Origin of the sequence: Streptomyces sp. NPDC051776 (assembly GCF_040681345.1) — a bacterium.
Lineage (GTDB): Bacteria > Actinomycetota > Actinomycetes > Streptomycetales > Streptomycetaceae > Streptomyces.
Genome location: NZ_JBFAYQ010000036.1, coordinates 1 through 57,671, shown reverse-complemented (window position 1 = coordinate 57,671; position 57,671 = coordinate 1). Strand labels below are relative to the sequence as shown.

The window sequence follows — 57,671 nt, the reverse complement described above, 5'->3', positions numbered from 1 at the left end:
TCCTCACATCACCCGCCGCCGAAGCGCTGCACCTGGCGCAGCGGAACCTCCTGAGGCAGGGCTACTCGCTGAAGGTGTACGACTGTTACCGGCCGCAGCGCGCCGTCGATCACTTCGTCGCATGGGCGAAGGATCTCGACGACCAGTCCATGAAGGCGGAGTTCTATCCCCGGGTCGACAAGTCCCGTTTGTTCGAGGACGGTTATATCGCGGAAAAGTCGGGCCACAGCCGCGGCAGCACGCTGGATGTGACCATCGTGAAGCTCCCGGCCGGACCAACCCGCCCCTATGTGCCGGGCGAGCCTCTTGTCCCCTGCTACGCGCCGCGGGACGAGCGCTTCCCCGACAACTCCGTCGACATGGGCACCGGCTTCGACTGCTTCGACACCCTCTCGCACACCATGGACCCCCGCATCAAGGGTGAGCAGCGTGCGAACCGCATGCTGCTCAAGAAAACCCTGGAGAAGGTGGGCTTCGTCAATCTGCCGGAGGAGTGGTGGCACTTCACCCACAAACCGGAGCTCTTCCCTGACACCTACTTCGATTTCCCCGTGTCACGAGGGCCCCTCCAGCACCACTGAAACGTATGTATGACATGCAGGACATGCACGACATGAGCCTCTGCCGTCACTGTTGTCCATCAGCGGCCGTGTCCATCGTGACGACACCCATCGTGACGACACCCATCGTGACGGTGTCCATCCGCGACCAGGACGCCGGAGTTCCCGGCACCACAAAGGCCCTTCGCTCCTCGAAGCAGCGAAGGGCCGTTCCCATGTGGGGCCGGAACACATGCAGTCCCCGGTAGTCCTTCCCGATTCCATCGGCCTCGGTCGTCACCGAGAACTCCGGGATCGAGAGGATCTGCCGGGGGCCTAGCCAGAGCCGTCAAGCGGGTCACTCGAACCGGGGACGTCTCCACCGGCGGTGCGGCTCTCTTCCGGTTTTCTGGTGTATTGAGAATTTTCCTCCATATTCGCCGCGAGTCAAGGGCCTGATTCCCTCGGGCGGCACGGGCCCGGCAAATCCGGCCGACCGTTCCCGTACGTCACCCGTTTTCGCAGGTGGAATCCCCCGTGCCGTATCCCGGCGCACAGCGTGGCCGGTCGATGGGCCGCCTCTCGTCGGACCCCCTTCCCTGCACTACGGTGCGGACATGACACAGCGGACGTTCGATTCGTACGAGCACTTCTGGCCGTACTACGTCGCCATGCACTCCAAGGCCGCCACGCGCTGGCTTCATCTCGCCGGCACGCTCTCGGGCCTCACCGTGAGCGCCTACGGCTTGCTCTCCGGGCGCAGGCGCTATCTGCTCGGGCTTCCCGTGATCGGCTACGGCACGGCCTGGCCCGCGCACTTCCTCATCGAGAAGAACAACCCGGCCACCTTCGGCCACCCCGGCTGGTCGCTGCGCGGCGACGCGCAGATGATCCGGATGATGCTCGCCGGGCGGGACGACGAGCTCGCGGAGATCGCGGCCAAATGGCTCGCCGAGAACGCCGGCTGAGCGCGCACGGGCCTGCGGCCGTTCCAACGGGCGGGAACCTTCGCGGCGCCCCCGGTATGCCGTCGCACCGTACGCCCTGCCCCGCCCCCCGGTCACTGCCCACGGCCCTCGCCGTCCGCGCGGCCTACCGCGCCCCCGCGCGCCGTACCCGCCTCCCCCGTGCGGCGCGGGATTCCTCTCCCCGGCTCCGCATGGCACACTTCTGACGCGCCGTCAGAAAGCAGCTCCCGGGGAGGTCTCGTGGCACGCGCTCGTTCGCCCGTCGTGACTGGCTGGTTCAGGGAGGACGACGACGGCTTCCGGCTGCTCGGCACCCGCTGCACCGCGTGCACCGCCGTCTTCTTCCCCCGTGAGGACGACTTCTGCCGCAACCCCGCCTGTGCGGGCACCGAGTTGGCCGAGGTGGCACTGTCCCCTCGCGGCAGGGTCTGGTCGTACAGCGATGGCCGCTACCGGCCGCCCGCGCCGTACGTCTCCGATCCCGGCCGGGAATGGGAGCCCTACACGCTCGTCGCGGTCGAGCTGGAGGCCGAGCGCATGATTGTGCTGGGGCAGGCCGCGCCGGGTGTCACCGTGGCCGATCTGGCGGTGGGCATGGAGGTCGAAGTCGTGCCCGGTGTCCTCGACGAGGACGAGGACCACGTCCGGACAACCTGGCACTGGCGGCCGGTACCGGACAACGGGCGGTCGGGGCCCGTACCGGGTCGCGAGCGGGAGAAGCGCTCGTGACCGGCGACGTGGCGGTGCTCGGTGCCGGAATGCACCCGTGGGGCAAGTGGGGCCGCAGCTTCGTCAGTTACGGAACGGCGGCCGCCCGTGCCGCTCTCGCCGACGCCGGAATCGGCTGGGGCGATGTGCAGTCGGTGGTCGGTGCGGACACGGTGCGCGGCGGATATCCCGGCTATGTCGCAGGCGCCACGTTCGCGCAGGCGCTCGGCTGGCAGGGGTCGCGGGTGACCAGCGTGTACGCCGCCTGCGCATCCGGCGCCCAGGCGATCTCCACTGCCCGCGCGCAGATTCTCTCCGGGATGGCCGATGTCGTCCTGGTCGTCGGCGCGGACGCGGCGCCCAAGGGCTTCTTCGCCCCGGCCGGCGGCGACCGGCCCGACGACCCGGACTGGCTGCGCTTCCGCCTCCTCGGCGCCACGAACCCGACCTACTTCGCGCTCTACGCCCGCCGCCGTATGGCACTGTACGGCGAGACGCCCGAGGACTTCGCCCGGGTCAAGGTGAAGAACGCCGCCGCGGGCGTCCTCAACCCCAACGCCCGCTACCGCAGAGCCGTCAGCGCCGACGACGTCGCCGCCTCCGCCGTGGTCGCCGACCCCCTCCGGCTGCTGGACATCTGCGCGACCTCGGACGGCGGGGCGGCCCTGGTGCTCAGCGGTATGGACTTCGCGCGGCGCCACGGGGCCGCGAACCCGGTCCGCGTCCGGGCCGTCTCCACGGTGTCACCCACCTACCCGAGGACCGTGCCGGATCTCCCCGACATCGCCACCGACTCCGCGGCCGCCGTGGCACCGGCGCCCGTCGGCTTCCGGGAGTCGATCGCGCGGGCCGCGTACGAGGAGTCGGGCCTCGGTCCCGAGGACCTGTCGCTCGCGGAGGTCTACGACCTGTCCACGGCGCTGGAGTTGGAGTGGTACGAGGATCTGGGGCTGTGCGCCGCGGGCGGGGCCGCCGGTCTGCTGCACGACGGTGTGACGGCGCTCGGCGGCCGCGTGCCCGTCAATCCGAGCGGTGGACTCGCCTCGTTCGGCGAGGCGGTCCCGGCCCAGGCCATCGCACAGGTCTGCGAGCTCACCTGGCAGTTGCGCGGTACGGCGGGGGACCGCCAGGTGCCGGGTGCGCGCGTGGGAATCACCGCGAACCAGGGGCTGTTCGGGCACGGCTCGTCGGTCGTCGCCGTCCGCTGAACCGACCGTCACCATGTCGCGGCCACCGTGGTATGTGCCGCGGGGCGCGTGGCCGGGACATCAGCGGGCCGCGGCCTGGCCGGCATTCAAGCAGACGGCCAAGGCGCTGCTCGGGGGAAGTCGGGTGCCCGGCCCGCCGGTCGCGGTACGAGCTGCGGCGGGGAGTGGACCCGCTCCTCCCCGGGCACGGATGGCAACCGTCGTCACACATGGCAACCGTCGTCACACATGGCAACCGTCGTCACACATGGCAACCGTCGTCACACCCTGTGTCCCGGCCGGAGGCCGATCCCTGCCGTACTCCAACGCCCTTGCATGCGAGGGGAGTTGACGCTCGTACGCGGAGCGCATGCCGTACGGGCGGGCGCGTTCGCGCCGGAGCGCGCACGTACCACGCGGGTGCTGTCGGCCACCTTGACGCCCCTACAGCGCCGGTGAACACTTCCGGATGTCAGTCGGCATCGCCGTACGCCGGCCGCCGGCTCCGGTGGCAGCCGGGCCCTTGTCCATGGGCGATTCCGCTGTGTTGGCACGCTCGTCGCGGACGCCGGGCGGGGCTGGGGTTCCCCCGCCGCAGGCTCTCCGCCGGCACGGGAGAACACACCCGCACGGAGGACCGGGGCGCCACACGCCCCGGGCGAGGACTGGGAGCCGCAATGGAATTCTCTAACGGAGACATATTCGTCGGTGAGCTCATCGGCACCGCGATCCTGATCCTGTTCGGCGCAGGCGTCTGCGCCGCCGTCACGCTCAACCACTCGAAGGCCAAGGCCTCCGGGTGGATCGTCATCGCCTTCGGCTGGGGCTTCGGCGTCATGGCCGGTGCCTACACCGCGGCTCCGCTCTCGGGAGCCCATCTCAACCCGGCGGTGACGGTCGGCATCGCCACCGACACCGGCGAGTGGGACAAGGTGCCGCTCTACATCCTCGGCCAGATTCTCGGCGCGGCCCTCGGGGCGGCGCTCACCTGGCTCACGTACATGGCGCAGTTCCGCGCCAACGACCAGCCCACGCTGGGGATCTTCTCCACCATCCCGGAGATCCGGAACCCGGTGGCCAACCTCCTGACCGAGATCATCGCGACCATAGGCCTGGTGCTGCCGCTCCTGGCCTTCGGCCTCACCAAGGGCCTGGGCGAATCCGGAACCACGATCCTCATCGTGTCCTTCCTCGTCGTCGGCATCGGGCTCTCCCTCGGCGGGCCCACGGGCTACGCCATCAACCCGGCGCGCGACCTCGGCCCCCGCATCGTCCACGCGGTGCTGCCCATCCCACGGAAGGGCACCTCCGACTGGGGGTACGCGTGGGTGCCGGTGGCAGGCCCGCTGATCGGCGCGCTGCTGTCCGGCCTGATCTTCAACGTGGCGTTCTGAGCCCCGAATCGCGCTCCGCTCCGCCCGTGGGCGGGCCACGAGCGCCCGCGGGCAGGCCGTGTGCCGCCGTCCGGCCGGCCGCGCGCCGTATCCGAACAGCCTTCCCAGCCTCCCAGTCAGGAGACGTTCATGACGGACACGTACGTCGCCGCCATCGACCAGGGCACCACGTCCAGTCGCTGCATCATCTTCGATCAGGGCGGCGCGATCGTCGCCGTCGACCAGCGCGAGCACCGGCAGATCTTCCCGAAGCCCGGCTGGGTCGAGCACGACGCGACCGAGATCTGGTCGAAGGTGCAAGCGGTGGTCGCAGGCGCACTCGCCAACGCGGGCCTGCGCGCGGACCAGTTGAGCGCGCTGGGCATCACCAACCAGCGCGAGACCACCGTGCTGTGGGACCGGAAGACCGGGAAACCGGTGCACAACGCGATCGTCTGGCAGGACACCAGGACGGCCGCGCTGTGCAACGAACTCGGCGGCACGGACGGCCAGGACCGCTTCCGCGACGCCACCGGTCTGCCGCTCGCCAGCTACTTCTCGGGCCCGAAGGCCGCCTGGCTGCTGGACAACGTCCCCGGTCTGCGCGCCCGCGCGGAGAACGGCGACATCGCGTTCGGGACGATCGACTCCTGGCTCATCTGGAACCTCACGGGCGGCACGGACGGCGGGGTGCATGTCACCGACGTGACCAACGCGGGCCGCACGATGCTGATGAATCTGGAGACGCTGCAGTGGGATCCGGCCATCCTCGCGGCGATTAACGTCCCCGAGGCGGTCCTGCCGGAGATCCGCTCCTCGGCCGAGGTCTACGGCACCGCCATCGGCCAGCTCGCGGGCGTCCCGGTGGCCTCCGCGCTCGGCGACCAGCAGGCAGCCGTCTTCGGCCAGACCTGCTACGGCGTCGGCGAGGCCAAGAACACCTACGGCACGGGCAGTTTCCTGCTCCTCAACACCGGCAACCGGCCCGTACCGTCCAAGAGCGGGCTGCTGACGACGATGGGATACCAACTCGGCGGCGAGCAGCCGGTGTACTGCCTCGAGGGTGCCATCGCGATCACGGGCGCCCTGGTGCAGTGGTTCCGCGATCAGCTCGGCATCATCGGCTCCGCGGACGAGATCGAGACCCTGGCGGCGAGCGTCGAGGACAACGGCGGCGCGTACATCGTCCCGGCCTTCTCCGGCCTGTTCGCGCCCTATTGGCGCTCCGACGCCCGGGGTGTGGTCACGGGCTTGACGCGGTACGTGACGAAGGCGCATCTGGCACGGGCCGTGCTGGAGGCGACGAGCTGGCAGACGCGCGAGGTGGTGGACGCGATGTACCAGGACTCGGGCGTGCAGATCACGACGTTGAAGGTGGACGGCGGCATGACCGCCAACATCTTGCTGATGCAGCATCAGTCGGACGTGCTCGGGGTGCCGGTCATCCGGCCGGTGATCTCCGAGACGACGTGTCTGGGCGCCGCGTACGCGGCCGGACTCGCCACGGGCGTCTGGCAGGACCTGGACGAGCTCAGGACGCACTGGAAGCGCGACCAGCAGTGGGAGCCGCGCATGGAGCCGCAGACGCGCGAGCGCGAATACGCCAACTGGCGCAAGGCCGTTGAGCGCAGCTTCGGCTGGCTGGAGGAGGATGGGGCGTAGGCCCTCTCCGAGTGGCCGCAAGACTCCGACATACCGGCGGAAGTGCGGGCGGCCCGCCGGAGTCCGGCGGAAGTGCGGGCGGCCCGCCGGAGTCCGGCGGAAGTGCGGGGGCCCGCCGGAGTCCGGCGGAAGTGCGGGGGCCCATCGGAGTCCGGCGGAAGTGCGGGGGCCCATCGGAGTCCTGCAGTCCGCGGCCCGAGGGGCGTCGGAGCCCTGCCCGCGCCCGCGCGGTTCGAGGCCCGACGGAGTCCTGCAGTTCGCGGCCCGCGTCCGTCAAGTGGCCGCGGGCTGTGGGTGGCCCGCGCCGGTCTCCAGTGCGTGCTGGACGACCGAGATCAGCACGTCCTTCGCCGACTCCCGCTCCCGGGCGTCGCACAGGACGAGGGGCACACGGGAGTCCAGGGCGAGCGCGTCCCGCACGGTCTCCGGCGCGTAGCGCTGCGCCCCGTCGAAGCAGTTGACGGCGACCGTGAAGGGGATGCCGCGACGCTCGAAGTAGTCGACGGCGGCGAAGGAGTCGCCGAGGCGGCGGGTGTCCGCGAGCACGACGGCGCCCAGCGCCCCCCGCGCCAACTCGTCCCACAGGAACCAGAAGCGGTCCTGTCCGGGCGTGCCGAAGAGGTACAGCACCAGGTCGTCGCGGAGGGAGATCCGGCCGAAGTCCATCGCCACGGTGGTCGTGGACTTGGACTCCACGCCGTCGAGCGAGTCGACGGGACGGCCCGCCTCGGTGAGCAGTTCCTCGGTGCGCAGCGGTTTGATCTCGCTGACCGCACCGACCAGGGTCGTCTTGCCGACGCCGAAGCCGCCCGCCACCAGGATCTTGAGGGTCACCGGTTCGGCAGGAGACGTGCGGCGCCGCTCGGAGCGCCCGAAGACCATGGCTCTCTCACTTCGCTGTACGGAGATCCTTCGGGGAGGACTGTAGCGGCGGCGTGTCCGTGCGGGCTTCCCAGGTCCGCGAAGCGACCGGATCCTTCACGCGCCCGACATCGTGCACGCAAACTCATGACCGCCGGTCGCGTCGCACCGGGGCGCCACGGCACGTGTCGCCGGGCGAACCGCTGGCGCTCTGCCGTTCCGCAGCACGCTGCACATCGCACATCGCACGCCGCAGCGCCCGACGTACCGTATACAGGCGGAGCACACTCCGTAGCCGAATCCCCGGATTCCCGTGGCGCGGGCCGGGGAATCCAGCAGTAATTTGTGCCCAATGCCCTATTCCGTGCAGTCTGGTCTCAGCACCACGTGGGGGTTCGCGGAACAGGAGGGCGTCATGCGGCAAGCGGAAGAATACGAACTTGTGTTCGAGCATTCCGATGTCTCGGCGCCCTCGGCCGAAACCGGCGAGGATGTCGTGCTGGTGCACCGGACCGACCGCAGCGGCCCCGGCGGACACCCGGTCTACGCCGACGACACGGGGATCGTCCGGGCGGAGATCAGCGACCGCGCCGAGGTCCGCATGATCGCCACTGGCGGCCACCAGGAACTGCGCTCGGCGGTCGAGGCCCGGCCCGTAGCATGAACGGAGCCGCGGGTCTCGACGACCGGGCGCCGCGGATCGCAGGGGCGGCGCCGCTGCCCCGCGCCGCAGGCCGTGTCACAGCGCCCGCAGACCGTCGATCACCTCGCGCAGAATGCTCTCGTCCGGCAGCTCGGCAGGCGGGACCGGCCGCGAGACATGGACGAGGTCCTCGTCCAGCAGATCGCCGATGAGCACGCGGACGACGCCGACCGGGAGGTCGAGGTCGGTCGCGAGCTCCGCCACCGATTGCGGCACCTCCCGGCAGCGGTCGACGATGTCCAGGTGCTCGGGAGACAGCGCGTGGTCCGCGGCGTCCTGGGCGTCGTCCACACCGCTCCGCGACTCGGCGACGACGACCGCGATGAGGTCGAGTCGGTCCTCGGCCGCGCTGCGGGTCCTGCCTCGCGTCATGGCGTACGGCCGTACGACCGGGCCCGCCGCGTCGTCGAACCAGTGAGCCGTGCTACGCCCCTCCTCCCGGCCGCCCTTCCCCGGGCCGCCGTCGTGTCCGTTTCCCCCGTGTTCCGCCATGGCGCCTCGTCACCCCCCGGCGGCGTACCCGGGTCCGCTCCTCGGAGCGGTGCCCAGGTGAATGCCGACCCGCTTGACCATGAGCGTCATCTCGTACGCGATCTGGCCGACGTCGGAGTCCGCGTCGGCGAGCACCGCGAGACAGCTTCCGTCGCCGGCCGCTGTGACGAACAGGAACGCGTCGTCCAGCTCGACGACCGTCTGCCGCACGTCACCGGCGGCGAAGTGGCGCCCCACGCCCTTGGCGAGGCTGTGGAAGCCCGACGCGACAGCGGCCAGGTGCTCGCCGTCCTCCCGGGTCAGGTCCTTCGAGGTGCCCTTGGCCAGCCCGTCGCCGGACAGCACGAGCGCCTTGCGGATGCTGCCCACCCGGTCGACCAGCTCGTCGAGGAGCCAATTGAGCTGACCCGCCACTCCCGTCGCGGCGTTGTGTGCCGGTGCTGTCATCGACCGTCCCCCTCGGGTGTCGTTCCTGGTGCCGTGTCCCGGCCGGATCCATTGTCCCGTCCGGGGTGGGCCCGACCGGACCCGGTGTCCTCGCCGTTGTAGGCCCGGCCGCGCTGCCAGCCACGCTGGAGCGAGGCCATGCGAGCCCTCACCTCCTCGGCATCGCGCTCGGGTCCGCTCTCCGCGGGCCGGGACTGCCGCTTGCCGATGTGCTGTGCGGGATCGGTCTTGAGCTGTGGAGCGAGGCTGGCCTGCCGTACGCGACGGGGCAGCCCTCCCACGGTCGTCGAGGTGGGCTCCGCGGGTTCCGACGGCGATTCCCGGGTCCCCTCGCGCGACACCTCGGTCCTGCCGCGCGAAGGGGACGCGGCGGCGCGGGGGTCCCTCGCGTCCACCGGCCGGCCGTGGTCGGAGACCAGGACGGGCGGGGTACGGCGGGGCAGCGGCATCTGGCCGCCCGGGCGCGTCACTTCGGGACCGTCGTTGTCGGGGACCTGCTCGTGCCCGCTGGCGTCGCGGGTCTCCTCGCCGACGGCCCGGCCGGCCCCCTCGTCGCCGCGCCACGCGTGGCGCTCCCCCGAGCGCCCGGCGGGAACGCCGCCCCGGCGGAGCCGCCGTCCGCGCCATGCCTCGCGCTCGGCGGAGCGACCGCGGAAGATGAGGCCCTCGTCGTCGTCATCGTCCAGGGCGGATACGGGGGCCTCGAGTTCCACGGGGCCGTCGAGCACGGGTTCCGTACTCGGCGTCCCGGCCATCGGGAGGGGGACCTGGGCCAGCGTCGTGAGCGGGTCGCGCGGCGGCTCGTGCTCGCCGGCCGCCTCCTCGGGCTCCCGGTCGTCCGGCGACTCGTCGCCCGGGGCGTCGGTGAGCAGCGCCGCCGGGATGAAGACGACCGCGGTGGTGCCGCCGTACGGAGAGGTCTGCAGCGAGACGCGGACGCCCTGGCGGCGGGCGAGCCGGCTGACGACGAAAAGGCCGAGCCTGTCGGTGTCGGAGAGTTCGAACTCGGGAGTCTCGGCGAGCCTGAGGTTCGCGTCGAGGAGGGCGTCGGGGGCCATGCCCAGTCCGCGGTCGTGGATTTCGAGCGTGAAGCCGTTGGCGACGCGTTCACCGAGGACCTGGACCGCGGTGTGCGGAGGCGAGAACACCGTGGCGTTCTCCAGGAGTTCGGCGATGAGGTGCGTGACATCCGCGACGGCGGGACCGGTCACCGCCATCCGCGGCAGGCGCCGTACCTCGACGCGCTCGTAGTCCTCGACCTCGGCCACGGCTGCGCGTACGACGTCCATGAGCTGGATCGGCTTGCGCCACTGCCGGGAGGGGGCGGCGCCGGAGAGGATCACCAGGCCCTCGGCGTGGCGGCGCATACGCGTGGTGAGGTGGTCGAGGCGGAACAGGTCCGCCAGCTCCTCGGTGTCCTCGGTCCGCCGCTCCATCGCGTCGAGGAGGGTGAGCTGGCGGTGCAGAAGGACCTGGCTGCGGCGGGCGAGGTTGACGAAGACCTCGGAGACACCGCGCCGCATGTCAGCCTGGCGGACGGCGGCCTCCAGGGCGGCGCGCTGCAGGGTGTTGAGGGCCTTGCCCACCTGTCCCATCTCGTCCTGGCCGTACTCCAGGCGCGGCGCCTCGGTCTCGACGTCGACCTGCTCCCCCGCGGCCAGGCGGCGCATCACGCTGGGCAGCCGTACGCCCGAGACCTCGTGGGCCTCCTTGCGCAGCCTGGACAGGTCGCGGACCAGGCCGCGGCCGATGCGGACGGAGACGATGACCGAGACGAGCACGGCGGCGAAGCCCAGGACACCGGCGACAGCCGCCTGGATCAGAACGCCGACGGCGACGGGCTGCACACGGTCCTGGTAGTCGCGGCCCGCGTCGGCGCCCATGCGGTCCAGCGCGTCCAGAACGGTGCTGGAAGCGGCCTGCCAGCGCTCGGCGTTGATGCCGTCGAGGGCGTCATCGGGAGGAGCGTTGATCACCCGCTCCTCGTCGCCCCGCAGGTCGACGGTGTCGGGGCCGTTCCAGTACTTCTCGAAGACGGCGGCCTCCTCGGCAGGGAGCACCGGGAGGTCGGTGGCGTAGATGAGCTTGCGGTTGGCCACGAGGTCGGAGAAGGCCCGCTGGTCGCGCTGGCTCATCCGGCCCGCGGCGAGCGCCGAGGCGAGCAGGGCGTCCTCACGGGAGAGCTCCTCGCGGGCGCGGGTGATCCCGACGATCGCTCTGCCCTGCTTGTCCATCTCGGCGTCATCGAGGGCGTGCAGGGCGTTCAGGAACTCGAAGGCCGGGTCGATGAGCGCGTTGTACGCGGCGAAGGCGTACGGGCGGGAAACCGTGCCTTCCTCTACCTTGGCGCGCAGGGTCTCCAGCCCCTCGAGCCCGTCGAGCAGATTGTTCAGCCGCAGGTCGACGTCGTCGCCCATGCCGGCGCGGACGTCGCTGTCACGGGCGTTGCCGCGCAGCCGGTCCACGACCCTGTCGGTGGCCGCCTCATGGCGGTGCAGCCGGGAGAGCCCGTCCGATCTCCGGGGGTCGGCGAGATGTACCAGGGTCTGCCTGCGCTCCTGCTGGAGCATCTGTACGGTGTCCTCGGCCGGGAAGCCCAGCTCGTCCACGACCTGGGCGGTGTCGAGGAGTTGCTTGGCCTCACGGCCCGTGATCACCGTGGCGAACGCCCAGATGGAGGTCAAGGACACCAGCGGCACCAGAAGCAGCCCCACGATCTTCCTGCGGATGGACTTCCCGCGAAAGCGCATGGCCTCCCCTACGTCGACCCCGGCACGCGGGGCGGTGTTCCGGCTCGGATTCCGTTTCCACAAGCGGCGCGAGCCTACTACTGCCTCCCGGTCATCTCGAAGACCCGTCCGGACGTTCACCTATGTCATCGGAGGCTCTCATCCGTCGTTGTCGGGCCATGGCGGGACATCCGTCCCTTGGGCACGGGTCGTACCGACCGGCCCGGACTCGGCGGTTGGAACCACAGGTTCGCGGAAAGACGCCTTCAACGGGAACCTCAGGTCTCCCCCCGTTCGTGATCCTGGTTGAGGGGAGTGAGCCGGATGATGACGGAACCGGACATGGTGGACGGCGTTGGCGCCGAGGAGAGCGGCTTCGGAGGCGGGGGGCGCCGTTCGCTGTGGACCGTCGAGCCGGCCGTACGGCCACGGATGCCAGATCCTGTCCGCTCGGCCGCGGTGCGGGCCTGGATCATCACCTCCCTCACCCTGGTTCAGGCCATGGTCGCCGTCCTCTGTACGTTCGCGGGCTCGTGGTTCGCGTTTCCGGCCGTGCTGGGCGCGGTCGCGAGCACGGTGGTCGCCACCTGGAGCGTGCTGGACGTCTGGGTGACCCGGCAGGTGTGGAACCAGCGGCACGGTGTGGTCTCGGAGCCGAGCAGTACGGCGCGGGCGTTGCGGCGCGAGAGGCGCAGGGCGCGGCGCGAGGCCCGCAGGGCGGAGCGCGCCCGACCGTCGTCGGGCCGGCGGCTGTCGCGGGCCTGATGGGGCGCTGCTCCTTCGCCGGCCCTGGTCAGAAGGCGAGCGGGCCCGTGTACTCCGTCGCCGCGTCCAGCAGCCAGTCGCCCAGATAGCCCGCGAACGACGAGCGCACCAGCACCCAGAAGCCGGGCTTGTGCGCATCGCGCGCGGCGAGCACGACCTGCGTGCGGGCCAGGATCGTGCTCGCGCAGCGCCCCGCGCCGAACGACCGGGGGTGCAGATCGAGCGAACAGCCGCGCTCCAGCATATCGCGCGACCGCGCACCGCCCACGAGCAGCGTGGTGCGCTGGGCGGAGACGTCCACGACGGAGGCTGCCGGGCACTCCGAGGCCGCCCGCAGCCGCTCCCGCAGGTCGTCCCCGGCTCCGGGCGGTCCGACGACGAGCCATTCGTCCGGGCCCATCCGGAGGACGGCCGATTCCCCGCCCCGGACGAGGGTGTTGGGCTCCAGGGGAAGCTCTACGCCCAGAGCCGGTCCGACCGTGTCGCCCGCAGGCCCCTTGGGATCCAGGCGCACCGAGAACTGTGTGAGGAAGGGGAACTCCGCCAGGCGGACCGCGCCTCCGGACGCGCGAGTGGCGGCAGCGAACCGGGCGTGATGCCGGTCCAGCGGGCTGCGGCGGGTGGTGGTTCCGGTCGGGTTGATCCCGGCCGTCGTCGTCTCAACCGTCACGGCGTGCCCCCTCGGGGTCGTAGAGAACGGGACCGGTGACCGTGACCGGGACCAGCGCGTCCCCGACGGGTGCGAACAGCCGGTCGCCGATGCGCTCCCGGCCGCCCTTGACGAGCGCGAGCGCGAAGGTGCGGCCGAGAGCGGCGCTGCGGTAGCTGGAGGTGACGTGTCCGAGCGTGGGCACGGGCGGCTCCGGAAGCGTGTCGTGCGCCACCAGGTGGGTGCCTTCGGGCAGCAGCGTGCCGGAGTCGTCCGGCAGAAGGCCCACGAGGTGTTTGCGGTCGGGCCTGCTGGTGTCGGCACGTGCGTAGGAGCGTTTGCCGATGAAGTCGCGTTTCTTCCGCGACACCACCCACCCCATCCCGAGGTCCTGCGGGGTGACGGTTCCGTCGGTGTCCTGACCGACGATGGGATAGCCCTTCTCGGCGCGCAGAACGTGCATGGTCTCGGTGCCGTACGGCGTGATGCCGAGCGGTTGCCCGGCGTCCTCGAGTGCCTCCCACAGTGCAAGGGCGTCCCACGGCAGGACATTGATCTCGTAGGCGAGTTCGCCGGAGAAGCTGATCCTGCACACGCGCGCGGGGATGCCGGCGACGACTGCGTCCCGCCATGCCATGAAGGGGAAGCTCGCGGCGTCGACGGCCGGGCCGGTAGCGAGGGCGGCGAGCACGTCGCGCGAGCGGGGTCCGACGAGGGCGACGGTGGCCCACTGCTCGGTGACGGAGGTGCAGTGCACCCGTAGATACGGCCACTCGGTCTGGAGCCACTCCTCCATCCAGTCCAGGACGGCGGCGGCGTTGCCGGTGGTGGTCGAGGTCAGGAAGTGGTCCTCGGCGAGACGGATGACGGTGCCGTCGTCGAAGACCATGCCGTCGGGGCGGCACAGTACGCCGTAGCGGATCATGCCGGTCTTCAGCGTGCTCATCATGTTGGTGTAGAGCCGGTCCAGGAAGATGCCCGAGTCCGGGCCGTGGACGTCGATCTTGCCGAGGGTGGAGACGTCCATGAACGCGACACCCTCGCGGGCCGCGCGGCACTCGCGCCCGACCGCCACCGCCATGTCCTCGCCGGCGCGCGGGTAGTACCACGGCCGCTTCCACTGTCCGACGTTCTCGAACAGGGCGCCTTGCGCGACATGCCACTCGTGCAGGGCCGTGACGCGTACGGGGTCGTGCAGGGCACCGCGGTCGCGCCCGGCGAGCGCGGCGAAGGAGACCGGGGTGTACGGGGCGCGGAAGGTGGTCGTGCCGAGGGCGGCGGCATCGGTGCCGAGGAGCTGCGCGACGACGCCGCTCGCCAGCACGCCCGAGGTCTTGCCCTGGTCGTGCGCCGTGCCGGCCGTGGTGTAGCGCTTGATGTGCTCCATGGACCGCAGGCCAGCGCCGGTCGCGCGGGCGAGATCGGCGACGGTGACGTCGCGTTGCAGATCGACGAAGCTGAGGACGGGATCGGCGCCCGGGACGTGCCACAGGTGCGCGGCGGGCGACACGGGTTCGTCACGGACTTCGGCGGTCGGCACCGGTACGCCACCGGCTCCGGGTCCTGACCGTGTGCCGGCCGCCGTGAACCCCTCGGCCCCGACAGCACTGGCGCCGGCTTCCGCGCCGTCCGCCAGGGCCGCGCCGAGACCGAGGACGCCACGGGCCGCACCGGCGACGCGTACGGCCTGGCGGCAGCTGCCGGGGACGAACGCGCCGAGCACGTCGTCGTATCGCAGGCTCCCGCCCGCCTGGCTGAAGAGGTGCACGACGGGGTTCCAGCCGCCGGAGACGAGGAGCAGGTCGGCGGTGAACTCCCGTGCCGGCGCCGGGTTTTCGCCCAGGGGCCGGGCGGTCACCGACGTCACGTGTGGATCGCCGGTCGCCGCGGTGACGGCGTATCCGTGCAGCACCTCGATGCCGGCCTCGGCCGCACGCGCGGCGGCGGGGCCCGGTGCCGGGCGGGAGTCGATGATCGCGGCGATCTCGACGCCCGCCGCGGCCAGGGCGAGCGCGGCGTCGTACGCGCTGTCGTTGGTGGTGCAGACGACGGCCCGGCGCCCTGGGAGGACGCCGTAGCGGACCGCATACGTGCGGGCCGAGGCGGCTAGCATGACGCCGGGCCTGTCGTTGCCCTCGAACGCGATCGAGCGCTCGTGGGCGCCCGTCGCGAGGACCACGCGCCGCGCACGGATCCGCCAGACGCGCTCGCGCGAGACGTGGGCGGGCGCGCGGTCGCCGAGGTGGTGGGTGCGGCGCTCTACGGCGAGGAGGTAGTTGTCGTCGTAGTAGCCGAAGACGGTGGTGCGACGCAGTACGCGGACCTCCGGTGCCGCGTCGAGTTCTCCCTCGACGGCGGCCACCCAGTCGAGCAACCCGGCCCCCTCGGGCGAGGCTTCACGGCCGCCGTCACGGGCTCCGGCGTCGACGGACCCGAGCAGGCTTCCGCCCGGCTCGTGCTGATCGTCGGCGAGGATGACGCGGGCCCCGCTGTGTGCGGCGGCCGCCGCCGCGGCGAGGCCGGCCGGGCCCGCACCGACGACCAGCAGGTCGCAGTGGGCGTGCACAGTGTCGTACCGCGCCGGGTCGGATTCCGTTGCGAGGCGTCCTCGACCGGGAAGGCTCCTCGCCTGGAGCCCGTCGTACAGCTCGATCGTCGTGGCGGGCAGCATCGGCTCGGGGAAGGGGGCCTCGATCTGGACGACTGCGTTGGGTTCTTCACTGCCCGCCGCGAAGATCCCGCGCGGGCGACCGAGCCGCACACTGGTGCCGGTGATGCGGACGCCGCCCGCCAGAAGGGCGGAGGCGAGCGTGTCGCCGCGGAAGCCCTCGTACTCGACGCCGTCGAAGCGGAAGCGCAGGGGCTGTTCGCGCGCGATCCGGCCCCCCGCGGGCCGCCGTTGTGCTTGCGAGGTCATCGGATCACCGGCCTCGGTTCGCCGACGCGGTGGACGGCGAGGATCTCGTGCGTGGCCGTATCGCGTACGGCGTTGAACCAGCGGCGGCAGCCGGCCGCGTGGCTCCAGCGCTCCGGGAACGGCCCCTTGGGGTTGTCACGGAAGAAGAGGTAGCGGGCCCACTCCTCGTCGGTGAGGGCCGCCGGGTCGTCGGGGTAGGGCACGTGGGCCTGGCCGCCGTAGTGGAACTCGGCTTCGTCGCGGGGCCCGCACCAGGGGCATGGGATCAGCAGCATCGGCAGGTCCTCGGTCCTCAGTGGGCGACGGCGGCTGCGCCGTGCTCGTCGACGAGCGCGCCGGTGGTGAAACGCATCAGCGAGAAGGGGGCGTTCAAGGGGTGCGGCTCGTCGTGGGCGATGGTGTGCGCCAGGACCCAGCCGGCTCCGGGCGTGGCCTTGAAACCCCCGGTCCCCCAGCCGCAGTTGAGGTACAGGTGGTCCACAGGGGTGAGCCCGAGGATGGGCGAGGCGTCGGGGCTGACGTCGACGATGCCTCCCCAGGTGCGCAGCACGTGCGCACGGGCGAAGACCGGGAACAGCTCCAGCGCCGCGGCCATCTGGCGTTCGATGATGTGGAAGGCGCCGCGCTGGGTGTAGGCGTTGTACGCGTCGATGCCCGCTCCCATGACGAGTTCGCCCTTGTGCGCCTGGCTGACGTAGACGTGCACGGCGTTGGACATGACGACCGTGGGGTGCACGGGCTCCAGCAATTCGGAGACCAGCGCCTGCAGCGGGTGGCTCTGGATGGGCAGGTCGATCCCGGCCATTCCGGCCAGGACGGAGGAGTGCCCTGCCGCGCAGAGTGCCACTTTGCCCGCGGCGATCGGGCCGAGTGAGGTGCGGACACCGGTCACCCGGCCCCCGCGTACGTCGATTCCGGTGACCTCGCAGTTCTGGATGATGTCGACCCCAGCGGCGTCGGCGGACCGGGCCAGGCCCCAAGCCACGTGGTCGTGCTTGGCGATCCCGGCCCGGGGCTGGTAGGTGGCGCCGAGGACCGGATAGCGCACATCGGGCGAGATGTTGACGATCGGGCAGACGTCCTTGACCCCTTGGGGATCGAGCCATTCGGCATCGACGCCGCCGAGCCGGTTGGCCTCGACGCGGCGCCTGCTGTCCCGTACGTCCTGCAGGCTGTGCGCGAGGTTGAGCACGCCGCGCTGGGAGAACAGGAGGGGGTGGTCGAGTTCCTCCTCCAGGCCCTCCCACAGCTTGAGGGCGTGCTCGTAGAGGGCGGCGCTCTCGTCCCAGAGGTAGTTGGAGCGGATGATGGTGGTGTTGCGGGCCATGTTGCCGCCCGCGAGCCAGCCCCGTTCCAGGACGGCGACATCGGTGATCCCGTGGTTCCTGGCGAGGTAGTGGGCGGTGGCCAGGCCGTGTCCGCCGCCGCCCACGATGAGGACGTCATAGGCGCGCTTGGGCTCGGGGGTGCGCCACAGCGCGTCGGGGTGCTCGGGGAGGTCGGCACCGGGGGTGCGCGGGCTCAGCGGGCTCATCGGAGATCTCCTGCTTCGGTGAGCGGTGGCTGTCGGATACGGCTGCCGGAACGGGCTGCCGGAAACGGCTGTCCGGGGCTGCCGGAACGGGACGGTCGGAACGGGGCTGTCGGATACGGCTGTACGGGACGGTCGGAACGGGACTGCCGGAACGGGGCTGTCGGCGTGCGTCGGTCAGCCGCGCAGCCGTGACATCGACGGGTCGAACAACGGCTCCTCGGAGACGACGGCCGGAACGCGACGCTCGAAGTACCCGATCTGCAGGGTGCGTCCGGGCGCGGCAGCCCCGATGGGCAGCCAGGCGTAGGCAATGCCCTTGCCGATCGTGTAGCCGTACGCGGCGCTGGTGACGTATCCGACGCAGGCCGCCCCGTCGTAGACGGGTTCCTTGCCCATGACCACACCGCGCGGATCGTCGATGGTGAGACAGGTCAGTCGGCGGCGTACCGCCGTCATCCGCTCCTCCAGCGCGGCTCGGCCGATGAAGTCGCCTTGGTCGAGCTTGACGGCGAAGGCCAGGCCCGCTTCGTACGGGTCGTGTTCGTAGGTCATGTCGGTGCCGAAGGCGCGGTACCCCTTCTCCAGGCGCAAGCTGTTGAAGGCTCCGCGCCCAGCGGCGATGCCGTCGTACGGGCGCATCGCCTCCCACAGTGTGTCCCACAGCTTCAGCCCCATGTCGGCGTCTGTGTACAGCTCCCAGCCGAGTTCGCCGACATAGCTCAGGCGCATCGCGGTGACGGGGACCGAGCCGATGTGGGCCCGCTTGGCGCGGAAGTAGCGAAGGCCCCGGTTCGAGAAGTCGCTGTCGGCGAGCGGCTGGAGGACCTCGCGGGCCTTGGGGCCCCACAGGCCGATGCAGCAGGTGCCGGAGGTGATGTCGCGGACGGACACGGAGCCGTCGCGGGGCAGGTGGCGGGTGAGCCAGTCGAGGTCGAGCGGGCCGTTGGCGCCGATCTGGAACCGGTCCCGGCCCAGGCGCGCCACGGTGATGTCGCTGCGGATACCGCCGTCCTGGTCGAGCATCAGGGAGTAGGTGACCGAGCCGACGGACTTGGCGACGTCGGCCGTGGTCATGGATTGCAGGAACGACGCCGCGCCACGGCCGGTCACCTCCAGCCGCTTGAGCGCGGTCATGTCGTACATCGCCACGCTCTCGCGGGTCGCCAGAGCCTCGGCGCCGACGACCGGTGACCACATGCGGGCCGCCCAGTCGCCCGGAGCGGGGACGTCCCAGCGGGCCAGGAGGGGTTCGTTGGCGGAGTACCACTGCGGCCGCTCCCAGCCGGACGCCTCCAGGAAGTACGCGTTGAGCTCCCGCTGCCGTGCGTGGAAGGGGCTGGTGCGCAGGGGCCGGAGGTCGCCGGGGGGCTGGAGCGGGTGGATGATGTCGTAGACCTCTTCGAAGTTCCGGCAGCCCCGGGCCAGCACGTAGTCGGGGGCGAGCTGGTGCGCTTCGAAGCGGTTGACGTCGCACTCGTGCAGGTCGAACGAGCTGCAGTGGCCGTCGACGAGCCATTCGGCCATGGCGCGTCCGACCCCCGCGGAGTGGGTGACCCATACGGCTTCGGCGACCCAGAAGCCCTTGACGTCGGGAGACTCACCGAGCAGGGGCATGCCGTCGGTGGTGAACGAGAAGAGCCCGTTGATGCCTTCCTCGATCTTGGCCTCGCGCGTCGCCGGCAGCAGCGCCTGAGTCTCCGTCCACGCGTCGGCGAAGTCGTCCTCGGTGAAGCGCAGGACGGAGGGCATCCGCTCGGCGGCGTCGACGGGGGCGATGTCGTCCGGGGACACGGGCATGGGGCGGTGGCCGTAGTATCCGATGCCGAGCCGGTCGTGACGGTCGCGGTAGTACAGATCGGCGTCCTGGTGGCGCAGGATCGGGCGGACCGCCTCCTGCTTCTGACCGGCGAGGACGGGGACCGGGCCCGTCCAGGCGAGTTGGTGCGCGAGCGGAGTCAGGGGCAGTTCCATCCCCGCCATGCGGGCCACCTTGGGGCCCCAGATCCCGGCGCAGCACACGACGGTGTCGGCGGGGATCTCGCCGTGATCGGTGACGACGGCACGGACGCGATCGGTGCCGTCCTCGTCGGTCTCGGTGCGGATGTCGAGGACCTCGTGACGGGCGAGGCACCGGACGCCGCGGCCGGAGGCGGCCCGGAGCTGGGCGTCGACAGCGAGGACCGCCTTGGCCAGGCCGTCGGTGGGGATCAGCAGCCCGCCGAGCACCCGCCGGCGATCGAGCAGCGGGTGCAGTTCCACGCAGGCGTCGGGGCCCAGCAGCCGGGCCTCGATGCCCCAGGCGGTGACCCAGCCGTGGCGCCGGTGCAGTTCGGCGAGGCGCTCGGGGGTGGTGGCCACTTCGAGGCCGCCCACCTGGAGGAAGCAGGGCTCTCCGTCGACGGAGAGGGAGCTGAGCTTCTCCACGGTGTACCGGGCCAGCTCGGTCATGGTCTTCGACGGGTTGGTCTGGAAGACCAGGCCCGGCGCGTGGGACGACGAACCGCCGGTGACGGGCAAGGGCCCCTGGTCGACGACTGTCACCTCGGTCCAGCCCCGGGAGGACAGTTCATCGGCCAGGGCCGCTCCCACGACGCCGGCGCCGATGATGACCACTCGCGGTCCCGCCATCGCGACCCCTCCAACACCCAACGACGGATGGTTGCTGTGTGCGCAACGTGCATCAGGTTGCGCAACTCACAGTGCCGCTCGCCCAAAGGCGGTGTCAAGGGGGTGTCGGGCCCCGGAAAAAAGGGACCCGCCGAGGGCCTGAAACAGCGGTGCCCGGCGGCTGCCGAAAGCAGCCGCCGGGTACCTGTGCGCTGTTACGGAATTCCCGGCCGGGTCAGTCCTTGCCAAGCCAGGCGTCGACCTTGCCCTGGTTGTCCTCCACCCACTTCTCCGCCGCCTTCTCGGGCGACATCTTGTCCTGGGCGATGTATTGGGCCACGACGTTCTGGTCCTCGTTCGTCCAGTTGAACTTCTTCACCAAGTCGTAGGCAGGGCTGCCGGATTCGGCGAACTTCTTGCTCACGATCTTGTCGAGAGCGTATTCGGGATAGTCGCACGCGACCTTCTCGGTGTCCGCGTCGCAACCCTGCTTGTACGGCGGAAGGTCGACCTTGACGAGCTTCATCTCCGAGAAGAGCCACTGCGGTTCGTAGAAATAGCCGAGCACGGGCTTCTTCTCCGCCTCCCCCTTGCGGAAGGCCTGGATGAGCGCGGCCTCGCTGCCCGCGTAGACCACTTTGTAGTTCAGCTTCAGATTCTTCACCAGGGCCCCGTCGTTGGTGACGAACGACGGGTCGCCGTCGAGCAACTGGCCCTTGCTCCCGGATTCGGAGGTCTTGAAGAGACCGGCGTATTTGTTGAGGTTCTTCCAGTCGGTGATGTCCGGGTACTTCTTCGCCATCCACGGCGGCACGTACCAGCCGATGACGCCCTTGTTCCCGGTCTCGCCGGCCGAAACGGCGGTCTTCTGGTTCTCGATGTACTTCTTCTTCAGGTCGGGGTGGCCCCAGTTCTCGACCACCGCGTCGACCTCACCCGTACCGAATCCTTGCCAGGCAACCTCTTCCTTGAGGTCCTTCTTGTTGACCGTACAGCCGAGTTCCTTCTCCGCGACATGGGCGATGACGGCGGCATTCGCCTCGTAGCCGACCCACGGGTTGATGGCGAGATTGAACTCGCCGCACTTCCCGTCGCTGCCCTTGTCCCCGGACTCGCCGACCTTCGCTCCACCGCAGCCGCTGAGTACCAGGGCAAGCGCCGCCAGTCCTGCCAGTCCGCCGCGCCGGATGGTCGGCGCGTGTCTTGTCATGACGTTCTTCACCACGTGTCCTGCCCTTCTGCATCAACGCCCTTGGGGCGCTCTTCCGGCCCGGCGCGCCGCCGCCTGCGTGATGCGGTCGAACATGACACCGAGCAGCACAATGGCCAGGCCCGCCGCCAGGCCCTTGCCGAACAACTCCCCCTGCGTGAACCCGGCGACGACGTCGTAGCCGAGTGCACCCGCGCCGACGAGGCCGCCGACCACGACCATCGACAGCACGTAGATCAGTCCCTGGTTGGTCGCGAGCGTCAGGGAGGCGCGGGACATCGGCAGCTGCACCTTGGTGATGATCTGCCAGCTGTTGGAGCCGGCGGCGGTCGCAGCCTCCACGGTGGTCGGCGGGACGGCCCGCACCCCATCCGCGATGATCTTGATGGCCACCGGGGCCGCGTAGACGATCGCGGCGACGATCGCCGTGAACCGCGTCGCGTCGAACAGAGCGAGGAACGGCACCAGATAGACGAACGGCGGCATGGTCTGTGCCGCGTCGAGCCCCGGCCGGATCAGCCGGTCGGCCAGCGCGCTGCGCCCCATCCACACCCCCACGACCACACCGAGCACCAGCACGATCACGGTGGCCACGAGGCTGGCGGCGAGCGTCGTCATGGCGTCCCGCCACAAGCCCGAGGCGACGATCAGCCCGGTGCAGGCAGCCGCCGTGGCGCCGGCACGCCATCCGCCCAGCAGGGTGCCCACGACCACCAGCACGGCACCGACGAGCCAGAACGGCGAGCCGGTCAGCAGCGCCTCGAACGGGTCGATCAGCACCGTGGTGACCAGGTCCCGCAGTCCGCCCGTCAGCCCTGCGAGGTTGTCCCGGGTCCAGGCGGTGACGGAGTCCGTGGTACGGGCGATGGCACTGCCGAGGTCGATGTCGTTCGGGAACTCCGAGGCCCACACATAGGTGTGCGAGAGGAAGACACAGACCGCGGTGGCGACACCGCCGCCCAGCAGCAGCGGTTTGCGCCACGCACGGAACCGGGCTCCCGTACGACGGGTCACTTCGACCCGTACGCTCGCGGCCGTGGTCACGCGGTCGAGCAGGATGGCCATGACGACGATGGCCAGACCGGAGTTGAAGGCCGTGCCCACGTCCAGGGTTTCGAGGGCCTTGATGACGGTCTTCCCCAGCCCCGGAGCGTCGATGAGCGCGGCGACGGTGACCATGGACAGCGCGGCCATGATGGTCTGGTTCACGCCGAGGACGATGGTCCGCTTCGACATCGGCAGCAGCACCTTGAACAGGGTCTGCCGCCGCGTCGAGCCCATCGACCGGGATGCCTCCACCGTCTCCCCGGGCACCTCGCGGATGGCGTGCGCGGTGATACGGACAGCGGGCGGGGCCGCGTAGATGCACGTGGCGATCGTGGCGGACGCCGGGCCGATGAGGAAGAACAGCGTCAGCGGGGCCAGATAGACGAAGGGCGGCATCGTCTGCATGAAGTCGAGGACCGGCGTGACGAGGCGGTTGACCCGGTCCGAAAGGCCGGCCCAGATGCCCAGCGGGATGCCGATGAGCAGGGAGACGAAGACCGCCGCCAGGGTGAGGGCCAGGGTGTCCATGCTCTCCTGCCAGAGCCCCTGCAGGCCGAAGAAGACGAACCCGGCGACCGCCAGCAGGGCGACCCGCACATTGCCGAACGCCCACGAGACATAGCCCGCGACGGCGACGACGCCCAGCCAGCCGATGGCCGGCACGGGCAGCCCGAACGCGGGCTGGGAGACCAGTCCCTGAACAAAGGTGACGAGGCTGTCGATGACCAGCCGGATCTCGTTGAAGAAGTAGAGGAACAGCGGATTGCTGTTGCGATCGGCACCGATGGCGTCGTTGAACTCGTTGAACTCACGGTGCAGGGGCGTGAGTTCCGCGGTCTCCAGGGCCAGGGTATGGGTGCCGCGGAGCACCAGCCACAGCACCACCCATGCCGCGACGACACCGGCCACGGCGAGTCGCCGGCCTCCTCTCAGCGGGGACGCCACCCGTGCGGCCGTCTCGGTGAGGGCCGCCATCACTCACCGCCCTCCGCACCGGCGACGATCTCCAGGATCTCCTCGTCACCGACGACGCCCAGCAGCTTGCCGTCCTCGACGACCTTGACCGGTCCGGAGGACGCGAGCACCGCGCGAGTGGCGTCACGGACGACGGCGTCCGGCCCGAACTCGGGCCCGTCGAGCGCTTCGTCCTTCTCCGCCGGGCGCATGATCCAGCGGAGGGTGAGCACCTCCGAGCGGGGTACGTCGGCGACGAAGTCCCGTACGTAGTCGTCGGCCGGTGCGCCGACCAGTTCGTCGCCCGTACCGCACTGGACCATCCGGCCGTCACGCATGATGAGGATGCGGTCGCCGAGCTTCAGCGCCTCGGAGAGATCGTGGGTGATGAACACCATCGTCTTGCCGACCTCGTGGTGGAGCCGGATGACCTCGTTCTGCATGTCCCGGCGGATGAGCGGGTCGAGTGCGGAGAACGGCTCGTCGAAGAGGAGGACGTCGGGGTCGACGGCGAGGGCGCGGGCCAGTCCCACGCGTTGCTGCATACCGCCGGACAGCTGGTCGGGGTAGGAGTTCTCGAAGCCCGAGAGGCCGACCAGCTCGATGACCTCCATCGCCCGCTTGCCGCGCTCCGCCCGGCTCACGCCGCGGATCTCCAGACCGTAGGAGACGTTGTCCAGCACGGAGCGGTGCGGCAGCAGCCCGAAGTGCTGGAAGACCATCGAGAACTTGCGCCGCCGCAGCTCGCGCAGCCGTTTCTCGTCGGCGGCGCGGATGTCCTCGCCCTCGAAGATCACTTCGCCCGCCGTGGGCTCGATCAGCCGGGTGAGGCAGCGGACCAGGGTCGACTTCCCCGAGCCGGACAGGCCCATCACGACGAACACCTCGCCCGGGGACACGTCGAAGGCGACATCGCGGACCGCGGCGGTGCATCCGGTGCGCTCCATGAGCTCACGGGGGGCGAGATCGCGAAGCTCGGGCGACCCGGGCACCCGGTCGGCCTTCTGGCCGAAGACCTTCCACAGTCCGCGTACGGAGATGACCGGGGTCGCGTCCCCGGACGAGCCCCGCTGCGGCGGCAGTTCTGTCCTGATTACGGTCACGACCGGCCTCTCTTCCGATGGCCCAGCGCGCCGCGCCGAACGCCGCCGAAGTGCAGAAATGCCGCGCGCCGAACCGCCGTTGCGTATCACGCATCGTATTGCTCGGGGTGGAACACACTTGCCCACGAACCGGCATACGTCAAGAGGCGTGCCGGGGCTGATTCACCACCCGGCGAGGCGGCCGACAATTCTTGACCCGCCGTACATACGCCCTGGACGATGTTGCGTATAACTCTTCGCGTTGCGCAATGCGGCATTCCCTACCGCGGGCTGGTCCGGCCCGCGCCGCGGACCGATTCGACCGACCCCAGCGCCCAATAGAGGCGGGCTCGCGCTCACAGAGACCGCGCCGCCGACACCAGCGCCTTCATCACATGCAGATCCTCGCCCACGGGTGTCACCGAAGCGAAACGGCGACTCGCGCCACCCGCACACCCATACCTGCGGCTTTGAGGTTCGAAAAACACCTACTCAGACCGGCTCGGGAGGTTGCCCGTCCCCGGCGGGCCGGTGCCGGTAGAACTCCGCCTTCGAGGGCGGCAGGGGCTCGTTGCCCAGGATGATGTCAGCGGCCTTCTCGGCGACCATCATCACCGGGGCGTAGATGTTGCCGTTGGTGATGTACGGCATGACCGAGGCGTCCACGACACGCAGCCCCTCCAGGCCGTGGACCCGCATCGTCGCCGGGTCGACGACGGCCGTGTCGTCGGTGCCCATCTTGCAGGTGCAGGACGGGTGCAGGGCGGTCTCGCCCTCCTTGGCGACCCAGTCCAGGATCTCCTCGTCGCTCTGCACCCCGGGGCCGGGCGAGGTCTCCCCACCGTTGAAGGGGTCCATCGCGGGCTGGGCGAGAATCCGGCGGGCGACCCGGATCGCCTCGACCCATTCGCGCCGGTCCTGTTCCGTGGAGAGGTAGTTGAACGTCAGGGCCGGGTGGACGCCGGGGTCCTTGCTCTTGATCTTCACCGAGCCGACGGCGTCGGAGTACATGGGCCCGATGTGCACCTGGTAGCCGTGCCCGCCGGAGGGCGCGGAGCCGTCGTAGCGGACGGCGATCGGCAGGAAGTGGAACATCAGGTTGGGGTAGGCGACGTCGTCGTTGCTCCGGGCGAAGCCGCCCGCCTCGAAGTGGTTGGTCGCGCCCGGCCCCTTGCGGAACAGCCACTGGAGGCCGATCCACGGGCGGTGGCGCCACTTCAGATACGGCTGCATCGACACCGGCTGCTTGCAGGCGTACTGCACGTACACCTCCAGATGGTCCTGGAGGTTCTCCCCCACACCCGGCAGGTCGTGCACCACGTCGACGTCCAGGGCCCGCAGCTCGTCCGCGTTGCCGACACCGGAGAGTTGCAGGAGCTGAGGGGAGTTGATCGCTCCGCCGCTCAGAACGATCTCTCCGGCGTGCACTCGCTGGGGCGCACCGCGCCCGCGGCAGTACTCGACGCCGACCGCGCGTCCGCCCTCGAACAGAATGCGGGTGACGTACGCGCGGGTCCTCACCTCGAGGTTCGGCCGGTTCATGACCGGGTGGAGGTAGGCGCGGGCGGCGGAGAGGCGACGGCCGCGGTGAACATTGCGGTCAAATGCCGCAAACCCTTCCTGACGGTAGCCGTTGACGTCGTCGGTGCGCGGGTATCCGGCCTGTTCGGCCGCTTCGAGGAAGGCGGGGAAGAGCGGGTTGGTGGCGGGGCCGCGCTCCAGAACAAGGTTGCCCTCGTGGCCGCGGAAAGGGCCGTCGGGGTCTGCGGCCAGGCAGTTCTCCATGCGCTGGAAGTAGGGCAGGCAGTGCGCGTAGTCCCAGGCCTCCATGCCCGGGCCGGTCGCCCAGCGCTCGTAGTCCATCGGGTTGCCGCGCTGGAAGATCATGCCGTTGATACTGCTGGAGCCGCCGAGGACCTTGCCGCGCGCGTGGAAGATCCGGCGGCCGTGCATGTGCGGCTCGGGCTCCGACTCGTACTTCCAGTCGTAGAAGCGGTTGCCGATGGGGAAGGGCAGGGCTGCGGGCATGTGAATGAAGACGTCCCACGGGTAATCGGAGCGCCCCGCCTCCAGGACCAGGACGTTGGTGCCGGGATCCGCGGAGAGCCGGTTGGCCAGTGCGCTGCCGGCCGAACCGCCGCCGACGATGACGAAGTCGTACCTCGTGGCCACCATTGCTGCCTCATCCCTCGTGCCGACTTTCCGGCCGAGGGGGCACCCCGGCCGCCGTACACGGGCATGCTAATACGGTAGCGTTATGCGCACCAGGTTGCGATCGACGCAACTGCAGAGACTGCCACTGAAGAGAAATCCCTTGCCGCAGGGATCCATGGCCTGTTGGTTACAGCGCGTATAGTTGCACCATGAGCAACTACAGTGCAGCTGTCGAGAACGCCGGGCAGCAGCCGGCGGGAGGCGTGCAGTCCGTCGATCGCGCGGTCAGCGTCCTGGAAATCCTCGCCCAGCGCGGCGAGGCCGGCGTCAGCGAGGTCGCCGCGGAGATCGACGTCCACAAGTCGACCGCGTTCCGTCTGCTCGGCGCGCTGGAGGCACGCGGTCTCGTCGAGCAGGCGGCGGAGCGCGGCAAGTACCGCCTCGGCTTCGGAATCGTGCGACTGGCCGGCGCCGTCACCGACCGTATCGACATCACCCAGCAGGGCCGTCCGGTCTGCGAGCGGCTGGCGGAACAGATCGGCGAGACGGTCAACATCGCCGTTCTGCAGGAGCATTACGCGATCAACCTGTACCAGGTGCGGGGCCCGGGCGCGGTCACCGCGCACAACTGGGTCGGGCAGCTCACGCCGCCGCACGCGACCTCCAGCGGCAAGATCCTCCTGGCGTACCTCTCGCCCCCGGACCGGACGGAGCTGCTCAAGGAGACCGGCCTGAAGAAGGTGACGGCGCGCACCTTGACCTCCAAGGTGAAGCTCGAGAAGAGCCTCGCGGAGGCACGTGAGCGCGGATACTCGCTCACCCAGGGGGAGTTCGAGGTCGGGCTGCACGCCATGGCCGCGCCCATCCGCTCCCGCGACGGCGAGGTCGTGGCCGCGCTCAGCGCGTCCGGGCCCGGCTACCGCTTCACCGAGGACCGCATGCACGAACTCGCGCCGGTCCTGGTCGAGGGGGCGGAAGAGATCAGTCGCCGGCTGGGCTATCTGGGCTGAACGGCCGCTTCCCGTACGGCGGACGGCGCTGCGGCGGTCCACCGGCGTACGGCATGAGGCGGAGCCGCGTTCGGCGCCCGGCGGCGGCGTCCTCGCGTGCGGGTCCGGGGGGATTCAGCGCGGACTCAGACGCCGGTTCACCCAGGTGTGGAAGTCACCGATGTGGTGCTCGCTGGGCACCAGGACACCGCCCTTGGCGTAGAGCCGCGAGCTCATGGCGGGCTGGCAGCGCTCGCAGGCGTCGAAGTCCTGGCGGTTGACCCGGTCGAAGAGTTCGACGGAGCGGGAGATGTCCCGGCCGCCGTCCACCACGTCCTTGAGGTAGAGCCAGTCGCACTCGACGACCGTACGGTCGACCGCCAGCGGAAACATGCGATGGAAGATCACATGGTCCGGCACCAGATTGATGAAGACCTGCGGTTTGACGGTCAGCGCGTAGTACCGGCGGTCCTGGTCCTCGGCGACGGTGGGGATGCGGTCGAGCCCCTCGGAGCCGTCGACGGTGAACCCCTTGACCTCCGGGGCGAACGCGGCTCCGTGCCCGACGAAGTACTGGGCCGCATAGCCGTCCGCGAACTCGGGCAGGACCTCGGTCAGTTCGGGATGGATCGTCGCGCAGTGGTAGCACTCCATGAAGTTCTCGACGATCAGCTTCCAGTTCGCCCTGACGTCGTAGGAGATGCGCCGGCCGATCTCCAGATCGGCGATGCCGTACCGGTCGATGGCCTCGCTGTCCCCCAGCCGGGCGACGACGTCCCCGACGACCTGCTCCTCGAAGGAGGGCGGGGTCTCGGCAAGGCAGACCCAGACGTAGCCGAGCCACTCGCGCACGGCCACCGGCATCAGCCCGTACGCGCTACGCCCGACGTCCGGCATCTTCGTCAGGTTGGGGGCGGCGACCAGCTTGCCCTGAAGGTCATACGTCCAGGCGTGGTACGGGCATTGGAACGCGCGCTTGACCTCGCCGGACTCCTGGGTGCACAGCTTCGCCCCGCGGTGGCGGCACACATTGAAGAAGGCTCGTACGGTCCGGTCCCGCGATCGCGTCAGCAGGATGCTCTCGCGGCCCACGTCAACGGTCCGGAACGCGCCCGGCTTGTCCAGCTCGGAGGAGCGGGTCGCGCAGAACCACATCGACTCGAAGATGTGCTCCTGTTCGAGGCGGAAGACGGCGGGGTCCGTGTAGTGGTCGCCGGGGAGCGTGGCTATCAGGCTCTCGGGCAGGCCGGTCGTCGTACCGGTCGTGGTCCCGGTCGATGTCACAGTGCACTCCTCGCGGGATGCGTGGTCGGGCGGGTCGTGACGCACCGGGTAGGGCCCGGACGGTGCGGTGCGGACGCGGTGCGGTGCGGACGCGGTGCGGTGCGGACGCGGTGCGGCGGGGGCGAGGTGCACCCTGCCGCGAGACCCCGGGGCCTGCGGCCCGTTGCTCTTACGGCGGCCCGCCGGGACCGGAGGCGATTCGGGGACGGGGGGCGGTACCGGCGCCGGAGACCGTACCGGGGCCTGAGGCCGTACCGGGGCCTGAGGCCGTACCAGGGCCTGAGGCCGTACCAGGGCCTGAGGCCGTACCCGGACCGGAGACGGTTCCGGGACGCGAGGCGGCACCGGGATCCGACGCCGTACCCGGGCGGGATGCCGTACCGGCCAACTTCCGGCGCCAACAGGTGAACAGCCGCGTCTGGTTGACACCGAGCACGGCGACCGGATGCTCCGCGCGCCGGTAGACCGCGAGAAAGCTGCGGTCGGCAGCCGCGCCCTCCTCGACGGTGACGCTGTCGGCCCGCGCGGCGTGCCCGGCGAACTGAATGCGCACTCCGTACTGATCCGACCAGAAGTAGGGAGGGCGGAGCCGTCCCGGCACCGACGTGCCGCCCGAGAGCAGGGCGGCCACCGCGGCAGCCGGGCGCTCCCGCGCACCGGTCCAGTGCTCGACCCTGCGGTGGCCGCCGGCGACCGGGTCGTACCAGGCGGCGCAGTCCCCGACGGCTACCACGCCCGGGACGCCGGTAGTGCCGTCGGCACCGCATCGCACCCCGTTCTCCAGGGTGACCCCGGAGCCTTCCAGCCACGCGACGCACGGGGTGGCACCGATGCCGACGACGACGGTGTCCGCGGGGATGCGGCGCCCGTCCTGGAGGAGGGCCGCGTCCACCCGGCCGCTTCCGCCGAGGGCGCGCACCCCCGTACCGCACAACAGCCGGACGCCGTGGTCCTGGTGGAGTGCGGAGACGATGCCGCCCATCGCCTGCCCCAGCGGGCCGGCCAGCGGCGTGGGAGCGGCCTCGACGACGGTGACGTCCAGGCCCAGTCCATGGGCGGTGGAGGCGACTTCGGCACCGACGAACCCGCCGCCGATGACCACCAGCCGCCCGCCGCGCAGCAGATCGGCCCGGAGCGCGCGGGCATCCTCGATCGTGCGCAGCACATGGACTCCGTCGAGCCCCTCACTGCCGGGAAGCGTTCGCGCCGCAGCGCCGGTGGCGACGACGACTCCGTCGGCGACGACCGTAGGGCCGTCCGCGAGGCGAACGGACCGCTCGCCGCGGTCGAGGCCGACGGCCCGGGCGCCGAGCAGCCACTCGGCGCCGAGGTCCTCGTCCCGGGATTCGAGCGCGAGATCGTCCTCGTCCATCTCTCCGGCGAGGAACTCCTTCGACAACGGGGGCCTGTCGTACGGGCGGAGGGGCTCCTCCCCGATGACGACGAGCTTCCCCTCGTACCCCTGCGCGCGCAGGGAGCGGGCGGCCGACAGTCCGGCGAGCGATGCGCCGACGACGGCCACGCTCCTCACCCGACGCCTCCGGCGACGCGTGCCACGGCGCAGGGCGGGAGGTTCGGGACGGCGTCGGACAGCAATACGTAGATCACTCCGTCCTCGACGAGGACCTGGTGCGTACGGACGGGGAAACGGGCCGGGGGCGCATCGACGCCGCCGGTGCGCAGGTCGAACTTCGAGGCGTGCAGGGGGCATTCGACCTCGCAGCCCTCCAGCCAGCCGTCCGATAGTGAGGCGTCCTGGTGGGTGCACGTGTCGTCGATGGCGTAGACCTCGCCGTCGTCGGTGTGGAACACCGCGACAGGGGGGTCCGTCTCGAGTCGGCAGGACTCGCCTCGCGGGAGGTCGGCGAGACGGCACACAGGAATCATCACGACCACCTCGGATGCGCATAGCGAAACAGAATGCGAAGAACGCAACGCCAGTGTGGGGGCGCCCCTATGCCTTGTCAAGAAGCCGTTTTGGGTGACCTCAAACCGACCTGTCGCATCACTCGGCGCAACGCTGTGCGCAGGAAAAAACCGCACACCGACGCCGGAACGCGCCACGGCGAGCGGTCGCCTCCGGCGCCGAAGTCGCCCGTACACAAAGGCCCCGTGGCGGCGCGGCGCCCGGCGGGCGCCGGCCGGCCACGAGGCCCGGCGACGGCGACGATGCAGAAGCGGCTCAGTGGCCGCGGGACACCCAGTCCTCCAGATGCGGCTTCTCGGCACCGATGGTCGTCGTCTCGCCATGACCGGTGTGCACCACCGTCTCCCCGGGGAGGGCGAACAACCGCTCCCGGATCGAGGCGATGATCGTGGCGAAATCGCTGTAGGAACGGCCCGTTGCGCCGGGCCCGCCCGAGAAGAGCGTGTCACCGCTGAACAGCGCGCCCAGCTCCGGTGCGTGCAGGCACACCGCGCCCGGAGCGTGCCCCGGAGTATGGAGGACGCTCAGCGGGGTGCCCGCGACCTCGATCACCTCGCCGTCGGCGAGCGGGCCGTCGGGCAGCCGCTGCGGATGCGCCAGCTTCCACAGCACATGGTCGTCCGGATGAAGGAGTACGGGGGCGCCGGTCAGCCGCGAGAGGGCAGGGGCGGCATTGACGTGGTCGTTGTGTCCGTGCGTGCAGAGGATGGCCGCCAGCCTGCGGTCGCCGACCGCCTCGTGGATCGCCGTCGCGTCATGGGCGGCGTCGATCACCGCGACCTCGTCGTCGTCGCCGACGAGCCACACATTGTTGTCGACGTCCCAGGTACCGCCGTCGAGACTGAACGTCCCGCTGGTCACCAGGTGCTCGATGCGTACCGCGCCGGCCACTACAGCACCACCACCGAGCGGAGCACGTCTCCGTGGCGCATCGTCTCGAAGGCCTTCTCCACGTCGTCGAGCCCGATCGTCTCGGAGACGAAGGCGTCGAGGTCGATGCGCCCCTGCAGATAGAGATCGACGAGATACGGGAAGTCGCGCGAGGGCAGACAGTCGCCGTACCAGCTCGACTTGAGCGCCCCGCCGCGGCCGAAGACGTCGAGCAGGGGCAGCTCGATCTTCATCTCGGGCGTCGGCACGCCGACGAGTACGACCGTCCCCGCGTGGTCACGGGCGTAGAAGGCCTGCTGATAGGTCTCCGGGCGACCGACGGCGTCGATGACCACATCGGCACCGAATCCTCCGGTCAACTCCCGTACGGCCTCGACCGGGTCGGACTTCTTGCCGTTGACCGTGTGGGTGGCACCCATGCTCTTGGCGCGGGCGAGTTTGCGCTCGTCGATGTCGATGGCGACGACGGTGGTGGCGCCCGCGAGCGCGGCCCCGGCGACGGACGCCATCCCGACGCCGCCGCACCCGATGACGGCGACGGAGTCCCCGCGCCCGACGGCACCGGTGTTGACCGCTGCGCCGAAACCCGCCATGACACCGCAGCCGAGCAGACCGGCGGCGGTCGCCGGGACCCGCGGATCGACCTTGGTGCACTGCCCCGCGGCCACCAGGGTCTTCTCGGCGAAGGCACCGATGCCCAACGCCGGGGACAGGGGCGTGCCGTCGGTCAGGGTCATGGGCTGGGACGCGTTGTGCGTCGCGAAGCAGTACCACGGCTTGCCCTTGCGGCAGGCCCGGCACTGACCGCAGACGGCACGCCAGTTCAGGATGACGAAGTCTCCGGGCTCGACCTCGGTGACCCCTTCTCCCACGGCCTCGACGCGGCCCGCCGCCTCGTGCCCGAGCAGGAAGGGGAAGTCCTCGTTGATACCGCCTTCGCGATAGTGCAGATCGGTATGGCAGACGCCGCACGCCTCGACCTTGACCAGGGCCTCACCGGGCCCGGGGTCGGGGACGACGATCGTTTCGAGCGAGACGGGCGCGCCCTTCTGCCGGGCGACGACTGCACGGACCTCGTGAGCCATGGATACTCCTCGTCGTTGGCGGATCCCTGGGCTGCTGCGTTTCCTATTGCGGTACACGTCTCTGGATGCGCAACTGCAGGATTGAGGAGGAGACGCCCACGGGTCAAGGGGCGCGCCGGTGCATCAACGGCGTCCCCATCCGTGCCGGCAGCAGCCGTACCGGCACCCGGCTTGCGGTGACTCCTCCCCATACGCCCATGATCTCGTACGGCACCGGCCCCGCGGGGCAGAACCCGGCCCGGTGTGCCCGTACGGGCGCGGATCCTGCCGTCACGCGGATCCTGCCGTCACGCGCCCGTACGGTCACTCCGCCGGGACCGGCGGGCGCTTGAACATCCGGGTCGCGGTGATCTCCCCGTGCGCCGCGTCCTCGCCCTCGGTCTGCTGCGGCAGTCCCGGGCGCAGATGCTCCTCGACGCTGATGTACTTCAGGCCGGCCCGCAGGTCGGCATCGTTTCTCAGCCGGATCACCAGCGGGAATTCGGCCAGGGCCGTGGTGTCGAACAGGCCGGTGGTGTAGAGGAGCTGGACGCCCAGCGCGTCCGCGACGGCCCGCTGCAGCTCCAGCAGATATGTGGCGTTGGCGCGGCCGATGGGGTTGTCCAGGAACAGGGTGCCCGCGTGCCGGTGCTTGTCGCGCCCCCGATCGTTGCTGCGCAGCGCGGCCATCGTGCAGTACAGCGCGATGGCGGCGGTCAGGAGCTGGCCTCCGGAGAAGACGTCGCCCATCTGCCCGACCGGCACGCGCTCGGCACGCAGCACCGCGTCGGGCTTGAGGATCTCGACCGCGATCCCGCGCGGCTGCAGCGCGGCCGCGACCCCGCGCAGCAGCAGGGACATCCCGTCGCGGCGCAGGTCCGAGTTCTTTCTCACGGCGGCGCGGGTCGCCTCATCGATGACCTCGCCGAGACGCTCGGTGAGCGTGGCCTGGTCGGGATCCTCGAACCGGATCCGCAGGAACTCCTGTCCCGACCACTCCCCCAGCCCCTCCGGGAGGCGGGAGAGGCGCTGAGCCGAGCGGAGCGTGGCGAGCGAGGACTCCACGAGTCCGCGGAGCCGGTCGACGATACTGTCGCGGTTGCGCTCCAACTGGACCAGCTCGTCGGTCAGGACGCGCAGCCTCGGGGCGAAGGCCTCGGCCCAGGCCGCGGCATGCTCGGGCAAGGCGGAGGCGGGCAGCTCCCGGATCTGCTGACGAGCGGGGGTCCGCACCTGTTCGTAGCGGGTGGAGTTGGCGTGCCGTACGAGTACGTCGCTCGCCTCGCGCACCGCGGACTCGGCCGATGCCAGGTCAGCCGCACAGCCGCGCAGCGAGCGGCGCGCCTCGCCCGCGGTGTGCCGAGCCTCCTCCAGGCTGCCGCCGTACGGCTCGGGCGCCTCCCCGTCCTGCTCGGCCGCCTGGTGGCCGTCCCGGAGCAGATCGCGCAGCAGCGCGGCGAGTTCGTCGAAGCCCCCCGCGGCGTCCTCGGCCGCCCGGTGCTCGCGCAGCAGTCCGGCGTGCACGGCGCGGGCGTTCTCCAGGGCCTCGGTACGAGTCGCCAGCTCTGCGGTGGCCCCGCGCAGCAGTTCTCTTGCGTGGTCGGCGTCGGCGGGGACCAGCCCCTCGGGCAGATCCGTGTGGGCCTCCCCCTCGTCCGGGGCGTGCCGTTCGGCCTCACCGCGCAAGCGGCCGAGTTGCTCGCTGGCGGCCGAGGCACGCGACTCCAGCATCTGGACGAGGGATTCGGCCCGGGCTGCCGCGGCCTGGCGGGACGGGCCGTCGGCGCCTTCCGTCCCTTCGAGGAGCTGAGCGGCTCGGATGCGGACCTTGTTGGTGAGCCGGGCGAGTGCGGCCAGGGCCGCGGACTCGTCGCTCTCCGCCCTCGCCTGCTCCGCGCGCAGATCGGCGCCCACGCCCACCTTCTCGTAGAGCTGCGAGGCCGCGCGGTACGCCTCGCGGAGCGCGGGCAACGAGGCACCGGGCGCCCGGGCCTCGGGGGTGTCGTCGGGCGCGCCCGCGATCTCGGCGCGCTCGGCCCGCAGGGCGCGGGCGGTGCGGCGGGCGTCGTCGGCGGCGCGCTGGGCGGCTCTGCGGTCCTCGTCCGCCGCCCTCGCCCGCTCCAGGAACGCCGTCGCGCGGGCCTCCGACTCGGTGGCCTCCTCGGCCAGTTCGCGCGACCGGGCCTGCCAGGAGGCGCGTTCGCGCAGCCGGAAGGCGAGCCCGGCCAGCGCGTCGGCGGAGCGGCGGGCACGCTGCGCGGCCTCCTGCCGCTCGTCGCGGACCCGTGCCGCCTCGGCCGCGATCTCGTCCGCCTCGGCGCGCGCCGTGCGGGCTTCCGCCAGCACGTCCCGGGCCGCTGCCGCGGCCTCGCCCGCCGCATGGGCGGCCTCGGCCAGCTCGGCCAGACGGCCCGGGGCGCAGCCGGTACGCCAGGAGGAGAGCCGCGCGGCGAGGGCGCGGTCGGTGGCGAGCCGGGCCGCCAACGCCCGGATCTCCTCTTCGCGTTCGGCCGCGCGGGCGCGCAGCGCCTCACGCTCGGTGTCGGCGGCGCGCTCGTCGTGCATCGCCGGGTTCGGCGGGACGAGGAACACGGCGCTGCCCTCGGCCCCGGGCCCGGGGGCGGGCGCGAGCAGTGCGGCGGACGTGCCGACGGCGACGGCGGACCGCGGCAGGAGCGAGGCTCGGGCGAGCACCTCCCGGGCTCGGGCGTGCGTTCCCGGATCGGTGATGATCACGCCGTCGACCAGTTCGGGACGGGCGGCGAGGACGGTCGCGTGGTCGGCCGGATCGACGGCCTGGGCCAGGTAACGCCAGCCGGGGAGCGCGGGGATGCCGTGTTCGCCGAGGTACTCCACCGCGGCCAGGACGTCGGGGCCCGCCGGGAGCAGTCCGCCGTTACCGAGCGCCCCGAGGATGCGGGCGTCGTCGGCGGCGGCCGTGCGCAGGTCGAAGAGGTGGCGCTCGACGGAGGCGACGGCGTCCTCCAGCATCTCCTGGAGCGCCTCGGCGTTCCGGTCCAACTCCTCGGCGCCCAGCGGTCCGTCGGCGACCGGCCTGCCCTGGCCGGTGGCTGCGGGGAGGCGCGAGTCCGGCGCGTCACCGCGATCCTGCGCGTGACCGCTGATCGACGCGGTGGGTGCGCTCTCCGTCGCGTCGGCGTCGACCGAGCCCTCGGCGGTGAGCCCTGCGGCGGAGGCCGCGGCTGCGGCGGAGGCGTGCGAGGACCGGTCCGGCCCCTCCCCGCCTACCGCATCAGTGGCGGCGCCTTCCGTCGCCGCGCCGGGGTGGCCGTCCGCGGTCGCGGCAGGGTGGCCGTCCGCTGCGGCCTGTTGGCATCGGCCGACCACGCCACCGTCCCGCACGGCGTCCCGTACTCCACGCTGCCCGGCGTCCGGCTCGTCCTGTGTCGCCGAACCGCCGTCGCCGCCCCCGGCGACGCCCGGCGCTGCGCCTGCCCCGGTGGGGGCCGAAGTTCCGTGTACGGGGCGGGAGTTCGCGGCCGCAGCGCTCCCGGAATGCCCGCCGCGTGCCCCGGCCACCGGCTCGTCCGCGCGGCGGGGCTGGGGCAGCGCCGCCGCGGGCGGGGACGGCGGAAGGCTCAGCAGTTCGGCCAGCCGCTCCTCCGCGCCGATGGACTCGGCCGCGCGCCGCTCCGCGGCATAAGCGGAATCCGCCGCCTCGGCCGCGTCTTCCGCACGGGCCGCCGCCAGCTCCGCGCGGTTCTGCTCCGCGGCCGCCTCCTTTGCCCGGTCCGCGGCCTGCCGGGCGGTCTCACGGGCCGCGTCCGCGGAGGCGACCGCCGACCTCTCGGCGTCGCTTGCGGCGAGTGCCGCGCGGGCCGGGTCCGCATCGGGAGCCCCGGAATCACCGTCCGCGGACTGCCGGGGCACGTCGAGCCAGCCTGCCCGTACGGCCTCCGCGGTCTCCTGCTCAACCTCCGCCAGCCGCTGACGCAGGTGTTCGGCTTCGCTGCGGGCCCGCTGGGCGCCGGTGGCGGCGGCCGTGGCGTCGCGATGGGCCGTCTCACTCGCTTGCTGCAGGCCGGTCGAGCGATCCTCCTCCTCGTTGGCGAGCCGCTCGCCCTCCTCAGCCGCCGCGTGCAGGGCGCGTACGAGATCGGAGGCGGCCTTCGCGCGCGCGGCGAGGGCCGGGGCCGCGTCCCGCTCGGCTTCGCGGATCGCCGCGGCAACGCGCGCCGAACGGTCTGCGGCGGCCCGGTGCCGCAGCACGATCTCGGCGGCCTGCCATGCGGAGTGCAACGTCCGGGCGTCGCTCAGTTCGCGGCGCTGAGCCGAGGCCGCCTTCTCACCTGCGGCGAGTGCCAGCGAGGCGTGCCGGTAGGCGAGTTCGGCCGCGATGAGCCGGCAGCGGCCCTGGGCCTCCTCTGCCTCGGAGGCCGTGCGCGCGGCCGTGGTCACCTGCTGGGCCAGGTCCGCGGAGCGCCCCCGCTCCTCGGCGCCGCGGGCGGAGAGCCGGCGGGCGAGCGTACGGGTGCGGCGTTCGGCCCCGGCGTGCACATCGCGCGCCTGCTCGCGCTGTTCCGCGGCCTCGGTGATCCGGGAGAGCAGGTCCAGCGAACCGGCCGTGAATTCGCGCTCCGCCGTCAGCTCGGCCCGCCGCCCCAGTTTGTGCGCGAAACCGTGCACGAGGTCGGCGAGTCCGTCGGTGTCGCGCGTGTCGGTGACGGCCCGCAGCAGCAGATCGGTGAAGTCGGAGTCGTTCTTGACGGCGAAGAGACCCGCCGCCTCGCCCTCGTCGGCGTTCATCTCCCGCTGGTAGCGGAAGAGTTCGGGGTCGAGCCCGAGGCCGCCGAGGTGCTCGTTCCAGCGCTCGTGGATCTCTTCCCAGACGACGTCCAGATTCGGATACGCCTTGCCCGCCTCGGTGATGGCGTCCCGGAACCCCTTCATCGTCCGGCGGCGGCCCTGCGCTCCGGAGGCGCCCTCGACGGGCGGCCGTACCGCGGTGGACTCGGCCACGGGAAGCGAGTCCAGGGACATCCCGGGGCCGGGCCGGAAGGAGTACCACGCCTCGGCGAACTTCCGCGGGTCACCGGAGACCTGGCGGCCCCTCCACTCGCTGACCTTGCCGACGACCACGCACTCACCGGTCAGGGTGTGCTGCCACTCCAGGGCGACATGGCCGCAGTCGTCGGCCAGCAGGAACTTGCGCAGCACGCCCGAGCTGGCGCCGCCGAGGGTGTTGCGGTGGCCGGGCAGCATCACCGAGAAGATCAGCTTCAGCAGAACGGACTTGCCGCCGCCGTTCTCCAGGAACAGCACGCCTGCCGGGGCGGGACGCCGCGGCGGCCCGGTCGGCTCGTCCTCGAAGAAGTCGGCCTGGGTGGGCGCCGGGTCGGTCACGGGTTCGCCCACACCGCGCAGGTCGAGCACGGTGTCGGCGTAGCGCGCACCGGCAGGCCCGATGGAGTAGAGGCGGACCCGGGACAGCTCGTACATGGCGGCGGACTCTCGTTGTCTTCGTAGGGTCGTGGGGCTTCGTACGGTCGTGGGGGGGGCGGGTCGAGTCGTACGGTCGGGAACGGGGCGGGCGACGGGGATCAGGAGTGGAAGGGCAGACCGGCGTCGGCGACCGGGCCGAGGTCGTCGGTGTCGTCGGCCGGGACGAGGCTCGCGGTGCCGTCGGTCACCGGCACGACGCCGAGTTCGAGCAGTTCGGTCATGGCCGCGCTGCCCGCCATGTCGCGGACCTGGAGCTGGTAGCGCGCGGTCGTGCGGTACGCGCCACCGGAGTCGTCCCCGGTGCGCTGCAGGAACCCGGAATCGGTGAGAAAGGCCACGGCCTTGCCGACGATTCCCGTGGTCGAACCGGACAGCCTCCGGGCGTCCTTGGTCGCGCCGGTGGCGCTGCGGCGGGCCCAGACGCGCCAGGCGGCCTCCAGTCCGGGGGCGCCTGTGGCGGGGTCGGTGTTCTCGCCGGACGCCTCGGCCCGCTCCTCGAGCCGGCGGCAGGCCTGGCGGACGAACGCGTCGACGCCGTTGACGGTGATACGGCCGATGTAGCCGTCGTCGGAGAGGTCCTCGGGGCGCGGGAACGCCAGGGCGGCGACGGCGAGATGGGCCAGTCCGTGCAGGAAGCGGTCACCGGAGTCGGAGGAGGCGCGGCGCGCGTAGTCGCCCATGCGGACCGCGAAGACGGAGTCCTCGGCGGCGGTCACGGCCATACCGGCGCGGGTGGAGACCTCCAGGACGACGAGGCCGAGACCTGCCGCGACCGCGTCGGCGAGACGCGCGAAGGCCGGGTCGTCACGGTGGCGCCGCAGCAGCCCGGCGTACTCCGCGTCACGCGCGGGGACGAGTTTGGGCTGCAGCCCGAACGCGACGAGCCGCGCGGCGTCGGCCGCGTCCGCGGGCGTCACACCGGCGGCGCGGGCGCGGCTGCCCGCGCACTCGCCCTCCGGGGTGGGGACGGAGAGGCCGTCGTCATCGAACTCGCCGGTCACGGACACAACTCCTCACAGAACACGGTCTTGACGCTGTCCGGCACCTACGCGGCCTCCGATCGGTCCGCCGCCATGCCGGCCGCGTCCAGAAGGGCCGTGCCGACGATCAGGTCGGCGCCACCGAACTCCGGGTCGTCGAGCTCCGTACCGTCGTCGACGGCGAACAGGAGCTGCTGCTCGCCCTGCCGGTAGGCCGTCCCGACCGGGGGGCTCGCGGCGTGCACCGCCAGCAGCGCCACCAGGTAAGGGAGTTCGGGGTCGCGGCGGCGGGCGTCGGCGAGCAGCCCGGACAGCCGGCGCGGTGCGTCGGCCGGGAGGTCGAGAAGCTCCAGCGCGGAGGCGAGCTGCTCCTCGCTGAACCGGCTGTCGTCCGGAGTGGCGACCAGATCCGGCTCGGGCATCTCCGCGCCCAGGTGCTCCCGCTCGACGGGCGGGGTCATCAGCAGGTCCACCAGATCGCCCAACCGCACTGCCGGTGGCGTGCGCAGGCCCGTGCCGCGGGCGAAGAAGGCGTCGGTGACCCGCGTCGCCTGCCCGACCGGCAGCGGGAGGACGGGCGCCACGAGCTGACCGTAGAGGTCGAGTCCGGAGCCGGCCGCGCGAGTGGCGAACGCCTGGCGGTCCTGCTCGGCCCGGAACAGCGGCCCGGCCTCCAGCAGCCGGGACTGCAGCTGGGTGTGGCGGCGGATGCAGTCCTTGACGATGTCGACCAGTTCGGCGGCGCGGCGCTTGTGCTCCGCCTCCTCCGCCTCGTCGCGCGCGCGGCGGATGTTGGTCAGGATCGCGTTCTCGTGGCGGTAGCGGTCGGCGACGTGGTCGAGCGCCTCGGCGATCATGTCGGGTACGGCGGAGAGCCAGTCGACGGCGCGGACGTTGCGACGGGTCGCCTCCAGGGTTCTGCGCAGCGCCTCCGCGTACTGGACGGTGCGGTAGCGGGCCTGCTCGGCCGCCAGTTGGGCATCTGCCAGGCGCCCGCGGCTGATCAGCACCTCCAGCTTCACCTCGGCGGCGATCTGGGCGCTGGTCACATCCGTGTCGAGCGCGCCCACCAGGACGTTGACCGCCTCGTCCGTGGTGCGCAGATAGACGCTGCCGCCCGGGCCCGGCACCTCTTCGATGAGCTTGAAGTCGTAGTCGCGGCGGACATACGCGCCGTCGGGCCCGAACGTGCCGTAGACGGCACGGAATCCGCGGTCCACGCTGCCGACGTTGATGAGGTTCTCCAGCACCCAGCGGGCCACCCGGTCGTGCTCGGCGGCGGGCCGGGCGGGAGCCTGGGCCGCAACGCGCGGCAGCAGCCTGGCCACTATCTCCTCGTGGTCGGCGCCGGTGTCGAAGTCCATGTGGAGCGTGACGAGATCGATGGCGGAGAGGGCGACCTCTGCCATTGCGTAGACGGAGTACTCGCCCGCGAGATTGGCCTTGCGGGCGTCGAGATCGTGCAACGGCGCGGTGCATGCGAGCGCGCGCAGGCGCCGGGCCAGCCCCTCGTCGGCGGCCGGGCCGGGTGCCGGCCGGGCGGACCCGTTGAACTGGGGCGGAACGCCCGCCGGGGCTGGAGATGTCACGACGCACAGATTAGGTGGTGGGACCGACAACGGACGAAACGGCGCGGACCCGGACCGGTGTCCCGGCGACAACTCCGGGACGAGAGTGCGGACATATGGCACTTTTGGCGCATTCTTCACATCTCTGACGGGCCTGTCGTACGGGCCTGTCGCACAGGTCTGTCGTACGGGCCTGTTGTCCGGGTCGGTCGAGGCCGCCGCAAAGGGATCCCGCGGCTCCGCGCAGCCGCCGTCACATCTCCGCGACCCTCCGCGAATACGCCTCTGACAGCTGCGCCCGCGAGTCGTCCAGGTACACCGCGAGCATCCGTTCCGCCTGTGCGGTGTCCCCTGCCCGCAGCGCCCCCAGGATCTGCCGGTTGCGGGCCAGATACGGCTCGTGGAAGCGGCGCGGATCGGCCATGACGTGGAAGACCAGCCGGAGTTCGGCCAGCACGCCGCGCATCAGCTCGTCCAGCCGCGGGCTCTCGGCGAGGGCGACGACCGCTTGGTGGAAGCGGATGTTGGCGGTCGACAGGTCCTGCCAGGACTGGTCACGGGCCGCCTTCTCGCCCGCCGCGAGCGCCGCTTCGAGGGCATCGAGCCGCGAGGACGCGTCTCCCAGTCCGCGCACCGCTGCGCATTCGACGAGTTTCCGGACCCGGTAGATGTCGAGCAGGCCCTCGATCGTGACCACTCGGACGAACACGCCGCGGTTGAGTTCGTGCACCAGCAACCGCTCGTGGGTGAGGAGCCTGAAGGCCTCCCGGAGGGTGTTGCGGGAGACGCCGAGGGCACCGCCGATGTTCTCCTCCGAGAGCCGGGTGCCGGGCGGGAAGTAGCCCTCGGCGATCCGGTCCCGCAGGATGGCGGCGACCCGTTCGGCCGTGCTCGTACGGCCCAGCAGGGCCCGGTCCTCCTCGAGACCGGCCGCCTCCACGAGCCGGCGCTCGTCCCCGTCGGCCACGGCACACCTCCTTGTTCCGCCCTCGCCGGGCTCCGTGCGATCGCGCTGCCAGGGGGAGTCAATCCCACGACCTGGGAGCAAGACAACACGCCTCTTGTGGGATCGTTCAACGATCCGCTACGTTGTTGCGGACATCCGGACGCCCGGCCGCCCCTTCGGGGACAGTTTCCGCGGCACGGTCGGTTCCATGCGTCGCCACGGGGGGCGGGGACCGTGCGCCACGCGGGCGCGTGTGCTGGGCGGGCGTGCCCACCACTGGGTCCGTCCGGGCTCAACCGAGCGAGGCGGCCCGGCACTTGGGGAGCGTAGGACGTATGAGCGATGCGGTGATCGACCTCAACGCCGACCTCGGTGAGGGGTTCGGCCGGTGGAGTCTCACCGACGACGACGGTCTGCTCTCCGTCGTCACCAGTGCCAACGTCGCCTGCGGATTCCACGCCGGGGATCCGACGACCATGCGCCGGGTGTGCGCGCTCGCCGCCGAGCGCGGGGTGAGCATCGGCGCCCAGGTCTCCTACCGCGATCTCGCCGGCTTCGGCCGCCGCCCCATGGACGTACCGCCCGAGGAGCTCGCCGACGAGATCGCCTACCAGATCGGCGCGCTGGAGGTCTTCGCACGTGCGGGGGGCGCGCGCGTGACCTACGTCAAACCGCACGGCGCGCTCTACAACCGCGTCGTCGCCGATGAGGAACAGGCGGCGGCCGTGGTCGACGGCGTATGCCTCACCGGCGCCGCCCTGCCCGTACTCGGCCTGCCCGGCTCCCGGCTCCACGCCGCCGCGGAGAAGGCCGGACTGCCGGTCGTCGCCGAGGCGTTCGCCGACCGCGCTTACACCGCGGACGGCACCCTGGTCTCCCGGCGTCTGCCCGGCGCGGTCGTCAGCGATCCGGCCGCGGTGATCGACCGATCCGTACGCCTGGCCGTGAACGGCGAGGTGACTGCGCTCGACGGGCAGCGCGTCACCGTCCGCGCCCGTTCGCTCTGCCTGCACGGCGACACCCCGGGGGCGACGCGGCTGGCCCAGGCGGTCCGCGCGAAGCTCGAAGCGGCAGGGGTACGCGTCAGGGGCTTCGCATGAACGCCCTCCCCCCGGAAGCGCCGCACGTGAGGGCGCTCCCTGCCGGCGAGCACGGGCTGCTCCTCGAACTCGGCAGCGGTGAGGAGGTCGAAGCGCTCCACGCCGAACTGCTCCGCCGCCGCACCCTCGACGAGCTCCCTCCCGTCCGCGAGATCGTCCCCGCCGCGCGAACCGTGCTCATCACGGGACTCGCCGATCCCGGGGCCTTCGCCGCCGAGCTGACACGCTGGCGGATTCCGCCCATCGCCCGCGGCCGGGAGACGGCCGTGGAGATCCCCGTCCGCTACGACGGCCCCGATCTCGCGTCCGTCGCCGGCCACTGGGGGGTGACCGAGGACGAGGTCGCCCGGATCCACTCCGGGACCGAATTCCGGGTCGCCTTCTGCGGGTTCGCCCCGGGCTTCGGCTACATCACCGGACTGCCCGACACGTGCCATGTGCCGCGGCACTCCACACCGCGAACGAAGGTCCCGGCCGGAGCGGTCGCCCTGGCCGGGACGTACACGGGTGTATACCCCCGCTCCTCCCCCGGGGGCTGGCAGCTCATCGGGACGACCGACGCCGTGCTCTGGGACCCCGTGCGCGAACCCGCCGCACTGCTGGCGCCCGGCACCCGCGTCCGGTTCGTCCCCGAACCGGCCGAGGACCGGGGCTCCGCGCCGGCGCCACGGCGCCCGGCGGACGAGCACGGACCGGCGTCCGTTCCGGAGAGCCGCGGATGAGCGACCGGGAGCTGGAGATCGTCGACCCCGGCCCGCTGACCACCCTTCAGGATCTGGGTCGTCCCGGCCATGCCCATCTGGGAGTCAGCCGTGCCGGGGCACTCGACCGCGGCGCGCACCGGCTGGCCAATCGTCTCGTCGGCAACCCCGACGAGGCCGCCACCCTGGAGACGACTCTGGGGGGCTGCGCCGTACGTTCCCGCGGTGCCGTCACGGTCGCCGTGACGGGCGCACCCTGTCCGGTCACGGTGGACGGACGGCCGGTCGCCTGGGGAACGGCGGTACGGGTCCCGGCCGGTGGCGCTCTGCGGGCCGGCGCCGCGACCCACGGCGTGCGCAGCTACCTGGCGTTCGCGGGCGGCGTCGCGGTCGAACCCGTGCTGGGCAGCCGTTCGTCCGACCTCCTCTCCGGCCTCGGCCCGCCGCCGCTCAGCCGGGGCACCGTGCTGCCGCTCGGCGACGTGGACGGACGGGCAACCGCCGGCACGGACACCGTTCCCTGGCAGCGGCCTCCGGCCGAACTCGTGCTCCCCGTCCTGCTCGGACCGCGGGACGACTGGTTCACCCCGGCCGCCCTGCGCACCCTGGCCACCGGCGACTACCGGGTCTCCCTCGCGGGCAACCGCATCGGGCTGCGTACGGTCGGGCCGCCGCTGGAGCGGGCGCGGGACGGTGAACTCCCCAGCGAAGGCATGGTGCTGGGCGCGGTCCAGGTGCCTCCGGACGGCCGCCCGGTCGTCTTCCTCGCGGACCATCCGACGACGGGTGGCTACCCGGTGGTCGGTGTGGTGCCGGAGAGCCGCCTCGACGCCGCCGCGCAGGCCGTGCCCGGTACGCCGATCCGCTTCCTGCCGGTACGGCCGCGCTGAGGTCCTGCCGGCGCCGGTGTGAGTCGACAGGCCCGGAAAGCCGCGGCTCCCAACCGGCGTTGGACACGGGCGTACCGATCGTCGGCTCAGCGCAGGGGTGCGACCGCTGGGACCGTCGAAACCCGCTGCGGTGGCGGCGGCCCGCCGTGCTGTGGCGAATGCGGGCCCGGAGTGCTGTGGCGAATGCCGGCCCGGAGTGCTGTTGCGGCGGGGTCTCCGGCACTGGCGTCGGGCTCGTCCGGACCGAGCAGGGAAGTGATGCGGGTGTCGGTGCGGGCCAGGACGCACGGATCGGCCTCCTCCCGGGTACGGCCTCACATGCCGGCGCGTGGTCGCGCAGTAACGGTGGTCAGGCGGGACGGCACGAGGGTGACGTGCCGGATGAGCGGCCGTTCCGGTTCCGGGTCTTCGGCGGTCAGGTCCATCCGCTCGAGGACCTCGCGGATGATCACGCGCATTTCCAGGAGGGCGAGCTGGGCACCCACGCAGTAGCGACGGCCACCGCCGAAGGGCATCCACGACCTGTTGGCCGCGCCGGCGCCGTCGCCGAGGAATCGCTCGGGACGGAATGCGCAAGGTTCGGGGAAGGCCGTCGGGTCATGGTGGATGAGCGGGATGGCCGGGCCGACCGCCCAGCCGGCAGGCACCCGGTAGCCGCCGAGCTCGAGCGGAGCGTCCAGCAGGCGGGGAGCCGCGTACACCACGGGCCGGGTGCGGAGTCCCTCCTTCACCACTGCGTCCAGGTAGCCCTCCTGGCCACGGTCGAGTTCGGTGCGGAGTCTGCCGAGCACCTGCGGGTTGCGCAGAAGACGCTCGAACGTCCAGGCCAGGCCGGTCGCGGTGGTCTCGTGTCCGGCCTCGAGCATGGTGATCAGCTCGTCCCGGAGCTCTTGGGCGGTCATGGGCCGGCCCTCGTCGTCCCGCGCCGCCAGCAGTCGTGACAGCACGTCAGTGGCGTTCTCCTGCGGCTCGGCGCGGCGCCGGGCGATCTCCTCGTACAACAGCTCGTCCACCGCGTCGCGAGCCGCGAGGAACCGGGTCGTGGGCAGAAAGGGCATCCGCCGGAGCAGCCGGGAGCCGAGGACCCGGTCTCGTGCCGCCGCCGACATCAGCATGAGGGTGTACGGACCGCCCGGGTCGGCGAGCGTGTGCAGCAACGGGCGCAGCCGGTCCAGCCGTTCGCTGTCGGTGATACCGAACACCAGCCGCATGATCACCTCCAGGGTGATCTCCTGCATCCGGTCCCGCAGGGGAAAGGGGCGGCCCACCGGCCACTGGCTGATGTTCTGCGCCGCGATCCTGCCGATGTCGTCGCGGTATCCGGCGATCGTTCTGGCGCGCAGCGGAGGCGTGAGCAGTTTGCGGTGCCGCTGCCAGGGTTCGTGGTCCAGGCTCAGCAGGGAGTGCTCACCGACCGCGGGGGCCATGAAGTCGCGCCGTGTTTCTCCGGCCCGGCCGCCGCCGGCATCGGTGGCATAGACGCGTTCGGCCAGTTCGGCGGTAGCGACGAAGACCTCCCGCGGCGGACGGAACCAGGCGATCCTGAAGACCGGAGCGCGGAAGACGGGGCCGTATCGGCGCCGGCGGCCTTCGAAGAAGCGCATGGGGTCACGGACGAGCCGGAAGACCTGGAAGGGGCTCGGTATCGCTGAGCCGGGAGGAAGCACGGACATCGAACCTCCGTATATGTACGTTCGTCATTGACGGACGTACATATGTATCATGCGGTCGTGCAAAAGCAACAGTCCGCCGGGACTCCGCGCGACAGGCTGCTCGCCGCGGCCGTGGCCTGCCTGCAGGACAAGGGCTATGCCCATACGTCCGCCCGTGACCTGGCCACCGCTTCGGGAACACACCTCGCCTCCATCGGCTACCACTTCGGAGGCAAGGAGGCTCTGCTCAATGCCGCGCTCGCCGAGTGTTTCCGGGCGTGGAGCGAACGCGTGGAGCAGGCGGTATCCGCAGCGCCGGGAGCCGACCCCCGCGAGCAGCTGAAACTGGCGCTCGCCGCGATGATCGACGCCTTCGACGAGATGCGCCCCGCCATCGTCGGCTGCATCGAGGCCTTCCCACCCGCCCTGCGCTCGGCCGAACTGCGCACCCAACTCACCGTCCACCTGGCCGAGACCCGCAAGACCGGTGCAGCGCTGATCAGTTGGTGCTGCGCAGAAGCCGGCGTGGACCTCTCGGTGCCCGCCGAGATCATGGCCTCGGTGCTCATCGCCTTGACCGAGGGCCTGATGCTGCAATGGCTGCTCGATCCTGCTGCAACACCCAGCGCGGACCAGGTCCTCCAGGCTCTGGGAGCCCTCGCGTCGTTCATCGCGCCCCACCCGCAGTGAGCCGGGCCACCATCGCCACTCCGGAGACTCCCGGCCACGGGAGGCGATGCCGTGTCAGTGCCCGCCCGGCCTGCCGTAGCCGCCGCCCCCGGGCGTCCGTACGACGAGGACGTCACCCGCCGCCACATCGGCCACGTCGCAGCCCTTCAGCGACTCGGTCGTGCCGCCGGTGCGCTCGATCGTGTTCGAGCCCAGCTCTCCCGGCTCACCACCCGCCATCCCGTACGGGGCGACCCGCCGGTGCCCGGTGAGCAGCGCGACGGTCATCGGCTCCAGGAACCGGATCCGGCGTGTGACCCCGTTTCCGCCCCGCCGGCGGCCGCGGCCGCCGCTGCCCTCCCGTACCTCGAAGCTCTCCACGCGCACCGGATAGCGCCACTCCAGGACTTCGGGGTCGGTCAGCCGCGAGTTGGTCATGTGCGTCTGGACCGCGTCGGCCCCGTCGAAGCCGTCGCCGGCGCCGGAGCCGCTGGCAACGGTCTCGTAGTACTGCACACGGTCGTTGCCGAAAGTGACGTTGTTCATGGTGCCGGAGCCCTCGGCCTGGATGCCGAGCGCCGCGTACAGCGTGCCCGTCACCGCCTGCGAGGTCTCGACATTGCCCGCGACGGTCGCGGCCGGGTGGGTGGGCGCGAGCATCGAACCCTCCGGGATGCGGACCTCCAGAGGCTTCAGACAGCCGCTGTTGAGCGGGATGTCCTCGGCGACGAGTGTCCGGAACACATAGAGGACGGCGGCCATCACCACCGAGCTGGGCGCGTTGGTGTTGCCGGGCTGCTGCGGCGAGGTCCCGGCGAAGTCCAGGACGGCGCTGCGGGCCTCGCGGTCCACGCGCAGGTCGAGGCGGATGACGGCGCCCGCGTCGGTCTCATAGCGGTACGAGCCGTCGTCGAGGCCGGCGAGGATGCGGCGGACGGACTCCTCGGCATTGTCCTGCACGTGCCCCATGTACGCCTGCACCACATCGAGCCCGAACTCCTCGATCATGCGCCGCAGTTCGCGGATGCCCTTCTCGTTGGCCGCGATCTGGGCGCGCAGGTCGGCGAGGTTGGCGTCCGGGGCACGGGAGGGGTACGCGCCTGCGGTCAGCAGCTCGCGCGTCTCCTCCTCGCGCAGCCGCCCGTCCCGTACGAGAAGCCAGTTGTCGAAGAGGACGCCCTCCTCCTCGATGGTGCGGCTGAAGGCGGGCATGGAACCGGGGGTGATGCCGCCGATCTCGGCGTGGTGCCCGCGCGACGCGACGAGGAAGAGCAGCCGTTCCCCCTCCTCGTCGAAGACCGGGGTGACGACGGTGACATCGGGCAGATGCGTGCCGCCGTGGTACGGGTCGTTGATCGCGTACACGTCGCCCGGGCGCATCGCACCCTCCTCGCGCCTGCGCCGCAGCACCTCCTTGATGGACTCGCCCATCGAGCCGAGGTGGACGGGTATGTGCGGGGCGTTGGCGATGAGGTTGCCCTCGGCGTCGAAGAGCGCGCAGGAGAAGTCGAGCCGCTCCTTGATGTTGACGGAGTGGGCCGTGTGCTCCAGTCGCAGCCCCATCTGCTCGGCGATCGACATGAAGAGGCTGTTGAAGACCTCCAGCATGACCGGGTCGACGTCCGTGCCGATCGCTGCCGTCCCGGGGCGGGGCCGGACGCGGGTGAGAACCAGGTGCCCGTGCTCGCGTGCGGTGGCCCGCCAGCCCGGTTCGACGACGGTGGTGGCGTCGTCCTCGGCGACGATGGCCGGTCCGGTGACCTGATCTCCGGCGCGCAGGTGCGCGCGTTCGTGGAGTCGGGTGTCCTGCCAGCGGCCCTCGCTGAACATCCGTACCGTCGCGGCGGGCCGGGCCTCCGCCGGACCGGACTCTCCTTCGCGCGGCGGGAGTTCGACGGCGTACGTCGCGGTGTCCCCCGAGGAGCCGACGGCCTCGACCGACACGGCCTCGGCGACGAGCGGCTTGTCCATGGTGAACGCGTAGCGGCTGCGATGGGCCGTTACGAACTCCTCGCGCATCGCATCCGCGGTGTCCAGCGGGACGGCGATGGCGGCATCCGTGCCCGCGTACCGCAGGTGCACCTGTGCCGAGGTGGCGACGGTGTCCTCGGGGACGCCGTCGGCGAGGAGTTCGTCACGCGTCTGCGCGGCGAGCCGGTCGCACACCCCGCGGATGCGCTCCATGGCGTCCTCGCGGAACTCGGCCTCCACGGCCTGCTCACGCATGGCGGTGGCGTCCGCGACCCCGATCCCGTACGCGGAGAGCAGTCCGGCCAGCGGAGGGACGACGACGGTGGAGATGCCGAGGGCGTCGGCGACCGCGCAGGCGTGCTGGCCGCCCGCGCCGCCGAAGCTGGTGAGGGCGTACCGGGTGACGTCGTGGCCGCGCTGCACGGAGACCTTCTTGACGGCGTTGGCCATGTTGAGCACGGCGATGTCGAGGAATCCGGCGGCGACCTCCTCGGGGCTGCGGTCGTCACCGGTCGCCTGTGCGGCCTCCCGGGCGAGAGCGGTGAATTTCTCGCGCACGGTCCCGGTGTCGAGCGGCTCGTCGCCGCCCGGCCCGAACACGGCCGGGAAGTGGGCCGGCTGGACGCGCCCGAGCATCACATTGGCGTCGGTCACGGTCAGCGGTCCACCGCCGCGGTAGGAGGCCGGCCCGGGGACGGCACCGGCGGAGTCGGGGCCCACACGGTAGCGCCTGCCGTCGAAGTGGAGGACAGAGCCGCCGCCCGCGGCGACGGTGTGGATGTTCATCATGGGCGCGTTCATGCGCACGCCCGCGACCTCGGTGCCGAAGATCCGCTCGAACTCCCCCGCGTAGTGGGAGACATCGGTCGACGTCCCGCCCATGTCGAAGCCGATGACACGGTCGTGGCCCGCTTCGGCGGAGGACCGCGCCATGCCGACGACGCCCCCGGCGGGCCCGGAGAGCACCGCGTCCTTGCCCCGGAAGTGCGCCGCCTCGCGCAGACCGCCGTTGGACTGCATGAACATCAGCCGGGTGCCCTGCAGTTCCTTGGCGACACCGTCGACGTACCGGCGCAGGATCGGCGACAGGTAGGCGTCCACGACGGTGGTGTCACCGCGCGGGACGAGCTTCATCAGCGGGCTGACCTCGTGGGAGCAGCTCACCTGCGTGAAACCCAGCTCCTCGGCGAGCGAGCCGACGGCGCGCTCGTGCGCGGCGTGGCGGTATCCGTGCAGGAAGACGACGGCGGCGCTGCGGAAGCCGTCCCCGCGCGCGGCGCGCAGCGACCCCGCGACGGCGTCGAGGTCGGGTTCTCGGAGCACGTCACCGTGTGCACCGACCCGTTCGGGCACCTCGATCACCCGGTCGTAGAGCGCCTCGGGGAGGAGGATGCGGCGGTCGAAGATGCGGGGCCGGTTCTGGTACGCGATGCGCAGCGCGTCGCGGAAGCCCTCGGTGACGACGAGTACGGTCGGTTCGCCCCTGCGCTCGAGGAGGGCGTTGGTCGCGACGGTCGTGCCCATCTTGACGACCGCGATCCGCTCGGCCGGTACCGGCTCGCCCGGCCGGAGCTCCAGCATGAGCCGTACTCCGGCGACGGCGGCGTCCTCGTACCGGTCGGGGTTGTGCGACAGCAGCTTGCGGGTGACCAGGTGGCCGTCGGGCCGCCGTCCGATCACATCCGTGAACGTGCCGCCGCGGTCGATCCAGAACTCCCAGCGTCCGGTCATCCGTCCATTCTCGCAGCGGAGGGGCGGCGGGGGTGGGGGCCCGCGGGTCCCGCCGCGGCAGATGGCGCCGCGGACCGGGCCGGCGGGGCCTTGCCGGAAGGCGCGCGCCCGCACCGTCTCACCGATGTGGTGCCGCCTGCTCGCGCCCGTACCCCCTCGCCTCCTCGCCGACGGTAGCTGTGACGGGGCGGGCGCGGGCGAGGGCGCCGGAGGCCCCGGCCCCGCATCCCGGCCGCGAATCCTGCGTCCCCCCGGCCCTGAAGATCCCGGCCCCTGACGCCGACCCGGGCCGTGGAAACGCTCATGGGATGGCTTGACCGGCAGAGCGATCCACGTGGCCCGATCCACGCTCCGTACGTCGCGCACGGGACAGAGGCGGAGCCCGCCCCTGCCGGTGTCGTCACACGGCGGGCATATCGGGCCCGATCCGACTGCGCACTGCCGTCTGGACCTCCGCCTCCTCGGCCGGGTCGGCCGCGAGCCGCCGCAGCCGCTCGACGACCCGCTGGTCGCCGGTCGCCGCGTGGCGCGCCGCCAGCTCGCGTGTGGACTCCTCGCAGTCCCACAGGCACTCGACGGCGAAGCCGGAGGCGAACGTCGGGTCGGTGACGGCGAGGGCGCGGGCGGCCCGGCCGCGCAGGTGCGAGGAGGCGGTCTCGCGGTAGATGTGGCGGAGGACGGGCGCGGCGCAGGCGATGGCCAGGCGGCCGGTGCCGTCGACGAGCGTCATGAGGTCGGGCGCGTCGGCTCCCTCGGTCCGTACGGTCCTGCGCAGCGCGGAGAGGACGAGATCGGCGTCGCGCTGACCGCCGCGGCAGGCGAGCATGCAGGCGGCGGCGCTGCCCAGCGCGTCATCGCGGCCGGCCCAGGTGCGGGCGCGCGCGATCGCGGCCGTACTGCGCATGCGCTCGAAGGACGCGAGGGCGGCGTCCGCGACCACGGGTGATCCGTCCGCCACCGCGGCGTCGATCAGGTCGAACGCCTCGGAGTCCTGCTGCTCGGCGAGGAACCGGAGAGCGGCGCCACGGGCGCCGTCGGGGCCGCTGCGGGCGGCCTCCACGACCTCGGGGCGGTCCTCGGGGGACGCGACGGCGGTCAGGCAGCGGGCGGCCGCGATGTGACGCGGCTGGGAGGGGTGCTGGTCCAGGCCCTGCTGGGCCCACTCGAGGACCTCGCGGACACTCCAGCCGGGGCGGGGCCCGGTGGGCCGGAGCTGGCGCTGCCAGCGATCGAAGCAGCCCTGCTCGCCAGCGGCCCGTACGCGTGCGGCGCCGGCCGGGTCGTCGGGGTTCTCCGCCCAGAGGCGCCACGGGCGGGGCTCGAAGGCGTCCCGCGCGGCGGCCGCGAGATCGGTCTCTCCTTCGGGAGTGGCCGGGAATCTTGCGAGGATCGGCGTGCTGAGGGCGCGCAGGGCCGTGTCGTCGTCGCGGAGGGCGAGCTCGTCGAGGGCCCAGGTCCAGTTGGAGCCCGTGGCCGCATAGCGGCGGAGCAGCAGCAGAGCGTCCCGGCGTCCGTACGAGGCGAGGTGGCCGAGGACGGCGAGGGCGAGGCCGGTGCGCTCCTCGGAGTGGTCGACGACGTCGTCCGCGTGGAAGAGGTGCGCCTCGATGTCCTCGAGACCGGCGTCCAGGTCGAGACAGAGCCGGGCGTAGTAGAGGGAGCGGTTCTCGATCTGCCAGTCGCGCCGGGGGTCGCGCAGCACGCAGTGGTGCAGCGCGGCGAGCGCCTCGGCCCGCGGGGCCGCGAGGGCGTGCAGGGTCCCGTCGCCGCGGCCTCGCTGCAGGAGGCCGAGCAGGGTGCCGCTGGGCGCTATGTCTGGATCGAACATAAGGTCAGCATCCGGTGCGGTGGGTTCGCTGGCAACGGGATTTCCCGCGACCGGCATTCTTGCCGGTGTCCCAGGGTCTACGCCTGGTGAACGGCGAGGATTTCCGGGCCACGTGGGCCGCAGCCTACCCGGACGGATCAATTCCGCGGAGTCCGGACGCCCTTGGACCCGCCTCGCGCGCCCGTACGGGGCCGGGAGGCCTGCGTCATATGACGGAAGCACCACCGAAACGGGTGTTGCCAAATCCCTTACGGGCCGTCGCTCCCTGTGCAAGAGTCGTAACCGGCCCATACGTCTCAGTCGGCCGCGCAGGTAATGGAGTACGCAATGCCGTCCCCCAGTTCTACGGACCGATCCGCCGCTCAGCCGCCCGAGCGCGGTGCGGTCGATGCGCTGATCTCGCAGACGGAGAGACTACGCGGCGGTGTCGATGCCGTACGCCGCGACACCGTCTCGGACGAGGCCGACGCCGGGCTCCGATGGCGGCGTGCTCTCTGTGATCTTGCCGTCCACCACCTCGACGATTTGGGGCAGCAGCTCGGCCAGCTGCGCGAGGGGCTGCCGCCCGAGGAGTCCCCGGTGGTCGGCGGCCCGGCGGCCCCGGCGATTCCTCTTCCGACGGCGCCGCCGGAGGGCCGCAGGGAGTCGCTGCTGAGCCGGGTCGGCAGCGCCGAGTGGAATCTGCTGGCGGATGAAGTCGACTGGTCGGAGGAGCTGTTCCGGATCTTCGGCCGGAACCCCGAGGAGGGCGCGCTCTCCCTCGACGAACTGCCGTCGTTCGTCCGCCCCGAGGATCACCCGCAGTTGACCTCGATGGTCACCGATTGCCTGGTCGAAGGGAAACCGATCGACGGGGAGTTCAGAATCGTCCGGTCCGACGGCGCCGAGCGCACGGTCCACATGATGGGTGAGCCGGTGCTCGACGCGGACGGCTGTACGGCCTCCATGTGGGCCGTGCTGCGGGACGTCAGCGAACTGCGCCGCACCCAGCAGACCGTGTACGAGAGCCGTGACTGGCTGCAGCGCGAGCGGCATGCCGCGCAGACCGAGCGCCGCCTCGCGGTCGAGCTCCAGGAGGCCGTACTGCCGCCGTGGCGCGGCTCGTTGAGGTTCCCCGGGACCGGACCGGGCACACTCGACGGGCCCGCCACGCCGGCCGGGCCCGCCACGCTGGACGGTCCGGCCACGCTCGATGTGGCCGCGCACTATCTGCCGTGCGCGACCGGCGCCCTGATCGGCGGCGACTGGTACGACGCGATGCCTCTGCCGGACGGCCGGGCGCTCCTCAGCGTCGGCGACCTGACCGGCCACGGTGTGACCGCGACGTCGGGCATGGCGATGCTGCTCGGGGCGCTGCGCGGGATGGCCGTCGCGGGCGTGACCCCGGACCAGCTGATGGGATGCCTCAATCACCTGCTGGACACCGCCTCCCAGCCGGCGCTGGGCAGCGCGGTGTGCTGCCTGTACGACCCGAAGACCGGTTCGTTGACGTGGTCGCAGGCGGGCCACCCCGCCCCGCTGCTGTTCCGCAACGGGACGGGGCGCGCACTGTCGGCGCCCGAGGGGATGCTCCTCGGAGCGGCCTCCGGTGCGGTGTTCGGGCAGAGCGAGGAGCAACTGCTCCCGGGCGACCTGCTCGTGCTGCACACCGACGGTCTTGCGCGGTGGCACGGCGCGGACCCCTCCGACCCGTCCCAGGACTCCACGGGGGCACAGCGCGTACTGGACCTTGCGCCGCGACTGTCGGCGGCCCGCAGTGCGCAGGAGTGTGTACGGATCGTGGTCGAGGAGTGTGGCGGCACGGAGCGCGAGGACGACGCGTGCGTGCTGGTGGCCCGGGTGGGGACCTGACACCCGGCCAGCACCCGGTCACGGCCCCCCTCACGACACCCGGTCACGCACCCAACCGTGACACTCGGCCACGACAGGCGCTCCCTGGCATCGGGTCGTGACACGCTGACGGATCCCGGCCCGGCGGCGGTTGACACCGAACGGGCCCACGGAGCACCGGGCCCGAACGAGCGACCCCGGCCGGAAGTCCCCACTCCTGACCCGCAGTCCCGGCCGCTGCTCTCGGTGCGCTCCATTCCCGCCAGAGCAGTCCTGAGCAGCGGATCGCGCTGAGGCGGGAGACGCTCCAACAGGCCGCACCAAGCGACGCGTTGGCGTACGGAGAGGCTCCCGGTTCCGCATGGTGTGCGGACCCGGCTCACCGAACGTCCTCGTAGCCGCCGGATGCCCTCGTAGCCGCCGGATGCCCTCGAGTCAGATGCACGAGAACGCGACGGACGGGCTGTCCGCCGACTGACGCTGGGGCCCACCTCAAGCGCGAGCGCTGTTCCCCTTGGCGGCCTTGCCCGGGGCCTTCGGAAGCGCCTGCTCGATCTCCTCGCGCAGATCCTCGATCCTGGAGTAGTCGGCGTAGCGCCCTGTCAGGCGGTACATCTCGCGCAACCGGTCCCACGTGCGGTGGGACGATGTGTCGCCGATGCTGAGGAGCGCCATCCGGGCGTAGCGGTCCGCCTGTTCGGGGTCGTCGGCGATGAAGCACGCCGAGGCGATCGAGATGTGGTCGAAGATCTGCGAGCGCTGACGGCCGTTCTCCCGCATGTCCAGTGCTTGCTTGGCGTGACGGTGAGCGATGGACGCCACCGATGGATCGTGCTCCGCGAGCGTGCGGTACACGAGTCCTTCCATGCCGTGCAGATCCGCCTCGTTGAAGAGCTGCATCCAGCTCGGGGACGGCACATCGCCCTTGTCCGAGACGAACAGTTCCTCGGCCTCACCGAGGGTGCGGTGCACTGCCTGGACCTGCCCCTTCGACGCCTGTGCCCAGGCCTCGATGGTCTGGAACATCGCCCGGGTCCGCGGCAGGGTCTGTTCGCCCGCCCCGGACTTGGCCAGATTCATCAGGTCCAGGGCGTCGTCGGGACGGCCCAGATGCACCATCTGGCGGGCGGCCCGGGACAGCGCCTCCGCGGCGCGCGGCCGGTCGCCGCCCTCACGTGCGGCGTGAGCCGCGATGACGAAGTACTTCTGTGCGGTGGGCTCCAGGCCCACGTCGTGGGACATCCAGCCGGCGAGGACGGCCAGGTTGGCGGCCACCCCCCACAACCGGCGCTGGAGGTGTTCCGGGTGGCGGTAGGCGAGGATGCCGCCCACCTCGTTGAGCTGGCCGACCACGGCCTTGCGCTGTAGCCCGCCGCCGCGGGCCGCGTCCCAGGCACGGAAGACCTCGACGGAGCGCTCCAGCGCCTCGATCTCCTGCGAGCCGACGGGAGCGGCCTCGTAACGGTCGTGCCCCGCGGGTTCCGCGGTCGGGATTGCGCCGCCCCTGACGCGGTCGGCCGTGAGGGCGGGGTCGGTGTGGAGCCAGTCGTACATGGCGCTTGTCAGTGCTGAGCCTGCGGCGAGCGCGGCGCCCGCGCCCACCAAGCCGCGTCGGTTGAGCATGAGGTCCATTCCCGTGAATTCGGTGAGGACCGCGGCTGTTCGGTCCGGCGCCCACGGAAGCCCGTCCGTGGACTGCCGCTTCCCTGCGCGCCCATGTCTGGCGAGCCCGAGGTCCTCGATGGTCACGACACGGCCGAGGCGCTCGGTGAACAAGGACGCCAGTACCTTCGGCACCGGATCGCGCGGCACTTCGCCGGTGTCGATCCAACGCCGCACCCGCGAGGTGTCGGTCGCCAGCTGCGGATACCCCATGGCAGCCGCCTGCCGGTTGACCAACCGCGCGAGCTCCCCCTTGGACCAGTCGGTGAGTCCGAACAGATCCGAGAGTCGGGTGTTGGGTTCCTTGGTCACGTCAAGCCCCCAGGTTCCTCGGCTGTGTTGACAGTAACCGCCCGTCACGGGCCAAGCGACTATTCGCCAGGGTTCGCCAGGGTCCGCCAGATGGTGTGCCACCCGCGGCCGGGTGTCTGTTAGAAACGCGCCTCCCCGGCCCGGAGCCCGATCGCATTCCCCAGGGTGCGGCCGGCCCTCCGGATCCGGGAGCGCGCGTACAACTCGTCGGCACACGAAGGGATCTGTATCGCCCATGCACGCAGCATCGTCCTCCGTGTCCGCCCCTCCCCGGCCGCACCGTACGCACCAGACCGGCGGTGGCCCGTACCTCGACCCAACCCACGCCGTGGGGGCGGCGATCGGCGGGCGTGTTCGGCGGGCGCCGGGGCTCGGACCGGGGCCCCTCAGCGGGAGAATCGACTTGTCCGGCTCCCAGGGCGCACAGCTCCGCACCGCGATCGCGTCGGTGCACCGCATCTGCCCGGAGTTCAACCCGGTGCAGGTCCTCCGGCGGAACGGCCGTTCAGTGCTCCTCGTCGGCACCACGGGCCGCACGACCGCCGTCGCGAAGTGTTTACTCGACCACTCCCCCGCCTGGGCGGAACGGTTCCGTCATGAAATAACGGCATACCGCGCGTTCGTCCGGCACCGCCCGCCCGTGCGGGTGCCCCGGTTGATCGCCGCGGATCCGGACAACTGCGCCCTGGTGATCGAGCGGGTGCCGGGCCGGGTCGTCTCCCTGCAGAGGCACCCGGTGGAGGCCCCGCCGCGTACCGACGTACGGGCGGCCCTCGGCGCGATCTGCCGCGTGAACCGGTGGCGGCCCCCTGCGGGCATGTTCGACGCGCCGCTGGACTACGCGAGGCGCCTGACCCGGTACCACGAGCTCGGCCTGCTGACCGATCGTGACATGGGTGATCTGCAGAAGCTTCTTCACGGGGTGGCGCACGCCTCCGGCAAGCAGAGCCAGGGCCAGTTCTGCCACGGCGACGCCCAGCTCCCGAACTTCCTGCTCTCCCCCGCGGGCGCGGCACTCGTCGACTGGGAGCACGCCGGCTGGTACCTGCCGGGCTACGACCTGGCCACCCTATGGGCCGTACTCGGGGACGCCCCCATGGCGCGGCGCCAGATCAGTCAGATCGCCCAGGCCCCCGGACCCGCCGCCCGGGACGCCTTCCTGGTGAACCTGATGCTGGTGCTCACCCGGGAGATCCGTACGTACGAGACGGCCGTACACCGCACGATGCAGGAGCCGGCACCGGCCACGCCTCCCGCGCCCGGCTCGTCCGGCGAGGAGCAGAGGCTGCTGCTGCGCAGGCTGTACGACGACTGCGCCATGGCCCGGCGGGCCGTGCGGGCGGCCGTCGGCACCCGCTGAGGCCGCGGAAGCGCCGCGTCCCTCGGGCCGTCCGGCACGAACGGCTCCTACGGCATCCCTTCCGCCGCCTCACACGAACGGCCTCGCACGGTGCGCCGAGTTCACGCCGAACCGCGCGCACGGCGCCCGATGGCGTATACCGCACGCTGCGGCGCATCCGGGCTCCCCCTGATGTCCAGGAGCTGGGAAGCGGGTTCGAGGCCGTGGGCCTTCATGTCCTCGGTGTAGGACGTCAGTTGCAGGGCCTGCGAGACCTTGGGCTTGG

At 71.6% G+C, this 57,671-nt stretch carries 39 protein-coding genes and 3 pseudogenes (1 of these 42 running past the window's edge); 15 read left to right on the top strand and 27 right to left on the bottom strand.

Going from position 1 to position 57,671, the window contains the following annotated elements; genetic code table 11:
• On the top strand, positions 1-581 hold the 3' portion of the coding sequence (locus AB0M26_RS24155; RefSeq protein WP_365263906.1) for a M15 family metallopeptidase. It extends 226 nt beyond the left edge of the window; the window shows 581 of its 807 coding nt (coding positions 227-807); its start codon lies off the left edge, out of view; the stop codon is at positions 579-581.
• A 46-nt stretch (positions 582-627) separates the two neighbouring features.
• Here the strand turns inward: AB0M26_RS24155 and AB0M26_RS24150 are convergent, their stop codons facing one another.
• Positions 628-840 carry a hypothetical protein gene (locus AB0M26_RS24150; protein ID WP_365263905.1) on the bottom strand — a complete coding sequence of 71 codons (213 nt, stop codon included), beginning with the start codon at positions 838-840 and terminating at the stop codon, positions 628-630.
• 316 nt (positions 841-1,156) lie between these two features.
• Between AB0M26_RS24150 and AB0M26_RS24145 the strand changes: the two genes are divergently transcribed.
• The 5 genes from AB0M26_RS24145 to glpK all read left to right on the top strand — a co-directional run bounded on the left by AB0M26_RS24145 (position 1,157) and on the right by glpK (position 6,437).
• Complete coding sequence (locus AB0M26_RS24145; RefSeq protein ID WP_365263904.1) at positions 1,157-1,507, top strand: DUF962 domain-containing protein; 351 nt, start codon at positions 1,157-1,159, stop codon at positions 1,505-1,507.
• A 240-nt stretch (positions 1,508-1,747) separates the two neighbouring features.
• A complete protein-coding gene (locus AB0M26_RS24140; protein WP_365263903.1) occupies positions 1,748-2,236 on the top strand; it encodes a zinc ribbon domain-containing protein in 489 nt (162 codons plus the stop codon).
• Positions 2,233-3,423 carry a lipid-transfer protein gene (locus AB0M26_RS24135; protein WP_365263902.1) on the top strand — a complete coding sequence of 397 codons (1,191 nt, stop codon included), beginning with the start codon at positions 2,233-2,235 and terminating at the stop codon, positions 3,421-3,423. The genes AB0M26_RS24140 and AB0M26_RS24135 overlap by 4 nt, the downstream gene beginning before the upstream one ends.
• 656 nt (positions 3,424-4,079) lie before the next feature.
• A complete protein-coding gene (locus AB0M26_RS24130; RefSeq protein ID WP_365263901.1) occupies positions 4,080-4,796 on the top strand; it encodes an MIP/aquaporin family protein in 717 nt (238 codons plus the stop codon).
• A 129-nt stretch (positions 4,797-4,925) separates the two neighbouring features.
• Positions 4,926-6,437: a glycerol kinase GlpK gene (glpK, locus tag AB0M26_RS24125; RefSeq protein ID WP_365263900.1), complete on the top strand. Its 1,512-nt coding sequence runs from the start codon at positions 4,926-4,928 to the stop codon at positions 6,435-6,437.
• A gap of 273 nt (positions 6,438-6,710) precedes the next feature.
• On the opposite strand, the gene AB0M26_RS24120 is transcribed toward glpK, so the two are convergent.
• The gene (locus tag AB0M26_RS24120; RefSeq protein WP_365263899.1) at positions 6,711-7,319 is read right to left on the bottom strand and encodes an ATP/GTP-binding protein; all 609 of its coding nucleotides are present in this window, start codon (positions 7,317-7,319) and stop codon (positions 6,711-6,713) included.
• Positions 7,320-7,713: 394 nt separating this feature from the next.
• Between AB0M26_RS24120 and AB0M26_RS24115 the strand changes: the two genes are divergently transcribed.
• Positions 7,714-7,962, top strand: a complete 249-nt coding sequence (locus AB0M26_RS24115; protein WP_365263898.1) for a DUF6296 family protein — start codon at positions 7,714-7,716, stop codon at positions 7,960-7,962.
• A 75-nt stretch (positions 7,963-8,037) separates the two neighbouring features.
• Here AB0M26_RS24115 and AB0M26_RS24110 read toward each other — a convergent pair whose 3' ends face one another.
• Genes AB0M26_RS24110 through AB0M26_RS24100 form a run of 3 tightly spaced genes read right to left on the bottom strand, consistent with a single transcriptional unit; the run spans position 8,038 to position 11,690 of the window.
• Entirely contained in the window at positions 8,038-8,493 is a 456-nt protein-coding gene (locus tag AB0M26_RS24110; RefSeq protein ID WP_365263897.1) for a DUF742 domain-containing protein, read from the bottom strand.
• Positions 8,494-8,502: 9 nt separating this feature from the next.
• Positions 8,503-8,940, bottom strand: a complete 438-nt coding sequence (locus AB0M26_RS24105; RefSeq protein ID WP_365263896.1) for a roadblock/LC7 domain-containing protein — start codon at positions 8,938-8,940, stop codon at positions 8,503-8,505.
• Positions 8,937-11,690 carry a nitrate- and nitrite sensing domain-containing protein gene (locus AB0M26_RS24100; RefSeq protein WP_365263895.1) on the bottom strand — a complete coding sequence of 918 codons (2,754 nt, stop codon included), beginning with the start codon at positions 11,688-11,690 and terminating at the stop codon, positions 8,937-8,939. The genes AB0M26_RS24105 and AB0M26_RS24100 overlap by 4 nt, the downstream gene beginning before the upstream one ends.
• 321 nt (positions 11,691-12,011) lie before the next feature.
• On the opposite strand from AB0M26_RS24100, the gene AB0M26_RS24095 reads away from it, so the two are divergent.
• A complete protein-coding gene (locus tag AB0M26_RS24095; RefSeq protein WP_365263916.1) occupies positions 12,012-12,434 on the top strand; it encodes a hypothetical protein in 423 nt (140 codons plus the stop codon).
• 28 nt (positions 12,435-12,462) lie between these two features.
• Here AB0M26_RS24095 and AB0M26_RS24090 read toward each other — a convergent pair whose 3' ends face one another.
• The 8 genes and pseudogenes from AB0M26_RS24090 to betA all read right to left on the bottom strand — a co-directional run bounded on the left by AB0M26_RS24090 (position 12,463) and on the right by betA (position 26,609).
• Complete coding sequence (locus AB0M26_RS24090) at positions 12,463-13,077, bottom strand: sarcosine oxidase subunit gamma family protein (protein WP_365263915.1); 615 nt, start codon at positions 13,075-13,077, stop codon at positions 12,463-12,465.
• A gap of 16 nt (positions 13,078-13,093) precedes the next feature.
• A pseudogene (locus tag AB0M26_RS24085) lies at positions 13,094-16,275 on the bottom strand (sarcosine oxidase subunit delta family protein).
• A gap of 17 nt (positions 16,276-16,292) precedes the next feature.
• A complete protein-coding gene (locus tag AB0M26_RS24080; protein WP_365263894.1) occupies positions 16,293-17,534 on the bottom strand; it encodes a sarcosine oxidase subunit beta family protein in 1,242 nt (413 codons plus the stop codon).
• A gap of 174 nt (positions 17,535-17,708) precedes the next feature.
• Positions 17,709-20,162, bottom strand: coding sequence for an FAD-dependent oxidoreductase (locus AB0M26_RS24075; RefSeq protein ID WP_365263893.1), 2,454 nt, complete (start codon positions 20,160-20,162; stop codon positions 17,709-17,711).
• A gap of 214 nt (positions 20,163-20,376) precedes the next feature.
• The gene (locus AB0M26_RS24070; RefSeq protein WP_365263892.1) at positions 20,377-21,351 is read right to left on the bottom strand and encodes an ABC transporter substrate-binding protein; all 975 of its coding nucleotides are present in this window, start codon (positions 21,349-21,351) and stop codon (positions 20,377-20,379) included.
• 33 nt (positions 21,352-21,384) lie between these two features.
• Positions 21,385-23,373 carry an ABC transporter permease subunit gene (locus tag AB0M26_RS24065; RefSeq protein ID WP_365263891.1) on the bottom strand — a complete coding sequence of 663 codons (1,989 nt, stop codon included), beginning with the start codon at positions 23,371-23,373 and terminating at the stop codon, positions 21,385-21,387.
• A complete protein-coding gene (locus AB0M26_RS24060; protein ID WP_365263890.1) occupies positions 23,373-24,455 on the bottom strand; it encodes a glycine betaine/L-proline ABC transporter ATP-binding protein in 1,083 nt (360 codons plus the stop codon). Before AB0M26_RS24060 ends, AB0M26_RS24065 begins: the two co-directional genes overlap by 1 nt.
• A 471-nt stretch (positions 24,456-24,926) precedes the next feature.
• On the bottom strand, positions 24,927-26,609 hold the full coding sequence (gene betA, locus AB0M26_RS24055; RefSeq protein WP_365263889.1) for a choline dehydrogenase: 1,683 nt from the start codon (positions 26,607-26,609) through the stop codon (positions 24,927-24,929).
• A gap of 242 nt (positions 26,610-26,851) precedes the next feature.
• On the opposite strand from betA, the gene AB0M26_RS24050 reads away from it, so the two are divergent.
• Complete coding sequence (locus AB0M26_RS24050) at positions 26,852-27,598, top strand: IclR family transcriptional regulator (RefSeq protein WP_365263914.1); 747 nt, start codon at positions 26,852-26,854, stop codon at positions 27,596-27,598.
• 114 nt (positions 27,599-27,712) lie between these two features.
• Here the strand turns inward: AB0M26_RS24050 and AB0M26_RS24045 are convergent, their stop codons facing one another.
• The 9 genes and pseudogenes from AB0M26_RS24045 to AB0M26_RS24005 form a co-directional block, all read right to left on the bottom strand.
• Positions 27,713-28,861, bottom strand: a complete 1,149-nt coding sequence (locus AB0M26_RS24045) for an aromatic ring-hydroxylating dioxygenase subunit alpha (protein ID WP_365263888.1) — start codon at positions 28,859-28,861, stop codon at positions 27,713-27,715.
• Positions 28,862-29,234: 373 nt separating this feature from the next.
• Positions 29,235-30,392, bottom strand: a pseudogene (locus AB0M26_RS24040) (FAD-dependent oxidoreductase); the annotation flags it as partial.
• Entirely contained in the window at positions 30,389-30,751 is a 363-nt protein-coding gene (locus AB0M26_RS24035) for a bifunctional 3-phenylpropionate/cinnamic acid dioxygenase ferredoxin subunit (protein ID WP_365263887.1), read from the bottom strand. The gene AB0M26_RS24035 and the pseudogene AB0M26_RS24040, both read right to left, overlap by 4 nt.
• Before the next feature lie 292 nt (positions 30,752-31,043).
• Positions 31,044-31,679 carry an MBL fold metallo-hydrolase gene (locus tag AB0M26_RS24030; protein ID WP_365263886.1) on the bottom strand — a complete coding sequence of 212 codons (636 nt, stop codon included), beginning with the start codon at positions 31,677-31,679 and terminating at the stop codon, positions 31,044-31,046.
• Complete coding sequence (locus tag AB0M26_RS24025; RefSeq protein ID WP_365263885.1) at positions 31,679-32,764, bottom strand: S-(hydroxymethyl)mycothiol dehydrogenase; 1,086 nt, start codon at positions 32,762-32,764, stop codon at positions 31,679-31,681. Before AB0M26_RS24025 ends, AB0M26_RS24030 begins: the two co-directional genes overlap by 1 nt.
• Positions 32,765-33,067: 303 nt before the next feature.
• A complete protein-coding gene (locus tag AB0M26_RS24020) occupies positions 33,068-38,203 on the bottom strand; it encodes a hypothetical protein (RefSeq protein WP_365263884.1) in 5,136 nt (1,711 codons plus the stop codon).
• Between the two features lie 101 nt (positions 38,204-38,304).
• The gene (locus tag AB0M26_RS24015) at positions 38,305-39,123 is read right to left on the bottom strand and encodes a hypothetical protein (RefSeq protein WP_365263913.1); all 819 of its coding nucleotides are present in this window, start codon (positions 39,121-39,123) and stop codon (positions 38,305-38,307) included.
• Positions 39,124-39,251: 128 nt separating this feature from the next.
• Positions 39,252-40,775, bottom strand: coding sequence for a hypothetical protein (locus AB0M26_RS24010; protein ID WP_365263883.1), 1,524 nt, complete (start codon positions 40,773-40,775; stop codon positions 39,252-39,254).
• Positions 40,776-41,007: 232 nt separating this feature from the next.
• Complete coding sequence (locus AB0M26_RS24005) at positions 41,008-41,721, bottom strand: GntR family transcriptional regulator (RefSeq protein WP_365263882.1); 714 nt, start codon at positions 41,719-41,721, stop codon at positions 41,008-41,010.
• Between the two features lie 314 nt (positions 41,722-42,035).
• Between AB0M26_RS24005 and AB0M26_RS24000 the strand changes: the two genes are divergently transcribed.
• Genes AB0M26_RS24000 through AB0M26_RS23990 form a run of 3 tightly spaced genes read left to right on the top strand, consistent with a single transcriptional unit; the run spans position 42,036 to position 44,391 of the window.
• Entirely contained in the window at positions 42,036-42,800 is a 765-nt protein-coding gene (locus AB0M26_RS24000) for a 5-oxoprolinase subunit PxpA (RefSeq protein WP_365263881.1), read from the top strand.
• Positions 42,797-43,522 (top strand): allophanate hydrolase subunit 1, encoded by a 726-nt coding sequence (locus AB0M26_RS23995; protein WP_365263880.1) that lies wholly within the window; start codon positions 42,797-42,799, stop codon positions 43,520-43,522. The genes AB0M26_RS24000 and AB0M26_RS23995 overlap by 4 nt, the downstream gene beginning before the upstream one ends.
• Positions 43,519-44,391, top strand: coding sequence for a biotin-dependent carboxyltransferase family protein (locus AB0M26_RS23990; RefSeq protein ID WP_365263879.1), 873 nt, complete (start codon positions 43,519-43,521; stop codon positions 44,389-44,391). The genes AB0M26_RS23995 and AB0M26_RS23990 overlap by 4 nt, the downstream gene beginning before the upstream one ends.
• A gap of 314 nt (positions 44,392-44,705) precedes the next feature.
• On the opposite strand, the gene AB0M26_RS23985 is transcribed toward AB0M26_RS23990, so the two are convergent.
• Complete coding sequence (locus tag AB0M26_RS23985) at positions 44,706-46,064, bottom strand: cytochrome P450 (protein WP_365263878.1); 1,359 nt, start codon at positions 46,062-46,064, stop codon at positions 44,706-44,708.
• Positions 46,065-46,121: 57 nt separating this feature from the next.
• On the opposite strand from AB0M26_RS23985, the gene AB0M26_RS23980 reads away from it, so the two are divergent.
• Positions 46,122-46,733, top strand: coding sequence for a TetR family transcriptional regulator (locus tag AB0M26_RS23980; protein WP_365263877.1), 612 nt, complete (start codon positions 46,122-46,124; stop codon positions 46,731-46,733).
• A gap of 54 nt (positions 46,734-46,787) precedes the next feature.
• Here the strand turns inward: AB0M26_RS23980 and AB0M26_RS23975 are convergent, their stop codons facing one another.
• Both AB0M26_RS23975 and AB0M26_RS23970 read right to left on the bottom strand, forming a co-directional pair.
• A complete protein-coding gene (locus tag AB0M26_RS23975) occupies positions 46,788-50,414 on the bottom strand; it encodes a hydantoinase B/oxoprolinase family protein (protein WP_365263876.1) in 3,627 nt (1,208 codons plus the stop codon).
• A gap of 400 nt (positions 50,415-50,814) precedes the next feature.
• On the bottom strand, positions 50,815-52,242 hold the full coding sequence (locus tag AB0M26_RS23970) for a HEAT repeat domain-containing protein (RefSeq protein ID WP_365263875.1): 1,428 nt from the start codon (positions 52,240-52,242) through the stop codon (positions 50,815-50,817).
• Between the two features lie 327 nt (positions 52,243-52,569).
• Here AB0M26_RS23970 and AB0M26_RS23965 point away from each other — a divergent pair, with 327 nt between their 5' ends.
• Positions 52,570-54,093, top strand: coding sequence for a SpoIIE family protein phosphatase (locus AB0M26_RS23965; protein ID WP_365263874.1), 1,524 nt, complete (start codon positions 52,570-52,572; stop codon positions 54,091-54,093).
• A 471-nt stretch (positions 54,094-54,564) separates the two neighbouring features.
• Here the strand turns inward: AB0M26_RS23965 and AB0M26_RS23960 are convergent, their stop codons facing one another.
• Positions 54,565-56,046 (bottom strand): hypothetical protein, encoded by a 1,482-nt coding sequence (locus AB0M26_RS23960; protein ID WP_365263873.1) that lies wholly within the window; start codon positions 56,044-56,046, stop codon positions 54,565-54,567.
• A gap of 235 nt (positions 56,047-56,281) precedes the next feature.
• On the opposite strand from AB0M26_RS23960, the gene AB0M26_RS23955 reads away from it, so the two are divergent.
• Positions 56,282-57,406 (top strand): aminoglycoside phosphotransferase family protein, encoded by a 1,125-nt coding sequence (locus AB0M26_RS23955; RefSeq protein WP_365263872.1) that lies wholly within the window; start codon positions 56,282-56,284, stop codon positions 57,404-57,406.
• 170 nt (positions 57,407-57,576) lie between these two features.
• Here AB0M26_RS23955 and AB0M26_RS23950 read toward each other — a convergent pair.
• Positions 57,577-57,671: pseudogene (locus AB0M26_RS23950) on the bottom strand (GntR family transcriptional regulator); the annotation flags it as partial.

Coding starts and splice junctions, on each gene's coding strand:
- AB0M26_RS24145 (WP_365263904.1), top strand. CDS start 1,157: ATGACACAGCGGACGTTCGATTCGTACGAGCACTTCTGGCCGTACTAC.
- AB0M26_RS24130 (WP_365263901.1), top strand. CDS start 4,080: ATGGAATTCTCTAACGGAGACATATTCGTCGGTGAGCTCATCGGCACC.
- glpK (WP_365263900.1), top strand. CDS start 4,926: ATGACGGACACGTACGTCGCCGCCATCGACCAGGGCACCACGTCCAGT.
- AB0M26_RS24120 (WP_365263899.1), bottom strand. CDS start 7,319: ATGGTCTTCGGGCGCTCCGAGCGGCGCCGCACGTCTCCTGCCGAACCG.
- AB0M26_RS24115 (WP_365263898.1), top strand. CDS start 7,714: ATGCGGCAAGCGGAAGAATACGAACTTGTGTTCGAGCATTCCGATGTC.
- AB0M26_RS24110 (WP_365263897.1), bottom strand. CDS start 8,493: ATGGCGGAACACGGGGGAAACGGACACGACGGCGGCCCGGGGAAGGGC.
- AB0M26_RS24105 (WP_365263896.1), bottom strand. CDS start 8,940: ATGACAGCACCGGCACACAACGCCGCGACGGGAGTGGCGGGTCAGCTC.
- AB0M26_RS24100 (WP_365263895.1), bottom strand. CDS start 11,690: ATGCGCTTTCGCGGGAAGTCCATCCGCAGGAAGATCGTGGGGCTGCTT.
- AB0M26_RS24095 (WP_365263916.1), top strand. CDS start 12,012: ATGGTGGACGGCGTTGGCGCCGAGGAGAGCGGCTTCGGAGGCGGGGGG.
- AB0M26_RS24080 (WP_365263894.1), bottom strand. CDS start 17,534: ATGAGCCCGCTGAGCCCGCGCACCCCCGGTGCCGACCTCCCCGAGCAC.
- AB0M26_RS24075 (WP_365263893.1), bottom strand. CDS start 20,162: ATGGCGGGACCGCGAGTGGTCATCATCGGCGCCGGCGTCGTGGGAGCG.
- AB0M26_RS24070 (WP_365263892.1), bottom strand. CDS start 21,351: ATGACAAGACACGCGCCGACCATCCGGCGCGGCGGACTGGCAGGACTG.
- AB0M26_RS24065 (WP_365263891.1), bottom strand. CDS start 23,373: ATGGCGGCCCTCACCGAGACGGCCGCACGGGTGGCGTCCCCGCTGAGA.
- betA (WP_365263889.1), bottom strand. CDS start 26,609: ATGGTGGCCACGAGGTACGACTTCGTCATCGTCGGCGGCGGTTCGGCC.
- AB0M26_RS24025 (WP_365263885.1), bottom strand. CDS start 32,764: ATGGCTCACGAGGTCCGTGCAGTCGTCGCCCGGCAGAAGGGCGCGCCC.
- AB0M26_RS24020 (WP_365263884.1), bottom strand. CDS start 38,203: ATGTACGAGCTGTCCCGGGTCCGCCTCTACTCCATCGGGCCTGCCGGT.
- AB0M26_RS24000 (WP_365263881.1), top strand. CDS start 42,036: ATGAGCGATGCGGTGATCGACCTCAACGCCGACCTCGGTGAGGGGTTC.
- AB0M26_RS23995 (WP_365263880.1), top strand. CDS start 42,797: ATGAACGCCCTCCCCCCGGAAGCGCCGCACGTGAGGGCGCTCCCTGCC.
- AB0M26_RS23990 (WP_365263879.1), top strand. CDS start 43,519: ATGAGCGACCGGGAGCTGGAGATCGTCGACCCCGGCCCGCTGACCACC.
- AB0M26_RS23985 (WP_365263878.1), bottom strand. CDS start 46,064: ATGTCCGTGCTTCCTCCCGGCTCAGCGATACCGAGCCCCTTCCAGGTC.
- AB0M26_RS23975 (WP_365263876.1), bottom strand. CDS start 50,414: ATGACCGGACGCTGGGAGTTCTGGATCGACCGCGGCGGCACGTTCACG.
- AB0M26_RS23970 (WP_365263875.1), bottom strand. CDS start 52,242: ATGTTCGATCCAGACATAGCGCCCAGCGGCACCCTGCTCGGCCTCCTG.
- AB0M26_RS23965 (WP_365263874.1), top strand. CDS start 52,570: ATGCCGTCCCCCAGTTCTACGGACCGATCCGCCGCTCAGCCGCCCGAG.
- AB0M26_RS23955 (WP_365263872.1), top strand. CDS start 56,282: ATGCACGCAGCATCGTCCTCCGTGTCCGCCCCTCCCCGGCCGCACCGT.